This window comes from Corallococcus macrosporus, assembly GCF_017302985.1.
GTDB lineage: Bacteria > Myxococcota > Myxococcia > Myxococcales > Myxococcaceae > Corallococcus > Corallococcus macrosporus_A.
Window position 1 is genome coordinate 2,779,684 of sequence record NZ_JAFIMU010000007.1, and the last position, 57,671, is coordinate 2,837,354.

General features: G+C 71.1%; 44 protein-coding genes (2 of these 44 only partly in view). 26 read left to right on the forward strand and 18 right to left on the reverse strand.

Annotated features, from left to right (window positions below; translation table 11 throughout):
- From JYK02_RS23915 to JYK02_RS23925, 3 genes are all read left to right on the forward strand, one after another.
- Positions 1–503, forward strand: partial view of an amidase gene (locus JYK02_RS23915; protein WP_207054296.1) — the 3' end only. Its footprint begins 1,294 nt before the window's first position; only the last 503 of its 1,797 coding nucleotides appear in the window; its start codon lies beyond the left edge, outside the window; the stop codon is at positions 501–503.
- Positions 504–642: 139 nt separating this feature from the next.
- Positions 643–2,409 carry a glycoside hydrolase family 88 protein gene (locus JYK02_RS23920; protein WP_207054297.1) on the forward strand — a complete coding sequence of 589 codons (1,767 nt, stop codon included), beginning with the start codon at positions 643–645 and terminating at the stop codon, positions 2,407–2,409.
- Between the two features lie 86 nt (positions 2,410–2,495).
- Entirely contained in the window at positions 2,496–3,626 is a 1,131-nt protein-coding gene (locus JYK02_RS23925) for a spore photoproduct lyase family protein (protein WP_207054299.1), read from the forward strand.
- A gap of 35 nt (positions 3,627–3,661) precedes the next feature.
- Here the strand turns inward: JYK02_RS23925 and JYK02_RS23930 are convergent, their stop codons facing one another.
- A complete protein-coding gene (locus tag JYK02_RS23930) occupies positions 3,662–4,723 on the reverse strand; it encodes a FadR/GntR family transcriptional regulator (RefSeq protein ID WP_207054301.1) in 1,062 nt (353 codons plus the stop codon).
- A gap of 780 nt (positions 4,724–5,503) precedes the next feature.
- Between JYK02_RS23930 and JYK02_RS23935 the strand changes: the two genes are divergently transcribed.
- On the forward strand, positions 5,504–6,544 hold the full coding sequence (locus tag JYK02_RS23935; RefSeq protein WP_207054304.1) for an alpha/beta fold hydrolase: 1,041 nt from the start codon (positions 5,504–5,506) through the stop codon (positions 6,542–6,544).
- On the opposite strand, the gene JYK02_RS23940 is transcribed toward JYK02_RS23935, so the two are convergent.
- The 3 genes from JYK02_RS23940 to JYK02_RS23950 form a co-directional block, all read right to left on the reverse strand.
- Positions 6,487–7,746, reverse strand: coding sequence for a hypothetical protein (locus JYK02_RS23940; RefSeq protein ID WP_242588866.1), 1,260 nt, complete (start codon positions 7,744–7,746; stop codon positions 6,487–6,489). The two genes, JYK02_RS23935 and JYK02_RS23940, sit on opposite strands and share 58 nt — an antisense overlap.
- Before the next feature lie 76 nt (positions 7,747–7,822).
- On the reverse strand, positions 7,823–8,167 hold the full coding sequence (locus JYK02_RS23945) for a hypothetical protein (protein ID WP_207054306.1): 345 nt from the start codon (positions 8,165–8,167) through the stop codon (positions 7,823–7,825).
- Complete coding sequence (locus JYK02_RS23950; RefSeq protein WP_242588867.1) at positions 8,164–9,726, reverse strand: alpha/beta hydrolase-fold protein; 1,563 nt, start codon at positions 9,724–9,726, stop codon at positions 8,164–8,166. The genes JYK02_RS23945 and JYK02_RS23950 overlap by 4 nt, the downstream gene beginning before the upstream one ends.
- 227 nt (positions 9,727–9,953) lie before the next feature.
- On the opposite strand from JYK02_RS23950, the gene JYK02_RS23955 reads away from it, so the two are divergent.
- Positions 9,954–10,157, forward strand: coding sequence for a YtxH domain-containing protein (locus tag JYK02_RS23955; RefSeq protein ID WP_207054308.1), 204 nt, complete (start codon positions 9,954–9,956; stop codon positions 10,155–10,157).
- A gap of 126 nt (positions 10,158–10,283) precedes the next feature.
- On the opposite strand, the gene JYK02_RS23960 is transcribed toward JYK02_RS23955, so the two are convergent.
- Positions 10,284–11,594 carry a hypothetical protein gene (locus JYK02_RS23960; protein ID WP_207054310.1) on the reverse strand — a complete coding sequence of 437 codons (1,311 nt, stop codon included), beginning with the start codon at positions 11,592–11,594 and terminating at the stop codon, positions 10,284–10,286.
- A gap of 280 nt (positions 11,595–11,874) precedes the next feature.
- Positions 11,875–13,227, reverse strand: a complete 1,353-nt coding sequence (locus JYK02_RS23965; protein ID WP_207054312.1) for a hypothetical protein — start codon at positions 13,225–13,227, stop codon at positions 11,875–11,877.
- Positions 13,228–13,415: 188 nt separating this feature from the next.
- Here JYK02_RS23965 and JYK02_RS23970 point away from each other — a divergent pair, with 188 nt between their 5' ends.
- The gene (locus tag JYK02_RS23970; protein ID WP_207054313.1) at positions 13,416–14,246 is read left to right on the forward strand and encodes an urease accessory protein UreD; all 831 of its coding nucleotides are present in this window, start codon (positions 13,416–13,418) and stop codon (positions 14,244–14,246) included.
- A gap of 1 nt (position 14,247) precedes the next feature.
- Here JYK02_RS23970 and JYK02_RS23975 read toward each other — a convergent pair whose 3' ends face one another.
- Entirely contained in the window at positions 14,248–15,459 is a 1,212-nt protein-coding gene (locus tag JYK02_RS23975; RefSeq protein ID WP_207054314.1) for a hypothetical protein, read from the reverse strand.
- Positions 15,460–15,586: 127 nt separating this feature from the next.
- Between JYK02_RS23975 and ureA the strand changes: the two genes are divergently transcribed.
- The 9 genes from ureA to JYK02_RS24020 all read left to right on the forward strand — a co-directional run bounded on the left by ureA (position 15,587) and on the right by JYK02_RS24020 (position 27,478).
- A complete protein-coding gene (gene ureA, locus JYK02_RS23980; RefSeq protein ID WP_207054315.1) occupies positions 15,587–16,390 on the forward strand; it encodes an urease subunit gamma in 804 nt (267 codons plus the stop codon).
- Complete coding sequence (ureC, locus tag JYK02_RS23985) at positions 16,387–18,102, forward strand: urease subunit alpha (RefSeq protein ID WP_207054316.1); 1,716 nt, start codon at positions 16,387–16,389, stop codon at positions 18,100–18,102. Before ureA ends, ureC begins: the two co-directional genes overlap by 4 nt.
- Before the next feature lie 14 nt (positions 18,103–18,116).
- Entirely contained in the window at positions 18,117–18,779 is a 663-nt protein-coding gene (locus tag JYK02_RS23990; protein WP_207054317.1) for an urease accessory protein UreF, read from the forward strand.
- A 25-nt stretch (positions 18,780–18,804) separates the two neighbouring features.
- Positions 18,805–19,521, forward strand: coding sequence for an urease accessory protein UreG (ureG, locus tag JYK02_RS23995; protein WP_207054318.1), 717 nt, complete (start codon positions 18,805–18,807; stop codon positions 19,519–19,521).
- A 605-nt stretch (positions 19,522–20,126) separates the two neighbouring features.
- A complete protein-coding gene (locus JYK02_RS24000) occupies positions 20,127–21,980 on the forward strand; it encodes a sensor histidine kinase (RefSeq protein WP_242588868.1) in 1,854 nt (617 codons plus the stop codon).
- Positions 21,981–22,051: 71 nt separating this feature from the next.
- Positions 22,052–24,532 carry a sensor histidine kinase gene (locus tag JYK02_RS24005; protein WP_347402563.1) on the forward strand — a complete coding sequence of 827 codons (2,481 nt, stop codon included), beginning with the start codon at positions 22,052–22,054 and terminating at the stop codon, positions 24,530–24,532.
- A complete protein-coding gene (locus JYK02_RS40505) occupies positions 24,532–25,305 on the forward strand; it encodes an AraC family transcriptional regulator (RefSeq protein WP_207054320.1) in 774 nt (257 codons plus the stop codon). The genes JYK02_RS24005 and JYK02_RS40505 overlap by 1 nt, the downstream gene beginning before the upstream one ends.
- Before the next feature lie 32 nt (positions 25,306–25,337).
- Complete coding sequence (locus tag JYK02_RS24015; protein WP_207054322.1) at positions 25,338–25,706, forward strand: VOC family protein; 369 nt, start codon at positions 25,338–25,340, stop codon at positions 25,704–25,706.
- 185 nt (positions 25,707–25,891) lie between these two features.
- On the forward strand, positions 25,892–27,478 hold the full coding sequence (locus JYK02_RS24020) for a response regulator (RefSeq protein WP_242588869.1): 1,587 nt from the start codon (positions 25,892–25,894) through the stop codon (positions 27,476–27,478).
- A gap of 4 nt (positions 27,479–27,482) precedes the next feature.
- On the opposite strand, the gene sitI6 is transcribed toward JYK02_RS24020, so the two are convergent.
- Together sitI6 and sitA6 are read right to left on the reverse strand one after the other, a co-directional pair.
- The gene (sitI6, locus tag JYK02_RS24025; RefSeq protein WP_207054326.1) at positions 27,483–28,202 is read right to left on the reverse strand and encodes a SitI6 family double-CXXCG motif immunity protein; all 720 of its coding nucleotides are present in this window, start codon (positions 28,200–28,202) and stop codon (positions 27,483–27,485) included.
- Positions 28,203–28,207: 5 nt separating this feature from the next.
- The gene (gene sitA6, locus JYK02_RS24030; protein ID WP_207054328.1) at positions 28,208–28,906 is read right to left on the reverse strand and encodes a SitA6 family polymorphic toxin lipoprotein; all 699 of its coding nucleotides are present in this window, start codon (positions 28,904–28,906) and stop codon (positions 28,208–28,210) included.
- Positions 28,907–29,020: 114 nt separating this feature from the next.
- Between sitA6 and JYK02_RS24035 the strand changes: the two genes are divergently transcribed.
- The 3 genes from JYK02_RS24035 (at position 29,021) to JYK02_RS24045 (ending at position 34,362) form a co-directional block, all read left to right on the forward strand.
- Positions 29,021–29,944, forward strand: coding sequence for an ABC transporter ATP-binding protein (locus JYK02_RS24035; RefSeq protein WP_207054329.1), 924 nt, complete (start codon positions 29,021–29,023; stop codon positions 29,942–29,944).
- Positions 29,941–33,522 carry a M1 family aminopeptidase gene (locus JYK02_RS40800; RefSeq protein WP_207054330.1) on the forward strand — a complete coding sequence of 1,194 codons (3,582 nt, stop codon included), beginning with the start codon at positions 29,941–29,943 and terminating at the stop codon, positions 33,520–33,522. The genes JYK02_RS24035 and JYK02_RS40800 overlap by 4 nt, the downstream gene beginning before the upstream one ends.
- A gap of 177 nt (positions 33,523–33,699) precedes the next feature.
- Positions 33,700–34,362 carry a hypothetical protein gene (locus tag JYK02_RS24045; RefSeq protein ID WP_207054331.1) on the forward strand — a complete coding sequence of 221 codons (663 nt, stop codon included), beginning with the start codon at positions 33,700–33,702 and terminating at the stop codon, positions 34,360–34,362.
- Between the two features lie 2 nt (positions 34,363–34,364).
- Here JYK02_RS24045 and JYK02_RS24050 read toward each other — a convergent pair whose 3' ends face one another.
- Positions 34,365–35,852 carry a DUF4397 domain-containing protein gene (locus tag JYK02_RS24050; RefSeq protein WP_207054332.1) on the reverse strand — a complete coding sequence of 496 codons (1,488 nt, stop codon included), beginning with the start codon at positions 35,850–35,852 and terminating at the stop codon, positions 34,365–34,367.
- A 333-nt stretch (positions 35,853–36,185) separates the two neighbouring features.
- Here JYK02_RS24050 and JYK02_RS24055 point away from each other — a divergent pair, with 333 nt between their 5' ends.
- From JYK02_RS24055 to JYK02_RS24065, 3 genes are all read left to right on the forward strand, one after another.
- Positions 36,186–38,219, forward strand: coding sequence for a S9 family peptidase (locus tag JYK02_RS24055; protein WP_207054333.1), 2,034 nt, complete (start codon positions 36,186–36,188; stop codon positions 38,217–38,219).
- A 108-nt stretch (positions 38,220–38,327) separates the two neighbouring features.
- Positions 38,328–38,873: a hypothetical protein gene (locus tag JYK02_RS24060; protein WP_207054334.1), complete on the forward strand. Its 546-nt coding sequence runs from the start codon at positions 38,328–38,330 to the stop codon at positions 38,871–38,873.
- Positions 38,874–38,918: 45 nt separating this feature from the next.
- The gene (locus JYK02_RS24065) at positions 38,919–39,914 is read left to right on the forward strand and encodes a hypothetical protein (protein ID WP_207054335.1); all 996 of its coding nucleotides are present in this window, start codon (positions 38,919–38,921) and stop codon (positions 39,912–39,914) included.
- On the opposite strand, the gene JYK02_RS24070 is transcribed toward JYK02_RS24065, so the two are convergent.
- Positions 39,911–42,484, reverse strand: coding sequence for a GAF domain-containing protein (locus tag JYK02_RS24070; RefSeq protein ID WP_207054337.1), 2,574 nt, complete (start codon positions 42,482–42,484; stop codon positions 39,911–39,913). The genes JYK02_RS24065 and JYK02_RS24070 overlap by 4 nt on opposite strands.
- Before the next feature lie 182 nt (positions 42,485–42,666).
- Here JYK02_RS24070 and JYK02_RS24075 point away from each other — a divergent pair, with 182 nt between their 5' ends.
- Together JYK02_RS24075 and JYK02_RS24080 are read left to right on the forward strand one after the other, a co-directional pair.
- Entirely contained in the window at positions 42,667–44,664 is a 1,998-nt protein-coding gene (locus JYK02_RS24075) for a potassium transporter Kup (protein WP_431603493.1), read from the forward strand.
- A 396-nt stretch (positions 44,665–45,060) separates the two neighbouring features.
- A complete protein-coding gene (locus JYK02_RS24080) occupies positions 45,061–46,077 on the forward strand; it encodes a hypothetical protein (protein ID WP_207054339.1) in 1,017 nt (338 codons plus the stop codon).
- Positions 46,078–46,135: 58 nt separating this feature from the next.
- Here JYK02_RS24080 and JYK02_RS24085 read toward each other — a convergent pair whose 3' ends face one another.
- Together JYK02_RS24085 and JYK02_RS24090 are read right to left on the reverse strand one after the other, a co-directional pair.
- Positions 46,136–46,717 (reverse strand): DUF2378 family protein, encoded by a 582-nt coding sequence (locus JYK02_RS24085; RefSeq protein WP_207054341.1) that lies wholly within the window; start codon positions 46,715–46,717, stop codon positions 46,136–46,138.
- A gap of 74 nt (positions 46,718–46,791) precedes the next feature.
- The gene (locus JYK02_RS24090; RefSeq protein WP_207054343.1) at positions 46,792–47,529 is read right to left on the reverse strand and encodes a metallophosphoesterase; all 738 of its coding nucleotides are present in this window, start codon (positions 47,527–47,529) and stop codon (positions 46,792–46,794) included.
- 436 nt (positions 47,530–47,965) lie between these two features.
- Between JYK02_RS24090 and JYK02_RS24095 the strand changes: the two genes are divergently transcribed.
- Together JYK02_RS24095 and JYK02_RS24100 are read left to right on the forward strand one after the other, a co-directional pair.
- On the forward strand, positions 47,966–49,579 hold the full coding sequence (locus tag JYK02_RS24095; protein WP_207054344.1) for an N-acetylmuramoyl-L-alanine amidase: 1,614 nt from the start codon (positions 47,966–47,968) through the stop codon (positions 49,577–49,579).
- Positions 49,580–49,655: 76 nt separating this feature from the next.
- Complete coding sequence (locus JYK02_RS24100) at positions 49,656–50,711, forward strand: tolB protein precursor protein (RefSeq protein WP_242589200.1); 1,056 nt, start codon at positions 49,656–49,658, stop codon at positions 50,709–50,711.
- Here JYK02_RS24100 and JYK02_RS24105 read toward each other — a convergent pair.
- The 3 genes from JYK02_RS24105 to JYK02_RS24115 all read right to left on the reverse strand — a co-directional run bounded on the left by JYK02_RS24105 (position 50,708) and on the right by JYK02_RS24115 (position 54,846).
- Positions 50,708–52,681, reverse strand: a complete 1,974-nt coding sequence (locus JYK02_RS24105; protein ID WP_207054348.1) for a sensor histidine kinase — start codon at positions 52,679–52,681, stop codon at positions 50,708–50,710. The two genes, JYK02_RS24100 and JYK02_RS24105, sit on opposite strands and share 4 nt — an antisense overlap.
- A 150-nt stretch (positions 52,682–52,831) precedes the next feature.
- The gene (locus tag JYK02_RS24110) at positions 52,832–53,680 is read right to left on the reverse strand and encodes a carboxypeptidase regulatory-like domain-containing protein (protein WP_207054350.1); all 849 of its coding nucleotides are present in this window, start codon (positions 53,678–53,680) and stop codon (positions 52,832–52,834) included.
- Between the two features lie 218 nt (positions 53,681–53,898).
- On the reverse strand, positions 53,899–54,846 hold the full coding sequence (locus JYK02_RS24115) for a hypothetical protein (protein ID WP_207054352.1): 948 nt from the start codon (positions 54,844–54,846) through the stop codon (positions 53,899–53,901).
- A 175-nt stretch (positions 54,847–55,021) separates the two neighbouring features.
- Between JYK02_RS24115 and JYK02_RS24120 the strand changes: the two genes are divergently transcribed.
- The gene (locus JYK02_RS24120; RefSeq protein WP_207054353.1) at positions 55,022–56,020 is read left to right on the forward strand and encodes a hypothetical protein; all 999 of its coding nucleotides are present in this window, start codon (positions 55,022–55,024) and stop codon (positions 56,018–56,020) included.
- 63 nt (positions 56,021–56,083) lie between these two features.
- Here the strand turns inward: JYK02_RS24120 and JYK02_RS24125 are convergent, their stop codons facing one another.
- Entirely contained in the window at positions 56,084–56,755 is a 672-nt protein-coding gene (locus JYK02_RS24125) for a DsbA family oxidoreductase (RefSeq protein WP_207054354.1), read from the reverse strand.
- 189 nt (positions 56,756–56,944) lie between these two features.
- Positions 56,945–57,671: the 3' portion of an ATP-grasp domain-containing protein gene (locus JYK02_RS24130; RefSeq protein ID WP_207054355.1), read on the reverse strand. It continues 293 nt past the right edge of the window; only the last 727 of its 1,020 coding nucleotides appear in the window; its start codon lies off the right edge, out of view; the stop codon is at positions 56,945–56,947.

Consider the following 57,671-nt stretch of genomic DNA (forward strand, 5'->3'; position numbering starts at 1 on the left):
CGTACTCCACCCTCAACGTCCTCCTCTTCGCGGAGGCCGCCGCCGCCTTCGAGGAGCTCACGCTCAGCCACGGCGTGGACGCGTTGAAGATGCAGACGCCCGACGCGTGGCCCAACCTCTTCCGCCAGGCCCGCTTCCTCTCCGCGGTGGACTACGTCCAGGCGGACCGGCTGCGCCGCAAGGTGGCCCAGGAGATGGCGCGCATCATGTCCCAGGTGGACGTGCTGCTCGTGCCGTCGCTGCGGGACGAGGCCCTCACCATCACCAACCACACGGGCCATCCTTCCCTCACGCTGCGCACCGGTTTCGTGGAGGTGTCCAGGGCCCGCAGCGACTGGGCCCCGGACCCCAAGCGCCCCCTGCCCACCTTCGCCACCCCGCGCCGCGTCCCCCACGGCGTGACGCTCATCGGCCAGCTCTTCGACGAGGGCACCCTGGGCCGCGTGGGCATCGCGCTGGAAAGGGCCTCCGGCGTCGCCGGGGAGCGTCCGCCCGGCTTCTAGGGACGGCGGCCCGGGTCGGGTAGGGCACACCCCGTCCCTCCGCCAGGGTGGGGGGAACGGCCCGCTTGCGACCCCGGGGCCGGTGGTCCCCGGGGTGGCACACCGACACCTTCCGCGCCTGTCAGACAAGGGAGGGTGTATGCGATTGTCCAGGCCCGGAGTGACGCTGTGGTGGATGTTGGCGCTGCTGGTGGCGCCGGTGGCGAATGCCTTCACGGATGCGGACGCGGTGCGTGTGTTCACGTACGCCCGCGCGCAGCTCGCGGACACCATCCTCGAGCTGCCCGGCGTGACCCGCTCGCCCAAGGCCTCGCTGTCCAACGGGACGTGGACCACGGTGGCCAACACGGACCGCATCGCGTGGACGCAGGGCTTCTTCCCCGGGAGCATGTGGTTCATGTTCCAGGTCGCCAACGAGCCCTACTGGCGCGACCGCGCGGACCTGTGGACGCGCCCCCTGGAGGTCCAGAAGACCAACACGGAGACGCACGACCTGGGCTTCAAGATGTACACGAGCTACGGCAATGCCTGGCGGCTCACCGGCGACCCCTACTACCGCGACGTGCTGCTCACCTCCGCGGCGTCGCTGGCCACGCGCTACAACAGCACCGTCGGCATCATCGATTGTTGTGATTGGAACCCGAACTGGAACATCCCGCTCGTCACCGACACGATGATGGACATCGAGCTGCTGCTCTGGGGCGCCCAGAACGGCGGCCCCGCCGTGTGGCGCACCATGGCGGTGAACCACGCGCTGCGCACGCTCCAGGACGCAGTGCGCGCCAATGGCAGCTCGTTCCACTACGTGGACTACAACAACGACGGCACCATCCGTTCGCGAGGCACCTTCCAGGGCTACTCCGCCAGCTCCACCTGGGCGCGCGGGCAGGCGTGGCTCATCTACGGCTACACGATGGTCTACCGCTACACGCAGGACGCGCGCTTCCTCACCGCGGCCCGCCGCGTGACGGACTGGTACCTGGCGAACCTGCCCGCGGACCGGGTGCCCAACTGGGACTTCAACGCGCCCAGCCAGTCCAAGGACTCGTCCGCCGCGGCCGTCGTCGCGTCCGCGCTGCTGGAGCTGAGCACCCTGGAGACGGACGCCACCCGGCGCACCACGTACCGCAACGCCGCGCTGGCCATGCTCGACTCGCTGGCGTCGCCCGCGTACTTCGCGCAGGGCACCAACAGCCCGGGCCTGCTGTTGCACGGCGTGGGCAACTACCCGGCGGGCCAGGAGATCAACGTCAGCCTCATCTACGGCGACTACTACTTCCTGGAGGCGCTGCTGCGCTTCAACCCGCGTCCCAACTACCCCTGGTACTCGAAGCTGACGCTCTCACGCGGCCAGCACCTGCTGGGCACGAACAACACGGGCGTGCGCATCGTGGAGTTCGACCTCACTCCGCTCCGGGACAACCTGGGAGGCGGCGTGGTGGGCTGGACGGACAGCTCCACGGAGGTCACGGCCTTCAACCGGCTGAACATGGCGGTGCGCATGAGCGAGGATGGCATCTTCCAGGTGCGCAACGGCGCGGGCTACTCGTGGATCCGCCGGGTGCCGTACGTGCGAGGCCAGACGTACCACTTCCGGATGAACGTGGACCTGCTCGCGCAGCGCTACACCGTCTGGGTGACGCCGCCCGGCGCGGCGGAGTTGCTGCTCGTGGACCGCGCCGCGTTCCGCTCGGACGGACCGCCCATCAACGACCTGGGCCGCGCCGCGGTCATCTCCACCGTGGAGGACAGCGACTTCCGGGTGAACAACCACCGCGTCTACGCACCCACCGCCAGCGTGGCGGCCGCGCTGGACATCCCGGCGCCCATGCCGGAAGCCCTATGGAGGGAGTTGGACGCCCCTGAGCGCATCTCCCGGGGCCCCGTCGTTCCGTCCGAGCGCTGACAGCAGGCCCCTGTCGGGTGGCCCGCCCGGCGTCAGGGAGGGCCACCGCGGGTGCATGTGGGACGCAACGCGGTTACATCCGCCGGGTGACGAACCTGGACCTCTTCCTCCCGGACCCCGCCCCGCGCCCCGCCGCCGTCCCCGCGGGCCCTGGCCCGCTCGACCGGCTGCTGAAGGTGTCGCGCATCTACCTGGAGCCCGCCGTGAAGGAGCACGCGCGCGGGCGGGAGATATTGGCGCGCTACCCGGACGCGGAGCGGGTGGAGGTGGCCTCGCACCAGCACATCCCCGGCCTCTTCGGCAACGAAGGCAACGTGGAGGCGTGGAACCGCATCAAGGGCAGCACCCTGGTGTTGGGTGTGAAGAAGACCCTGTCCTTCATCGCCAACGACCGCAGCTCGGACTTCATCGCGCCGTCCACCGCGAACGGCTGTGTGATGGCGTGCGCGTACTGCTACGTGCCGCGCAACAAGGGCTACGCGAACCCGGTGACGGTGTTCGTGAACATCGACCGCATCCAGGACGCCATCCGCAAGCACGCGCACAAGCGAGGGCCCAAGCTGGAGCCCAACACCGTGGATCCCCACGCATGGGTCTACGACATCGGGTGTAACAGCGACTGCTCGGCGGACGCGGCCATCAGTGACAACGTGAGGGACCTGGTGCGGCTGTTCACCACGCTGCCCAACGCCAAGGCCAGCTTCGCCACCAAGCTGGTCAACCGCGAACTGCTCACCTACGAGCCCCAGGGCCGGACGCGCATCCGCTTCAGCCTGATGCCGCACGCGCCAGCGAAGCTGCTGGACGTACGCACCAGCCCCATCGCGGAGCGCATCGCGGCCATCGACGACTTCGTGGCCGCCGGCTACGAGGTGCACCTCAACTTCTCCCCCGTCATCCTCCACGAAGGCTGGCAGGACGGCTACGTGGAGCTGTTCCAGCAGGTGGACGCCAGCATCAGCGAACGAGCGAAGAAGCAACTCGCCTGCGAGATCATCTTCCTCACGCACAACGCGGGCCTGCACGAGGTGAACCTGGGCTGGCACCCGAAGGCGGAGGAGTTGCTGTGGCGGCCTGAAATCCAGGAGACGAAGGTTTCCCAGGGCGGAGGAGTCAACGTGCGCTACCGCACCGGCTTCAAGGGCCGCCACGTCGCGGAGTTCAAGGCCCTGCTGGCCAGGCACCTGCCGTACTGCCGGGTGCGCTACGCCTTCTGACCCGGTCGCACCAGTTCACGCAAAGGCCGAGTCCATCAAGGTGGGCCCTGCTCTTCGGGAGCAAAGGGCGGAGCGGGCCATGGAGAAGCCAAAGGCGCGCAGCCCGCCGGTCCGGTGGTGGATGGAGGCTCAGGTTGGAGAACCCCTTCCGGAGAGGAAGCGCTCGAACCCAGCCGACCTGAGGCCACACCCGTCACGTCCCCATCGTTGTGAGCCCCGCTGTCAGACGTCAAAGGAAGGGCCTCCTTGAACGCTGCCGTGTCATCGGTGTCCAAGGTGTCTGGCACAAGGCAGTCAAGGCCACGCTCCTCTCCACAGGTGCGTACCTCCAAAGTTCCATCTTGAGAGGAGGCTGGCATGGTGGCTTCGGGCTCCTCAGGAAGTACAGCCTCCCGAGGTGCAGGAGCAAAAGCGTCCAGCACGCCCTCATCGCAAGCCTTCATCAGCGCCGGCAACTGGTGCTGGAGCGTTCGCACATCGCGCTCGCCGAGGGCGTGCATCGCGCACGTGGCCCACTGGCGCAGGGCGTCTCCGCCCATGAAGGACAGCAGCCGGGCCGTGTTGCCTCGCAGGGCCCGTTGCAGTGACTGGATGAGGAGCAGATGCCCGGGACGAGCAGCCGCATGGGCCGCCAGCCGCAGCAATTCGAATTCCAGCTCCGCGCAGCGCTCTCCGGGGTGCCAGCGCGCCGCGTCCGAGAGCGCGTAACAGACGGACTCCAACTGGTCCACCTGCGACGCGGAGGCCTTCGTGCAGCAGTCGGCCAGCAGCTCCGCCAGCACCTGCCGCTTGAGGCTGAAGAAGCCCTCAAAAAGCCGCCGGCCCTCCTCGGTGTGCCGGTGATGCAGCGCCAGGCCCAGGTTCTCCAGCGTCAGCGACTCATCCAGCGCCACCGCGCGCGTCTTGCGACCGGGGTGCTTCACCACCAGGCCTCGCGCCGCCAGTCGCCGGAACGCCTCGCGCACGGTGCCCCGGCAGCAGTTGAACTCACGCGCCAGCTTCTCTTCCGAGGCGAACTGCCCCCTCGGCAGCATCCCCAGCGAAATGTAACGCTCGAGTTGCTCCTCCACGTACGCCACGCGTCCCACCCGCTCCATCACCGTCCTCCTCCTCACCCACGCCACGCGCATCCAACCACAGGGGTCTGACATGGACATGCGCACCCACCGCCCTCGTCGCCGCCCAGGACGGCCCGGTCCCGGGTGCCATGCGGCACAAACCTGTCCGACAGTCGGACAGGTTTGATGGACGTGGGCCGCCGTCCCCTCTGCCTCCTGAGTCGACGTGGCCTGTGGCCCATGGAATGCACCTGCCGACAGTCGGATCCGATTGATGGACTCAGGCACGTAGGTCCGGAGTCCTCGTGCCTCCTGCACTCGCGCAGCCTGAGAACCCATGCGGGACGAACGGGTCCGATTGTTGGATTGGTTTGGTTGACGCGGGATCGCTGTCCTTGGCACCCCTTGGATCGACGCGACGCCTGGTCCGGTTTTGTGGACGCGGGTTCTCTTCCTTTGGCGCGGAGTGCGGGCCCATTCGGCGAGTGGAACCATCGGTTGGGACCGGTTTGGGAGCTCTTGGCGGGCTTGGGGCGTGCGCCGTGGAGCACTTCGGCGCTCTGGGTTTGTTAACGCGCCTCTGGCGGACTACGGAGACGATTGGCTCACGCGGTGCTCCCGCGACGATTCAGGAGGCTTGCCATCACTCCGATGCGTTTCCTGCTGTCTGCTGCGTCTCATGTGGGATTGCCCTCTTCGCGTCGCGGCCTTGCGGTGCTCGCGCGGTGCCTTGTGGCCTGCGGCCTCATGTTGGGCGTGGCTTGTGCTTCCGCTCCGGCCGTGGACGCGCGGGCCATCATCGCCGACGCTCGGAAGATCGTGACCCGGAATGGAGTGGAGGAACTGCTCAGGATTCCGGTGGGCGGGACGGAACAGTGGATCTCCGTCCGGGGACGTGACCGGGACAACCCTCTGCTGCTGATGATCCATGGGGGACCTGCCTCACCGGAGCTTCCGACGAGCTGGGCCTTCCAGGATGGCTGGGAGGACTTCTTCACCGTGGTGCAGTGGGATCAGCGCGGCAGCGGCAAGACGTACAACGCGAATGACCCTGCCCGCATTGCTCCCACTTTGTCGCTCGACCGCATCACCGAGGACGCCGCCGAGGTCGTCCAGTTCCTTCGCAGCCGCTATGGCAAGGAGAAGGTCTTCGTCCTGGGACACTCCTGGGGGAGCCTCGTCGGGCTGTCGCTGGCCCACCGCCATCCGGAGCTGCTGTTCGCCTATGTGGGGATGGGCCAGGTCATCAGCGGCCAGGAGAACGAGCGCGTCAGCTATGCCCTCACGCTCGCCGCGGCGGAGGCGGCCCACCACTCGGAGGCCCTCCAGGAGTTGAGGGCGCTTGCTCCCTATCCGGAAGCGGATGGGTCACTGCCCCTCCAGAAGATTGGCGTCGAGCGCAAGTGGTCCAACGCGTTCGGCGGTCTGGTGCATGGCCGCGACGGCATCTCCCACTACCTCAACCTGGCTGAACTCTCTCCTGACTACACCGCTCGGGACGTGGCGGCGATGGACCTGGGCTCCCAGTTGTCTTTGCCGCTCCTGCTGCCGGACATGGCCCGGTTCGACTTCCTGCAGGTCACGGACTTCGGCTGCCCGATCATCCTCTTCGCGGGGCGGCATGACACGACGACGCCCTCGCAGATCGCCGCTGAGTGGCTCCAGCGGGTGCGCGCGCCGGCCAGACAGCTTGTCTGGTTCGAGCACTCCTCCCACATGATGATGGTGGAGGAGCCCGGACGCGTGCTCCTCCACCTGGTGCAGGACGTGCTGCCGCTGGCGGCGCGCGGCCCGGCCCAGGCTCAGTACTCGTGCTGGATGAGCCAGAACACCGCCGTGCGGTGCGACACGGGGAAGTAGACGATGTAGAGGTTGTGGAAGTCGTGCGCTCCCGCGGCCACCAGCGGGTCATCGTAGAAGTGCGCCACCTGCGGCACTTCCGTGCCGTTGCCCAGCTCCTGGGGCAGCACCTGCGCCAGGTCCGGGAAGGCCCACCCGATGCGGCCCGCGAAGTCCGCGTACGTCAGGTTCGGATAGCGCGTGAACTGCACGCGCTGGTTGGACGACAGCTCCGGCAGCGCGGCGAATGCGCCCTCCACCACCCAGTCCAGCTGCGTGGCCTGCGTATTCGCGATGGAGGGCACGTTGAACGTCCAGAGGAACTCGTCGCAATAGTTCTCGCCCGTCTTGCACCACGTGTGGCCCGTGGCTCGGGCCTCGTTGATGGCGTCGTTGTCCTCCAGCGCCGTGAGGGGCAGCGGGCCCGCGCCGTAGTACTTCTGGTAGAAGTCCTTGCACACCGGCCACATGCGCGACGTGAAGGCCGACTCGCCGTTGGCGCACCAGGGCTTCGCGCCTGAGGGCACCGCGCACTGCGACAGCCAGGCGTTGTGCGCGTCCTGTGCGTCCGTGCACTGGGGCAGCGCCTGCGCCGGCGTCACCTGCTGCGTCTCCACCACGCTCTCGTCACAGACCTCGATGCGCGTGGCCACGTCCAGGTCGCACGCGGTGAACAGGTCCTCCGGCGCGCAGGCTCCGTTGAGACAGCCCAGCGCCAGACGGAACTGCTTGCCCGCGCCCGTGCCGGTGCTCACCACCGCCAGATACTCGCCGCCCTGCGCCAGCGTCAGGCCCGTCACCTTGGACAGCTGGCCGTAGCCCGCGTCGTCGTCCTGCGCGAGCACCGTGGTGCCGTAGCTTCCATTGGCGTTTTTCGGGCCATAGATGAACAGGCCCGTGTCCAGGGACATGCTGCTGCCCAGGTGCGTCACCTCCAGGGCCACCTGCGCCCCCGCCGCCACGGTGAATCTGAAGGACAGATACTGCGGGTTCGTCGTGAACCGCGTCTGCACCGCGTCGTTCAGCCCCACCGGGCCCAGGTACGCCGTGCTGTCCACGATGTTTCCGCTCGCGGGCGCGGGCGGCGGGTAGAGCACCGGCTGCGTGCTCGCACCGACCTCCGCCGGTGCCTCCGGAGAAGCCTCCGGCTCCTGCGACGGACCACACGCCGCCACGAGCAACGACGGCACCAGCCACCACAGCCGATTCCAGGCGTGACGCATGAAACACTTCCTTGTCTTGGGGGAAATGCAGGGTTGAGACAGGAGGCGTGTTTCACACCGGAGGTGGGCGTTCAAGTCACACCCGGTCCACGGGGCCTCCAGGCAGGCCCTGGAACCAGTCAGCGTAGGGGGTGTTGCGCACGAGGCGCCGGTTGAGGTCCGGCGTCCCGTCCGTCCACCACGGCGGGCCCCGTTCGCCCAGGCCCACCTTGGCGCGGTGCACTCGCTGACGGGCCCGGCGTTCCGCGGTCACGTCCCGTGCTCGCTTCGCCCTTCCCACGTCCGCGCGGGCCCGCATCAGCGCGGCCACCAGCAGCTCCCGCTGCCGGGGCCCGAGCGCCGGGTTGGAGCGGCGCCACAGCCGCCCATCCACCACCAGGTAGCGCCCGTCCGGGGTGGTGGGGGGCGGCGGCTTCGTCACGGCGCGGGGACGGGTGGATACAGGAAGCGCAGGATGTCGCCGAAGCGCGCGCTCCACGCGGCCTCGTTGTGCTGGCCTCCCTCCACCACCGTGTACTTGAGGTCGGTGTCCAGCACCCAGCCCTTGGCCACCAGCGCGTCGCGCAGCGCCTTGGCATCCGCCACCGTCTCCGCCTGACTGCCGGAGCCCTCGTTGGTGCCAATGTCCTCCCAGATGCGCAGCGCGGGCTTCGCGGTCAGCGCGTTCACCTCCGAGAGGATCTCCCGGTCCGCCCACCACACCGACGGCGACACCACGCCCAGCCGGCTGAAGACGTCCGGGTGCTTGAGCCCCAGCGACATGGACACCAGCCCGCCCAGCGACGAGCCCGCGAGCCCCGTGAACTGCGCCTCCGGCTTCGTGCGGAACTCCTTGTCGATGCGCGGCTTCAGCTCCTGGATGAGGAACTGGCCGTACACGTCCGCGCGGCCCGCGTCCGGGTACTCCGGCGGGAAGGGCACCGGCGTGTACTCCGCGATGCGGTCGCTGGTGTTGTAGACGCCCACGATGATGAGCGGCTCCACCTGGCCGGACTCCACCAGGGCCTGCGCCGTCTCATCCACCTTCCACTCCCCGGCGAACGCGGTGCTCACGTCCATCAGGTTCTGGCCGTCGTGCATGTAGAGCACCGGGTAGCGGCGCTCGGGGTTCGCCTCGTAGCCGGGCGGCAGCCAGATGATGACGTCGCGCGGCTTGAGGCTGGAGTCCTTGGGCACGACGTTGCGCAGGTAGCGCACGTCGCCGGTGAGCGGCGGGGGCGGCGGGGGCGTGGTGAGGTCCGCCCAGCCCTTCACCACCACGGGCACGCGCTCGAAGCCGCCGCCGGTGGTGAAGGTGTGATTGGCCACCTCCGCGCCCGTGTCGCTCTTCTCCACCGTGTCCCATGAGCCGCGCGTCACCTTGAACTCCAGGCCCGTGCCCGCGGCGAAGGTGACGGCGCCGGCGTAGGCGCTGTCCACGGCCTTGTAGAGCTCCACCTCCGCGCCATTCCAGGTCCCCAGTTCCGGCTGGTTCCCGGACAGCCACACCGCCGCGTTGGGCGGGGTGATGTCCGGCACCTGGACGATGAACACGGTCCTCGCGCCTGTCTCCCCCCCCTCCGCGCCGAAGCGCTCCACCGTGAGGGCGACACTCTCCTCGTTCTCATGGACGGTGACGGTGCGCTCGGCCTCCGGCGCTCCCTGCGCGTCCAGCGCCACCTGGGCCGTGGGCGCGGTCATCCTCACCGCGTAGGTGAAGGCGGTGTCCTTGGGCAGCCGGGCCTTCAGGCTGAACACGCGGCCGCCCTGGTAGACGAGCTCCAGGCCCCGCCCGTCCGTGCCGCCGAACGTGGCGCTGGGACCGGTGAGGAAGAGCTCCGCGTTGGCCGGCGTCTCCGGCGGCACGGTGAGGTCGAACTGCACGTCGGAGAAGTGCTGCTCGGCGGGCTTCGGGCCGTCGGACTTGCAGCCCCAGAGGGCCGTCAGCGCAAGGACGAGCAGCAGGGTGGGCCTCGAGGGCCTCAAGGACATCAACGCCATGGATGGATGGACCTCCAAGGGGCGCGAGGACAGGCCCCCTCGTGAAGGCGCACCCTACCAGCGCGCTCCGACCTCTTTCAGAGGGCCCGGAAAGACCCGGACGTCCGGTGTGGGCAATCCCGGGGGCAGGCACTTGGCAGCTGGTGCACAGTGCCTACCTTGCGCCGCGCACCGGGGAGGGCGGGCCGCATACTGCCACCCCCCCTCAAGCGAAGGAGTCGTACCGCATGAAGAAGCTGACGCTGCTGGCCTTGACGCTGGGCGCCCTGTCCGTGGGCACGGGCTGCCACCGCAACACCCGCGAGGCCGCCAAGGACGACGTGGAGGAGACGGGCGAGAAGGCGAAGGACAAGGCCGAGGACGCCGCCGACGCCACGGGCGACGCCGTGGAGAAGGCCGGCGACAAGGTCGAGGACGCGACCGACAAGTAGTCCGCCGCCCTTCCGCTCGCGCGGAAAGGACACGCCGCAAAGCACCCCGGACGCCGGACGCCCAAACGGGGCCGGCCTCCGGGGTGTTGTCATACCGGGCGTGCCATCACCCGCTCCGCGAGGGACTCAGTACAGGAAGTCCAGGACGCTGAAGAGGAGGCTGAGCCGCTGGGGGTTGCCCTGCGTGGTGCCGTAATCCGAGACGCGTCCGATGCCCACCGGCGGGATGCTGGGGCAGGACAGCTCGCCGCGGATGGCGTGCGCGTAGCCGTTGGTGGTGATGGCGCTCGCGAAGCTGGACGTGGAGGGGACCGTCACGGTGCCGCTCGTGTTGACCGTGTTGTAGCTGCTGGTGGTGGAGAACGTCGTGGACGTCGCGGTCACGTCGAAGGCGTTGTTCGCCGAGATGGACTGGTTGATGAGCGGCAGGCCGCCGTTCACACGCCAGGCGCCGCGCTCCTGCGCGGTGGCCACGCCGCTGATGGTCGTGCGGCCGCTGACGCGCCCCAGGTGGTCGAAGCGGGCCTGGCACGGCGAGGTGCACGGCACCTTGACGGGGAAGGGGAAGCGCACCGGGAACACCCCGCCCGGACGGTGGACGAGGATGCTCCACCAGTAGAAGTACACCCAGCGCGAGCAGTTGAGCCGCAGCGTCAGCTGGCTGCTGCCGGCGACGGTCCGGTTGAGCGTCACCGGGTACGTCGTGAGGGCGTTGGCGCTCAGCGTGTGCTTGGGGCCCGGCCCGTTCCAGCCGTAGAGGCTGCGGCCCGGGTACGAGACGAGGATGGACTGGGTGGTGGTGGGGGTGCGCGCCGTCGTGGACTCCCAGTTGCACGAGCAGGGGCCGGAGATGGGGTACCAGGGGTAGAGCTGGTGCGCGTAGACCATGGCCTCGCCGCGCAGGGCCGGGAAGTTCTTGGAGACCTCCTGCACCAGGTCGTACTCGCCCTCGCCGTACATCCCGTTGAGCTTGATGACGGCGGCGTCCAGTTCGCTGCTCACGTGCACCACGTTCGCATCCGAGGAGACGCCCGCGGACACCCGCAGGCCGCACTCCTTGTCGTCCGCGCAGTCCAGGTTCACGTCATAGGGCTGCGTGGCCAGCTCCTCGCCCTTGTCGTTCTGCAGCACCAGCTTCTGCGCCCAGCCCGTCTCCCAGGGCTTGTCCAGCGCGCCGAAGACCTTCACCTGCGACACCTCGCCCGCCTTCGGCGTCAGCGCCACGCCGGCGTTGGCGCTGTTCTTCCCGTCATAGGAGACGAGCTTCGAGCCCGCGGGCAGGTCCTCCTGCCGGTCCGTCCACAGGATGCGCGCGGTCAGCTCCCCGTCCTCCATCGCCACGTCGAGGATGGTGGCGATGGGCGGGTGCTCCTCCTGCTCCGCGGCCTGGGCCGGCACGGCCAGCAGGCCCCCGAACACGAGGGACGAGACGGTCAACGAACGAAGCCACGACGGAACGAGGCCGGTCAGGCCTCGCGCGGAGTGATGGGGCATGGGGCAATCCCTTACGCGGAATGGGGGTCCGCCCTCCGGCGTGGAGCACCGGAGGGCGGTCTGCCTTCAGAGCAGGTCCCGTGCCAGGGATTGCGCCATGTCTGTCTTTGCTGCGGACTTCAGTGGGAAAGCGTGGTTTTCCGCTATATTCACGAAGTCTTTGCTTGGGCCGGGGATGTATCCCTTCGCGTTACGCGAACCCGGCCGGGTGTAGCGCGGAGGGCTACAGACCGAAGAAGGCGTTGATGCTGTTGGTCAGGCTGGACTGGTTGCCCATGGTGGTGGCGGTGTCCCAGGCGCGGCCGATGGGGTTCAGGCCTCCGCCCGGGCACACCGCGATGCCCTGGACGGCGATGGCGTAGCCACCCTGGGCGCGGCCGCGCGGCTGCCAGGTGAGGGGGTCGCCGTTGTAGGCGTAGAAGGCCTGGCCGGACGTCTGGACGTAGCCGGAGCCGCTGATCGAGTTGCTCACGGTGTTGGACACGTCGAAGCTGTTGTCCGTGGGCGCGAAGACGGTCTGGTTCAGCAGCGGGCTCAGGCTGTTGCCCAGGTGGTACTTGCTCTGCTCCTTGGCCGTGCCGTTGAGGATGGTGGGCTGGGAGGAGGCCGGGGTGCTCTGCGCGGTCGCGCGGCCGGTGATGCGGCCGAAGTGGCTGAAGCGGCCGCTGCACGTCCCCGCGCAGGTGCTGTAGACAGGCTGGGGCATGAGCACGGGCTTCACGACACCGCCCGGCTGCCGGATGCCGATGTGCTCGTGGAGGATGGAGCCCAGCGACTGGCAGCGCAGGTTCAGGGTGACCCGGCTGCTGCCCTGCGTGGACAGGCGCGCGTTCGAGGGGCGGGTCACGCTCAGGGGGCGCGCGTTCAGGTCATGCGCCGCGCCCAGCCCCGTCCCCTGGGTGTTGCTGCGCGCATGGGACGTCTCCCAGGAGCACCGGCAACCCGTGGCGGGGCCGTACCGGACCAGGCCCTGGGCGTAGCTCAGGACCTCGCCATACAGCGCGGGCTCGCGCCGGGCCACCTCGCGCACCAGGTCGAACTCCTTCTCCCCCAGCTCCTTCTCCAGGGTGGCGAGGGTCTGCTGCAGGGCGTCGCTCACGTGCAGGACCTCGCGGCTGGCGGAGATGCCCGGGGCGGCCGTCAGCTGACAGGTCTTCTCGTCCTCGCAGGCCAGGCTGACGTCATAGGGCTGGCTGGCCAGCTCCTGGCCCTTGTTGGCCTCGCGCACCACCAGCCGCTGGGCCCAGCCCGTCTCCCACGGCTCCTGCACCGCGCCGGTCAGCTTCACTTCCGTCTCCTCGCCGGCCTTCGGCGAGAGGCGCTCGCCCGCGGTGGGCTTGTCCGTGCCGTCATAGGACAGGACCTCCACCTCCTCGGGCAGGGCCTTGGCCTCCGCGGACCAGCGGATGCGCGCGGTCAGCTCGCCGTCCTGCATGGACACGTCGACGATGGTGGCGGGGGCCTCATCCGATTCGGCGGCGTGGGCGGGCGCGGCCACCAGCAGGCCGCCCATGGCGAACGAGGAGAGGGTCAGGGCGCGAAGCCAGGAGGGGGCGAGGGGGGAACGACGGGGCATGGTGCAGTCCCTTGGGAAGAAGGTTCCGCCATTGCTGACACGGGCTGTCAGGATTGGCGGGCCGCCCAAGAGCAGGTTGCGTGCCAGCGAGCCTCTCCGTCTGTCGCGAGGAAGGAGGCTGTAGCGCGAAACGCTACGCAGGCGCCGTGCACGGCCTTCCGGAGCGGCTCGCGTGCTAGAAGGGAAGGGTGACTTTCGCTCTCCACGGCCCGGAGCGCGCGGGCGTCGCGCGGCTCGCGTTCGAGCGCTCCGGTCCCCGCACCGTGGTGCGCACCGCGCTGGCGCACAGCCCCTTGCGGCTGCTCACGCCGCGCAACCACGGCCACGCGGCGTGGGCCTATACCTCCTCCTTCGGCGGCGGGCTGGTGGACGGGGACCACCTGCGGCTGGAGGTGGACGTGGCGGACGGCGCCTCCGCGCTGCTGGCCACGCAGGGGGCCAACCGCGTCTACCGCTCCCCCAGCGGCTGCCGCAGCGACCTCCAGGCACGCGTGGGACGGGACGCGCTGCTGGCGTGGGTGCCGGACCCCACCGTCTGCTTCGCCGGCGCGCGCTATTCACAGACCTTGGACGTGACGCTGTCGCCGGGCGCGTCGCTGGTGCTCGCGGACGTGGTGACGGCGGGGCGCAGCGCGCGGGGCGAGCGCTGGGCGTTCCTGCACTACGCCTCGCGCCTGCGCGTCTCGCGGGAGGCCCGCGCGCTGGTGGACGAGCGCTGGGTGCTGGACCCCGCGCACGGCGCGCTGCCGGAGCGGTTGGGCCGCTTCGACGCGCTGGCCTCCGTGCTGCTGGTGGGCCCCGCGCTGGCCCCCGCGCGCCAGCTTCTCGCCGAGCGCGTGGCGGGCCTGCCGGTGAAGCCGCGCGCCCGGGAGGTGGTCTCCGCCAGCCCCCTGGGCGAGGACGGGCTGCTCCTGCGCGTGGCGGCCGTGTCGCTGGAGACGCTGCTTTCCACCACGCGCGACTGGCTGTCGTTCCTGCCGGGCCTCCTGGGGGACGACCCGTGGGCCCGGCGGGTGTGACTCAGTAGCGGGTGATGTCGAACGCGCTGTAGTTCGAGTACAGCCGGTCGATGTGCTCGGCCGTCAGGTTGACCGCGTCCTTGTGGTTGTCCGTCTTCCACTCGGCGGTGTTCGCGTCCAGCAGGCGGTTCGGGCCGTCCGTCTTGTGCAGGCCCAGCACGTGGCCCTCCGCGGCCTCGCCGCCCTTGCGCAGGCCGATGCGGTAGTGGCCGTTCTCCTTCGTGCCGTCGAACAGCTTCTGCGCGAAGGTGCTCCCGTCGATGGGCTCGAAGTCCTGCACCTTCACGCCCGGGTGGCCACCGCCACGGCCCGTGCGGAAGTCGTCCACCAGGTGGCCGATGGCCTCCTGCTTCTGGGCGATGACGTCCTTGTCCTGGTGGAGCTTCGCCATCCCCACCTTGAGCTCCTGGGTGAGCTGACCGCGCTGCGCCGTCAATTCCTGGCGCTGCGCCTCCGTCAGGTGGGGGTTGGTGAGCAGCTCGTTGATCTGCTTGCGCTGCGCGCTCTTGCCCTGGAGCTGCTTCACGTCGTCCTCGAGTTTGGCGGCGTCGGCCAGGACCGTGCCGTTCATCTTCGAGAGGGCGTCGCCCTGCAGGTGCTCGGCGTGCTGCTTGTCGATGAGCTTGCCGAAGTGGTTGTCCGTCAGCTTCCCGAACGCCTGCGAGCCCTTCAGCGGGTCACCCCCGGCCTCCTTGCCGGTGCGGATCCACTCGGAGGTCATCGCGCTGCACACGCCCGCGTCCGTGCCCGCGGGCAGGCCCGGCTTCTTCAGCATCGGGTGGCCGCCCTGGTCCGTGTAGCGCAGCACCTCCGAGCCCGGGACCTCCTGCTTCATCTCCTGGACCACCTGGGCAATCTCCGGGCGCACCGCGGGGCCCTTGCCCTTGCCGGACGTGCGGCCCATGGCCAGGTCGGCGATTTCCGTCTCGGAGAGGTGGGGCGACTGGAGCTGCGGCCCCTGGAGCGAGTGCGCGTCGATGTTCGGGCGCGACGAGGACGAGGAGGACTGGGGATTCTTGGACGGCTTGAACCCGTCCCCCTGCGGCGTCTTGTCCGGCGCGCCCGGCCGCGACACGGCGGACGTGTTCGCGGGCGTCGACACCTTCGCCGGAGGCTTCGAGAAGGTCGGGTTCTGCGCCACCGTGTTCGTCGTCTTCGGCGGGGCGGGAGGGGCCTTGGGCGTCTTGGGGAAGCCGGCCTTGAAGCTCTTCATGGGGGGACTCCAGGAGGGGGAGGACGACACTGGAAGTCCCCCCATCCTGGCCCACGCTGACGCGTCGCGCTAGGGTCTGGCCCGCCGTCGCATCCCGCACCCCGAAGCACCGAGGGAGTCGGACTCCATGCATCTGTCCCCCCGTGACGTGGACAAGCTGCTGCTGCACCAGGCGGGCGTCGTCGCCCAGAAGCGGCTGGCGCGAGGCCTGCGCCTCAACTACCCGGAGGCGGTGGCACTCATCGCCACCCAGTTGCTGGAGTACATCCGTGACGGCCGCAGCGTGGCGGAGCTGATGGACCTGGGGCGCCGCTTCCTGGGGCGCGCGCAGGTGATGGACGGCGTGCCGGAGATGCTGGCGGAGGTGCAGGTGGAGGGCGCCTTCCCGGACGGCACCAAGCTGGTGACGGTGCACCACCCGGTGGTGGCGGAGCACGGGGACCTGTCGCTGGCCCTCTATGGCAGCTTCCTGCCGGTGCCGCCGCTGGAGCGCTTCAGCGTGCCCGCCGCGTCGCCGGAAGGCGCACCCGGACAGGTGCGCGCGCAGGAGGGCGCGGTGGAGCTCAACGCGGGCCGCAAGGCCATCACCCTGCGCGTCACGCACCGGGGCGACCGGCCCGTGCAGGTGGGCAGCCACTACGCGTTCGCGGAAACCAACCGCGCGCTGGTGTTCGACCGGGGCCGCGCCTACGGCCACCGGCTGGACATCCCCGCGGGCACGGCGGTGCGCTTCGAGCCCGGCGAGGTGAAGACCGTGTCGCTGGTCCCCATCGCGGGCGAGCAGGTGGTGCGCGGCGGCAACGCGCTGGGCAGCGGCAAGGTGTCCGACGCGGGCCGTGCGCAATTGCTCGCGGCCGTGCGCGCGCAGGGCTTCGGTCACCAGGCCGAGGCCGATGAGCCCGACTCGCAGGAAGGGGAGGGCCGCTCATGAGCCGCACCATGGACAGACGCCACTACGCGGACATGTTCGGCCCCACCACCGGGGACCGGGTGCGGCTGGGCGACACCGGCCTGTGGCTCCAGGTGGAGCGCGACGCCACCGTGTACGGCGACGAGTGCAAGTTCGGCGGCGGCAAGGTGCTGCGCGAAGGCATGGGCCAGCGCGCGGGCGCGGGTGACGCGGACGCGCTCGACTGCGTCATCACCAACGCGCTCGTGGTGGACTGGACGGGCATCTTCAAGGCGGACGTGGGCATCAAGGCGGGGCGCATCTCCGCCATCGGCAAGGCGGGCAACCCGGACGTCATGGCGGGCGTCACGCCGGGCATGGTGGTGGGCGTCACCACGGAGGTCATCGCCGGGGAGGGGCTCATCCTCACCGCGGGCGGCCTGGACACGCACATCCACTTCATCAGCCCGCAGCAGGCGGATGAAGCCATCGCCAGCGGCATCACCACCTGGGTGGGCGGCGGCACCGGCCCCGCCACCGGCACCAACGCCACCACCTGCACGCCGGGCGCGTGGAACCTGGCGCGCATGCTGGAGGCCACGGACACGCTTCCCCTGAACATCGGCCTCACGGGCAAGGGCAACACGTCCCTGCCGGACGGCCTGTTGGATCAGGTCCGCGCGGGCGCCATCGGCCTGAAGCTGCACGAGGACTGGGGCACCACGCCCGCCGCCATCGACACGTGCCTCACGCTGGCGGACGCGGAGGACGTGCAGGTCACCATCCACACGGACACGCTGAACGAGTCCGGCTACGTGGATGACTCGCTGGCCGCGTTCAAGGGCCGCACCATCCACACGTACCACTCGGAGGGCGCGGGCGGTGGCCACGCGCCGGACATCATCCGCGTGTGCGGCGCGCCCAACGTGCTGCCCAGCTCCACCAACCCCACGCGGCCGTACACGGTGAACACGCTGGACGAGCACCTGGACATGCTCATGGTGTGTCACCACCTGGACCGCGAGATTCCCGAGGACGTGGCCTTCGCGGAGAGCCGCATCCGCGGAGAGACCATCGCCGCGGAGGACATCCTCCACGACCTGGGCGCCATCAGCATGATGGCCTCCGACAGTCAGGCCATGGGCCGCGTGGGCGAGGTCATCACCCGCACGTGGCAGACGGCGCACAAGATGCGCGAGCAGCGCGGGCGGCTCCCCGGCGAGCAGGGCGACAACGACAACCTGCGCATCCGCCGCTACGTGGCGAAGTACACCATCAACCCGGCCATCGCCCACGGGCTGTCCCACGAGGTGGGCTCCGTGGAGCCGGGCAAGCTCGCGGACCTGGTGCTGTGGCGGCCCGCCTTCTTCGGCGCCCGGCCGGAGCTGGTGCTCAAGGGCGGCCTCATCGCGTGGGGGCAGATGGGCGACGCGAACGCGTCCATCCCCACGCCGCAGCCCTACATGATGCGCCCCATGTTCGGCGCGCGAGGCCGGGCGCGGGGCTCCACCAGCATCGCCTTCGTGTCCGGACGCGCGCTCAAGGAAGGCACCGTGCAGGGGCTGGGGCTCACCAAGCGGCTGTCCGCGGTGGTGGGCTGCCGCCGGCTGGGCAAGAAGGACATGCGCCTCAACGACGCGCTGCCCGTCATCACCGTGGACCCGGAGACGTACGCGGTCCGCGCGGACGGGGAGCTCTTGCGCTGCGAGCCCGCCACCTGGCTGCCGCTGGCCCAGCGCTACTCGCTGTTCTGAAAGGGGCGCGCGCCATGGCTTCCGGCTGGAGGGTGTTGCAGCTGGCGGACTCGGGCTTTCCCACCGGGGGCTTCGCGCACTCGGGCGGGCTGGAGGCCGCGGTGCAGGCGGGGGAGGTGCGCGGCGCGGCGGACGTGCGGCGCTTCGTGGAGGCGCTGGTGTGGCAGGCGGGCCTGGGCGGCCTGCCGCTGGTGGGCGCGGCGTGGCGCGAGCCCGGCTCCCTGCCGGCGCTGGATGCGAGGGCGGACGCGTTCCTCACCAACCACGTCGCGAACCGGGCCAGCCGCACGCAGGGACGCGCCTTCCTGGACACGTGCGCGCGCATCTTCCTGGACGCGGTGGGGCCGGTGCGCGAGGCGGCCCGCGCGGCGGGGGTGAAGTTCCACCACGCGCCCGTGTTCGGCGCGGTGCTGCGCGCGCTGGACGTGGAGCAGGAGGACGCGCAGCGCCTCTTCCTGTCCCTCACCCTGCGGGGCGCGCTGTCCGCGGGCGTGCGCATGGGCGTCATCGGCACGCATGAGTCCCACCAGGTGCAGCACGCGGCCACGCCGCTGCTGGATGCCGTCCTGGCGCAATGCAAGACATCGGGCGTGGAGGACCTGGCACAGCCCGCGCCCTTCTGGGACCTGGTGGGCGCCACGCACGACCGGCTGTACTCCCGGCTGTTCCTGTCCTGAAGGCAGACACGAAAGGAAGCGCGACATGCACGACGACGACCACCGCGGCCATGGGCAGGACGGACACGAGCACACGCACGAGGACTGGGACCACCCGGGCCACTTCGACGCGCGCGACAAGCCGCACCGGCGCGACTATTCCCAGCGCGCCTTCACGATTGGCATTGGCGGCCCCGTGGGCAGCGGCAAGACGGCGCTGGTGCTGGCCCTGTGCAAGAAGCTGCGCGAGCAGTACCGCCTGGGCGTGGTGACCAACGACATCTTCACCAAGGAGGACGCGGAGTTCCTGGTGCGCAACCAGGCCCTGTCCCCGGAGCGCATCAAGGCGGTGGAGACGGGAGGCTGCCCCCACGCCGCCATCCGCGAGGACATCAGCCACAACCTGCTCGCCCTGGAACAACTGATGGAGGAGCTGCACCCGGAGCTGCTCATCGTGGAGAGCGGCGGCGACAACCTGGCGGCCCAGTACAGCCGCGAACTCGCCGACTACACCGTCTACGTCATCGACGTGGCCGGCGGGGACAAGGTGCCGCGAAAGGGCGGGCCCGGTATTACGCAGTCGGACCTTTTGATCATCAACAAGACGGACCTCGCACCCCATGTGGGGGCGGACCTGGGCGTGATGGAGCGCGACGCCCGGAAGATGCGCGGCGAGGGGCCCTTCGTCTTCACGCAGGTCACACGGGAGGTGGGCGTGGACGCGGTGGTGGAGCACCTGCTCGGCGCCTGGCGCCGGCGATAGACAGCCACTGGACGAACGGTCTGTTCACACAAAACACCCGCCCGGGCACCCGGGGGCGGGTTGTGTCAGGGTGCCCGCCGTGGAACTCCTGGAGCGGGCACGTGTGGAGTGGGTCGCGGCGGCGGTGGGCCTCGTCGTGGGCATCTCGATGGTGTTCGTGCCCTACGAGTTCGGCTCCGTTCTCTTTCAATACATCTATCCGCACATCCGGCTGCTGGGGAGCCTGTTCCTCGTCGGCGCGGGGTTGATGCTCGTCGCGCTGATGTACCCGGCCTGGCCCGCCGTCGTGGGCTGGGTGGGGCGCGTGTCCGTGCTGGCCGCGTTCGCGGTCTACTGGTGGGCGGTCTGCGTCCTGCCCGTCAGCCTCACGGGCACCGTCGTCTACCTGCTGCTGATGGTCCTGCTCCTCATGGAGCAGCGCACCCTGCGCCGGGGACAGGGCCTGCTGCTGATGTTCCTGGCCTGCGTGGCGCTGTGCTTCGGGCCGCTGATGCTCTGGGCGCCCCAGGAGTTCGTGCGCTTCGCCATGGCGTCGCTGGGGCCCTACGTCCGGTGGATGGGGGTGCTCTTCGGCGGCGGTGGTGTCGCGGCGCTCGTGGTCGGGGATGAGCGTGTATGCCGTGCTGACGCTGTCGTGCGCGCTGCTGGCGGGGGTTCGCGGGTGGCCGGTGCTGGCGGGGGTTCGCTGGCGGCTGTTCCGGGGCATGGCGCTGGCGTCGGTGCTGCCCATCGTGGGCGTGGGCGCGGTGGCGTCGTACCTGGCGCAGAAGGCGCTGGCGGCGGAGCTGCACGGCAAGGCGCAGCAGGCGGTGGCCGCGGAGACGGCGTGGCTGGCCCAGACGGCCGCCATGGCGAGCTCGATGTTGAGGGTGTACAGCCAGGGGCCCGCCTTCGTCGCCCATGTGCGCGAGGGGAACCGCGAGGGCATGCAGGAGCGCCTGGCGATGCTGGAGGGCCAGTCCGGGCTGTTCGACGCGGTCTGGCTGCTGGATGAGACCGGCGACACGCTGATGACCTCCGTGCGGCTCAACTGGGTGAGCGGCAACTTCGCCTACCGGGCCTACTTCCAGGACGCGGTGAAGGGCGGCGCCCAGGTGCTGCTGTCGCGGCCCTTCTTCTCCCGCGCGAACCTGCCCTACGTCGTGTTCACGGTGCCCATGGAGCTGGGGGCGGGCCGGCGTGCCTTCCTCGTGGGCGCGCTGTCGTTGAAGCGGCTGGGGTTGCAGCCCGCGCTGGCCTCGCCCGGCTATCACGTGGAGATCTTCGACCGCCGCGACGGCATCCTCCTGCGCGAGACGGAGCGCGGGAACGTGCTCTCCCGGGCGCCGGTGCTGGACCTGGTCGGGCCGGACGCGCTGACGCGGCCGGCGGGGCTCCTGGAGGTGTTCGACGACAAGGGGCGCCGGATGGTGGTGGCGCACGCGCAGGTGGAGGGCACGCCCTGGACGGTGGTGGTGACGGCGGGGCTGCGCGAGGCGTTCGCCCCGGTGACGCGCATGGGCGCGTGGGTGGTGGCCATCGCGGTGCTCGCGGGCGCCATCGCGCTGCTGCTGTCGCAGTGGGTGGGGCGGGACGTGGCGCAGCGGCTGGAGAGCCTGCGGGACGGCTTCGCCGTGCTGGGCACGCCGTCCGCGGAGCAGCGCGTGCAGGCCCGGGGCGATGACGAGATTGCCCAGCTCACCGTGGGCTTCAACGAGATGGCGGCGCGCATCGACCGGACGCAGAAGGAGCTGCGGGAGGCCATCGCCATCCGGGACCAGTTCCTGTCCATGGCGAGCCACGAGCTGCGCACGCCGCTGACGCCGCTGAAGGCCACGCTGGGGCTGCTCATCCGTCAGCTCGGCTCCGGCCCGGCGGTGAACCCGGAGCGGCAGCGGGACACCATCGCCCGGCTGAACCGGCAGGTGGACCGGCTGACGCGGCTGATTGGCGACATGCTGGACGTGTCGCGGCTGCAGTCCGGGCGCTTCACGTTGACGGTGGCCCCCATGGACGTGGTGTCCGTGGCGCGCGAGGTGGTGGAGCGCATCCAGGTCACGCGGCCGGAGCGCGCGGAGCAGCTGACGCTGGAGCTCCCCACGGAGCCGCTGGTGGGCCGGTGGGACGAGCAGCGGTTGGATCAGCTCTTCACGAACCTGGTGGAGAACGCCCTGCGCTACTCGCCGCCGGGGACGCCCGTGGTGGTGCGGGTGCACGAGGAGGCGGACGCGGTGCGGGTGGAGGTGGAGGACCGGGGCATCGGCATTCCGCAAGAGAGCCAGTCGCAGCTCTTCACGCCCTTCTTCCGCGCGCGCAACGCGACCGAGCACTACGCCGGAGGGCTGGGCCTGGGCCTGGCCATCTGCCGCGAAATCGTGGAGCGCCACGGGGGCCGCATCCAGGCGCGCAGCGAGGGGCCGGGGCAGGGGACGTGCTTCACGGTGTGGCTGCCCCGCGCGGCCATCGCGGAAGCGGCCTGATACGCGACAGGGCGAGCGTGGCGGCCACACCCGGACCGTACGCTCCCGCCCGGGTTGTGTACTCTGCCCCCGTGGGCATCCTCGAGCGCGCACGGATGGAGTGGTTCGCGGCGGCCTTCGGGCTGGTCGTGGGCACCACCATGGTCTTCGTGCCCTACGAGTTCGGGGCCGCCATCTTCCAGCTCATCTATCCGTACGTGCGTCCGCTCGGCAGCCTGTTCCTGGCGGGCTCGGTGACGATGATCGCCTCGCTGCTGTACCCCACCTGGCCCGGCATCGTGGGGTGGCTGGGGCGCGCGCTCTTCCTGGGCGCGGTGGCCTTCTACTGGTGGGCCGCCACCGTGCTGCCCCGGGGCGCCACGGGCCTCGTCCTGTACCCGCTGCTGGCGGGCTTCCTGCTGCTGGAGCGGGCCCCCCGCTTCCAGGGCCGGGGCCTGCTGTCGGCCTTCATCGCCTGCGTGGCGTTGAGCTTCGGCGGGCTGATGATCCTGGCCCCCAGCAGCTTCATCCGCTACTCGCTGACGGCGTTCGGGCCCTTCATCCGGCTGCTGGGCGGGGCCTTCCTGGTGACCGGGGCGCTGCTGGCCCTGGGGCTGTGGCTCCAGCGGCCCAGGGCCTGCCGCATCGGCATGGGCGGCGTGGGCGTCCTGTTCCTGAACATGGCGCTCGCGCTGGGGGCGCGGGGGTCCTGGGCGGGGATGGGGGTGTACGCGGTGCTGACCCTGTCGTGCGCGGTGCTGCTGGTGACGCGCGAGCCGCCCACGCTGTCCGGGGTGCGCTGGCGGCTGTTCCGCGGCATGGCGCTGGCGTCGGTGCTGCCCATCCTGGGCGTGGGCGCGGTGACGTCGTACCTGGCGCAGCGGGCGCTTGAACAGGAGCTGCGCGACAAGGCCCGGCAGGCGGTGACCGCGGAGACGGCGTGGCTGGAGCAGACGGTCACGCTGGCGCGCTCGCTCCTGCGCGCGCAGAGCCGGAACGCGGGCTTCATCGCCTCGGTGCGCACGGGGAACCGCGAGGGCATGCGGGAGACGGTGGAGCTCCTGGAGAGCGAGGTCGGGCTGTTCGACGCGGCGTGGCTGCTGGACTCCGCCGGGGAGACGCTGGTGCCCTCCGTGCGGCTCAACCGCATCGTGGGCAACTTCGCGAAGCGGGACTACTTCCAGGACGCGCTGAAGGCGGGCGACGAGGTGCTCCTGTCGCGCCCCTTCCTCACCCGCGCGGGCCTGCCCTTCGTCGTGTTCACGGTGCCGGTGGACGCGGGGAACGGCACGCGGGTCGTCCTCGTGGGCGGGCTGTCGTTGCGGCGGCTGGGGTTGCAGCCCACGCTCGCCTCGCGCAGCTACCACGTGGAGCTGTTCGACCGGCGCGACGGGACGCTGCTGCGCGAGACGGACCGCGGCGACGTGCTCACCCGCGCGCCCTCGCTGGAGCTCCTGGGAGAGGAGGCGCTCGCGGGAGCGGAGGGGATGAGCGAGGCGCTCGATGCGTCCGGGCGCCGCCTGCTGGTGGCGCACACGCAGGTGGACGGCACGCCGTGGACGGTGGTGGTGACGGCGCGGCTGCGCGAGGCGTTCGCCCCGGTGACGCGCATGGGCGCGTGGGTGGTGGCCATCGCGGTGCTGGCGGGCGCCATCGCGCTGCTGTTGTCGCGGTGGGCGGGGCGGGACGTGGCGCAGCGGCTGGAGAGCCTGCGGGACGGCTTCGCCACGCTGGGCACGCCCGCCCAGGAGCAGCGGGTGCTCGCCGAGGGCGACGACGAGGTCGCGCAGCTGGCGTCCGGCTTCAACGAGATGGCGGCGCGCATCGACCGGACGCAGAAGGAGCTGCGGGAGGCCATCGCCATCCGGGACCAGTTCCTGTCCATGGCGAGCCACGAGCTGCGCACGCCGCTGACGCCGCTGAAGGCGACGCTGGAGCTGCTCATCCGCCAGCTTGGAGGTGGACAGGCGGTGGGTCCGGAGCGGCAGCGGGAGGCGTTTGCCCGGATGAACCGGCAGGTGGACCGGCTGACGCGGCTGATTGGCGACATGCTGGACGTGTCGCGGCTGCAGTCCGGACGCTTCGCGCTGACGGTGGCGCCCATGGACCTGGTGGCGCTGGCGCGCGAGGTGGTGGAGCGCATCCAGTCCACGCGGCCGGAGCGGCAGGGCCTGCTGTCCCTGGACGTTCCGGCCGGATCGCTGGTGGGCCGGTGGGACGAGCAGCGGTTGGACCAGCTCTTCACGAACCTGGTGGAGAACGCCCTGCGCTACTCACCGCCGGGGACGCCGGTGGCCGTGCGGGTGCGCGAGGAGGACGGGCAGGTGCGGCTGGACGTGGAGGACCGGGGCATCGGCATTCCGCGAGAGAGCCTGTCGCAGCTCTTCACGCCCTTCTTCCGCGCGCGCAACGCGACCGAGCACTACGCCGGGGGCCTGGGATTGGGCCTGGCCATCTGCCGCGAAATCGTGGAGCGCCATGGGGGCCGCATCGACGTGAGGAGTGACGGGCCCGGCCAGGGGACGTGCTTCACGGCGTGGCTGCCCCGCGCGGCCGTCGCGGACGCGGCCTGATGCGCTACGTGGAGGTCAAGCCGTGCGCCGCCCTGGCGCCGTACGTCCAGTGCTACTGGGCGCTGGAGCTGTCGGGGGAAGCGCCGGTGGGCGTGCACCGCGTGTTGCCGGACGGGTGTCTGGACATCCTGGTGGACCTGACGGACGGCGTGGGGCTGCGCGTGGTGGGGGCGATGCGGACGGCGGAGGTGGTGCCGCTGTCCGCGCGCGCGGCCTTCGTCGCGGTGCGCTTCCGGCCCGGAGGCGCGCAGCCCTTCCTGCGGCTGCCGCTGCTGGAGCTGACGGACGCGACGGTGGGGCTGGGAGACCTCTGGCCTCGCGAGGCGCGCGAGTGGCGCGAGCGGATGGGGGCGGCCGTGGGGACGCCCGCGCGCTTCGCCCTGCTGGAGCGGCTGTTGCTGGAGCGGCTTCCCGGGCGGGAGGGAGACGCGGGGGTGCGGCACGCGGTGGACCTCATCCTGGGGGCGAGGGGGCAGGTGCCGGTGCGTTCGCTGGAGGAGGTGATGGGGGTGGGGGCTCGGCAGGTAGAGCGGCGGTTCCACGCGGCGGTGGGGTTGTCACCGAAGGTGCTGTGCCGCATCGCGAGGTTGCAGCACGCGGTGGAGCTGTCGCGGGGGCTGCAGGGGGCGGAGTGGGCGTTGGCGGCGGGGTACTACGACCAGGCGCACCAGGTGCGGGAATTCCGGGCGCTGACGGGGCTGACGCCGGGGGCGTACGTGCGCGAGCAGGCGGAGGTCGGATTCGTCCAATCGTTGGAGGGGGCGGGTGCGTAAGGTGGGGGTGTTCCCACTTGAGGAGGCACGCCATGTCCACCGCACCCCAGCAGGCCGAGCAGCACCACCGCATCGACTACATCGAGCTTCCCGTGAAGGACATCGCGGAGGCGAAGCGCTTCTACGGCACCGTGTTCGGCTGGAGGTTCGAGGACTACGGCCCGGACTACACGGCCTTCATGGACGGGCGGTTGAACGGAGGGTTCGACAAGGAGCGCGAGGTGTCGAAGGGGGGCGCGTTGCTGGTGCTCTACTCGAAGGACCTGGACGCGACGCTGGCGAAGGTGCGCGAGGCCGGAGGCCGCATCGTGAAGGACACGTTCTCCTTCCCCGGGGGCAAGCGCTTCCACTTCACCGACCCCACCGGCAACGAGCTGGCCGTCTGGACCGAGCCGTCCTGAGCCGCTGATGGACGGAGAGGCGCGTGGGCTGCCTGCCTGGACGGAGGCTGAACAGGCTGTCGCGGTTCCAACACTCTCCGTCCCGCTGTGACTCACGGTGCGCAGGGTGTCGCCCTGGGGGGCTGATCCGGGTTCGCCTCTGTTCCCGCCGCGCGGTAGAAATAGGGTCTGGCTCCTGCCTGGGAATGTCGCCCGTGATCGTCACCGCCACCGCCACCGTCCTTCACGTCAACGACACGCCCGCGAGCCTCTACCTGGGCTCCTTCTCGCTGCGACAGGCGGGCTACCGCGTCCTGGAGGCGGTCACCGGGGGAGAAGCGCTGCGCATCGCCTTCGATGCGCGCCCGGACGTCGTCGTGCTCGACGTGAAGCTCCCGGACATGAGCGGCTATGACGTGTGCCGGATCCTGAAGGAGGATCCGCGCACCCGCGAGGTCGCCATCATCCACACCTCCGCCACCTTCATCACCGCGGAGAAGAAGGTCGCGGGCCTGCGCGCCGGCGCGGACGTGTACCTCACCCAGCCGTTCGACCCGGAAGAGCTCATCGCCACCGTCAACAGCGTCCTGCGCCTGCGACGCGTGGAGCGCGAGGCCCTGGCGAACGCCGCCCGCCTGGAAGAGGCCGACCGCAAGAAGAACGAGTTCCTCGCCATGCTCGCCCACGAGCTGCGCAACCCCCTGGCCGCCATCTCCGTCGCGGTGCAGATGCTCGGACAGAAGGACTCCCACGGCCTGTCCGAAGCCGACGCGCGCCGCCGCGACATCATCGAGCGGCAGGTGAGCCACCTGCGCCACCTGGTGGACGACCTGCTCGACGTCAGCCGCATCACCCGGGGCAAGTACGCCCTGCGCCGTGGCCCGCTGGACCTGAACACCGTGCTGCAGCACTCGCTCGCCGCCGCGCGGCCGGTGATGGAGGAGCGCGGGCTGGTGCTGCGCGAAGCCCTCTCCTCCGAGCCCTGCTGGGTGGACGGCGACCGGACGCGCCTGGAGCAGGTCTTCACCAACCTGCTCGACAACGCGGCCAAGTACTCCCCCGAGGGCGGCATCGTCACCGTGGGCGCGCACCTGGACGAGGACGCCCGCGTGCGCGTGTCCGTGCAGGACACGGGCATCGGCCTCAGGCGGGAGGACCAGGAGCGCATCTTCGAGCTCTTCGCGCAGCTGGACGCGGGGCTCGCGCGCAGCCGGGGCGGGCTGGGCATTGGCCTGACGCTGGTGCGCAACCTGGTGGAGGAGCACGGCGGCCAGGTGGAGGTCTTCAGTGAGGGCCCGGGCCAGGGCAGCACGTTCAGCGTCACGCTGCCGCTGCTCACGGACGCCGCGCGGCCGGAGGCCACCGTGGAGCGCATCGAGTCCCGCCGGGGCGAGTGGCGCATCCTCCTGGTGGACGACAACCCCGACGCGCGCGAGGGCCTGCGCGAGATGCTCCAGATGTGGGGCCACACCGTCGCGGTCGCCGAGGACGGCCCGCAGGCGCTGGCCATGGCGACGCCCGGCACCTACGACGTCATCATCCTGGACATCGGCCTGCCGGGCCTGGACGGCTACCAGGTGGCGAAGGAGCTGCGAGGCCGCGTGGCCTCGGACGCGCACCTCATCGCGCTGACAGGCTACGGGACGCCTGAGGACCGGGCCCGCAGCGAGAACGCGGGCTTCGACCTGCACCTGGTCAAGCCCGTGGAGCTGGTGGAGATCGGCCGCGTGCTCGCGCAGCTGGGCCCCGTGAAGCGCGGCCAGCACCGCCGGCTCCAGGCCAGGAGCGCGTAGGCTTTCAGCGCCGGGCCAGCGGCACTTCACGGAACACGAGGTCGCTGGGGCCAAGCCGCTGGGCCGCCTGGACGAAGCGCTCCGTGACCATGAGGTACGTGGTCGCGTTCGCGGGAAGGAAGACATCAAGGCCCTTCGGGAGCGAGTCCGCTTCCAGCGCGTGTTCGGGAGAGATCCGCACCTCCCTCCATCCGCAGCTCGGACATGGCGACCCTTCCAGTACATCGCTGGGGTCCAGGCGTCCCGCGATGTGGAACTCCAGCTCATACAGGGCAGGCGCTTCAGGCCCGAGCCCTTCCACCTCCACGCGGGCCGGAATCAGTCCGTTCAAGCCCTCCTGCTGGAGCTGTGAGAGAGCATCCTTTCGCACCAGCAGGTCCCATCCATCCCGCGTCGTGAGAGGACCAAAGATTCCCTCGGCCGAGCCCCGGAGGGGGCCCAACTGCATGCCGGGTTCCGGAGCGATTCCTCGTGGCAATCGCGAAGCAAGTCCGGCGGTCAACGCCATGAACTCCACGTAGGGAACGACTCGGGGCTCACGCAGCAGGCCTTGTTGCGGCAGGTCGGTCACGTCGACCGTGGGAAGCGTCTGTTGCCCGCTCCAGGTCTCTCCACAGGTCGGGCACTCCACCCCGGGCAGGGTCCAGGTGCGCTCCGTCTGGAGGTGTCCCGTCCATCGCCGTGGCAGGTCGGGGCGAACGATGTCGACCTCGTAGAAGCGCATGCGGCTCAGTTCTCAGGCACGGGAAAGGGGCCGAGCTCGACGTCCTGCCAATAGGTCATCGTGAGCCCAAACAGACCGTACTTCTGGATCAACAGCGAGGCATGTTCGAAGTGGGCGGGCTTGCTGGCGGTCCCACGGGTCGTGCGCCGGAACTGACGCCACTCCTCGTTCCAGGGAGCGCCATTCGCATCACGGTGGATGCGCTTGTGCAGCTCGGCGTCGATGGCGATGACGTAGTCATGGACGTTGATGCCCTTGGACTGGAAGTAGGGCTTCAAGGCCTGGGGAAAGATGTGGTGCCGCTCCTTGGGGCGGGACGCCCACTCTTCCATGGCGCGTTGGCGCCGCAATTCGCTGGGAAGCTGCTCGCGCCGGTACCAGCGGAACACCGGGATGGGCAGGGAGTCTCCCGGCAGGCCCTGGGCACTGCCCCAGTGCCGTTGCGCGGTGCCACCTGGAGCGATGAAGACAGGCGCGCCGCTGTAGGTGCGGACGATACGGCCCGGCGGAAGGTCCTCACATCGGTAGAGCCCACAAGTCCCGCCTTCGCAAAGCGGCGCGAAACAAGGCCCTTCGCGTGCGTCCTCACAGTCCTGTGCATCCTCGGGCCACGACTCCTCCACCAGAGATGAATCCGCAGGGAGTGCCGGAGTGGATGCACACCCTGCGAACATCACAGCCAGCAACAGCCACCCGTGGCGCATGGGTTCCCTGCTCCTTGTGTGGGCAGGAGCTTATGTCCAGGGCTGGAGGCCGTCGCGGCGCTTCGCGCGCGAACCCGGAAATGGAGCCCCCCGGTTCGGCGTAGAACGGGCCACATGCTCAGCCTGCGCAACCTGGTGAAGGTGTATCCGGGCCCGGTCACGGCCCTTCGTGGCGTGGACCTGGACGTCCCCAAGGGGATGTTTGGGCTGCTCGGGCCCAACGGCGCGGGCAAGTCCACCCTGATGAAGATCCTCTCCGGCCTGCTGGAGCCCACCTCCGGTGAGGTGACGCTCGACGGCCTGGACCTCGTGCGCCATCCGGAGGCGCTGCGCCCGCACCTGGGCTACCTGCCGCAGGAGTTCGGCTTCTACCCGTACCTCTCCGGCCAGGACATGCTGCGCTACCTGCTGGAGCTCAAGGGCGTCACCGCGCCCCAGGGCCTCAAGGCGCTGTGCGCGCAACTGCTGGAGCGCGTGAACCTCACCTTCGCGGCGAAGCGCAAGGTGAAGGAGTACTCCGGCGGAATGCGGCAGCGGCTGGGCATCGCGCAGGCGCTGGCCGGCGACCCGAAGCTCCTCATCGTGGACGAGCCCACCGCGGGCCTGGACCCCGAGGAGCGCCAGCGCTTCTACCGGCTGCTCGCGGAGATGGCCCACGAGCGCACCGTGCTCCTGTCCACGCACATCGTGGAGGACGTGGCCATGCTCTGCCCGCGCTTCGCCGTCATCCGCCACGGCCGCGTGGTGGCCATCACCAGCCCCACCGAAGCCAAGGCCGCCCTCCACGACACCCTCTTCGAGGGCACCGTCCCCCCGGCCGACATGGCCGCCTTCCAGCAGGCCTGGCGCGTCACCCAGGCCGTGCTCTTCGAGGGCCGTAACCGCGTGCGCATCCACGCCGCCCCCGGCACGCCCGTGCCCCCCGGCTTCGAGCGCACGCCGCCCACGCTGGAGGACGCCTACCTCCTCCTGATGAAGGACGCGCCGGAGCCCACGGCCGCCGCGGCTCCGGTACCGGCCCCGGCGGTGAGCGCGTGAACGCGTCCCGGCTCTGGCGCGTGGCGCGCACCGAGTGGCGTCACCAGACGCGGCGCCCGCTGTTCTGGGTGCTGCTCGTGCTGCTGGTGGCCGTGGTGTGGGGCGTGTCCTCCGGCAACGTCACCATCGACGCGGGCAGCACGGAGGTGGGCGGCAAGAAGGCGTGGGTGACCAGCGCCTTCGCCGTCGCGCAGACGGTGCTGCTGCTCACCTTCATGCTGTTCACCTTCTTCGTGTCGGTGGGCGCGGGCATGTCCGTCATCTCCGACGACGAGGCCCGCGTGCAGCCCATCCTGCACACCACGCCGCTGACGCCCGCCGAGTACGTGTGGGGCAAGTTCGCGGGCGCGCTGGGCGCGTACGTGCTGGCGCTCGCGTGGATGATGGGGCTGCTCGTCTTCTTCCACCACGTCGTACCCGCGGGCGAGGACGCGGAGTTCCGGGGGCCCTTCGCGTGGGGCAACTACGTGAGCGCCGCGCTGTGGTTCGGCCTGCCGCTCATCGTCTTCATGGCGGGCGCGGCCTTCGCCACGGGCGAGCGCACGCGCCGCGCGGTGCCGGTGTACTTCCTGCCGGTGGGCCTGTTCTTCCTCTGCGCCTTCTTCCTCTGGGACTGGTCCCCCGGCTGGTTGGACCCCCGCGTGAACCGGTTCCTCATGGTCCTGGACCCCGGCGGCTTCCGGTGGCTCACGGAGACGTGGATCAAGGTGGACCGGGGCGTGGACTTCTACAACACTCAGCCCGTGGGGCTGGACGCCCTCTTCGTCACCAGCCGCTTCGCGCTCATGGCCCTGGGCCTGGGCGCGGTGGCCTGGAGCGAGCGCCACTTCCGCCGGGCCCTCCGGGGCGAGGTGAAGACGAAGGCCCCGCGCAAGGGTGCGGCGCTGGACGCACCGCCGAAGCAGGTCGCGCTGTCGCACGCGGAGGCGCCGCTGTCCGCGCTGCGCATGGGCGTGCGGCCGCCGGGCTTCTGGTCGGGGCTGTGGACGGTGACGCGCGCGGAAGCGCGGGGCCTGCTGTCGCAGCCGGGGCTCTACCTGTTCCTGCCGCTGCTCATGTTGCAGATGGTGTCCCAGGGCGCCACGGCGGTGGGCCCCTTCGACACGAGCCTGCTGCTGGTGCCCGGGCGCTTCGCGGTGCGCACGATGGGGCAGGCGTCGGTGCTCGTGTGTCTGTTGTTGATGTTCTACGTGGTGGAGTCGCTGGAGCGCGAGCAGGCCTCCAACTTCGCGCCCATCCACGACGCGACGCCGGTGCGCACGCTGTCGGTGCTGCTGGGCAAGGCGCTGGCGAACAGCGGGGTCGCGGTGGCGCTGCTCACGGCCATGGCGCTCGCGGGCACGCTGGTGCAGGTGTCGCAGGGCAGGGTGCCGCTGTCGCTGACGCCGTACGTGCTGGTGTGGGGAGGGCTGCTGTTCCCCACGTTCCTCTTGTGGACGGGCTTCATCCTGGCCGCGCGAGCGGTGGCGGGAGGCCGCTTTGGCACCTACGCGCTGGCCCTGGCCGCGCTGGGCTTCACCGGCTACCTCGCCGTGCGGGGCGACCTCACCTGGGTGACGAACTGGCCGCTGTGGGACGCGGTGCGGTGGACCGACCTGGGCGCCTTCCAGGTGGACCGCGCCGCGCTGGTGCTCAACCGCGTGGCCGCGCTGGGCGGGGCAGTGTTCCTCACCGCGCTGGCGGTGCGCCTGGACCGCCGCCGCGTCCGCGACTCGGTGACGACGCTGGAGGGGCTGAAGCCCGCGGGCCTCGCGCGCGGGCTGTGGCGGCTTTCTCCGTACCTCGCCGTGCCGGCGGTGGCGCTGGTGTGGCTGGGCATCCTCGTGGGGCAGGGGCACCAGGGCGCCGCGGCGAAGAAGCGCGCGAAGGACTACTGGCAGAAGAACCTGGCGACGTGGAAGGACGCGCCGCAGCCCATGCTGGCGGACGTGGACCTGGACGTGGACCTGGAGCCGGAGGCGAGCGCCTTCCGCATGAAGGGCACGTACACGCTGCTGAACCGGCACGCCGTGGCGCTGTCACGCTTCGCCCTGAGCGGCGGTGACGGCTGGACGGACGTGCGCTGGACGCTCGACGGCAAGGACGTGACGCCGGAGGACCGCGCGGGGCTGTATGTCTTCACGCCGTCCCCGCCGCTCGCGCCCGGCGCGAAGGTGACGGTGGGCTTCACCTACTCGGGCCACGTGCCCGCGGGCGTGTCCCGCGCGGGCGGCGCGTTCAAGGAATTCATCCTCCCGTCGGGCGTGGTGCTCACCAGCGAGACGCCCACGTTCGCGCCGGTGGTGGGCTACGAGGAGGAGCGCGGCATCGACCCGAAGGAGAACAAGTACGAGCCGCGCGTGTACGCGGACGACTTCTACGAAGGGCCCACCGAGTCCGCCTGGGGCAGCAACATGCCGTTCCCCTTCCGCATCCGCGTGAGCGGCCCGGAGGCCTACACGCTCAACTCCGTGGGCGTGCGTGAGCGCGACACGGTGAAGGACGGCCGGCGCACCACGGTGTGGCGCAGCGACTACCCGGTGAGCTTCTTCAACGTCATCGCGGGCCGGTGGACGCGCGTGGAGGGCGCGGGCTCGGTGGTGTTCCACGACCCGGCGCACGGCTACAACGTGCCGGAGATGATGCGCGGGCTGGAGGCCGCGCGCCGGTACTACTCGGAATGGTTCCACCCGTTCCCGTGGGCGGAACTGAAGCTGTCGGAGTTCGCCGGCCTGGACAACTACGCGCAGGGCTTCCCCACGGACATCACGTTCTCGGAGTCCATCGGGTTCCTCACGCGCACCACGCCCGAGTCCAACGCCGTGCTGCTCGTCACCGCGCACGAGGCCGCGCACCAGTGGTGGGGCAACCTGCTCATCCCCGGCAAGGGGCCCGGCGGCAACGTGCTGTCGGAGGGGCTGTCGCACTACTCGGCGCTGAAGCTCATCGAGCAGCTTGACGGGCAGGAGGCGCGCAGGCAGACCGCGAAGCGCATGGAGGAGCGCTACGGCAAGGACCGGCGCGTGGACGCGGAGCAGCCGCTGGTGAAGCTGGACGGCTCGCGCGACGGCGACACGGTGGTCCTCTACGAGAAGGGCGGCTGGACGTTCTGGATGCTGGAGGACCTGATGGGCCGCGACGCGATGCACGCGGGGCTCCAGGCCTTCCTGAAGCAATCCATGAACAACGCCGACCATCCGGTGCTGCAGGACTTCCTCGCGGCGCTGCGCCCCTTCGCGCCCTCCCCCGAGGCCTTCGACCGGTTCACCCGGCAGGCCTTCTTCGAGGTCGTGGTGCCCGAGTACCGCGTCACCGGCGCGCGCGTGACGAAGGAGGGCGGCCAGTGGGTGACCACGGCGACGGTGACGAACGTGGGCACGGGCCGCATGCCGGTGGAGGTGGCGGTGACGAAGGCCTCGGAGTCCACCGCGCCCGGCGAGGCCGTCAGCACCCTGACGCGCGTGGAGCCCGAGGCGGGCGGATCCGTGCGGGTGACGCTGCGCTCGGAGTTCGCGCCGGAGCGGCTGGTGGTGGACCCGGACGTGCGCGTGCTCCAGTTGCGCCGCGAGCAGGCCCAGGCCGCGCTCTCGCCGCCGTGACGCGATGACATGACACGCTGACACGCCCGTCCGCGAAGGCCGGAGACACGTTGTCACGGTGTCACGCGCTCCGGGGGGGATGCTCCCTCTGGGGACGGGCTGGCACATCGATTGCGATGGGGTGTCCCCCAGCATGGCGGACCTTGGGGGTCCGGCTTCATGACGGGGGTTCATCACATGGTCTCGACGCAGTGGAAGCTGGGTGTGTCGCTGGTGTTCGTGTCGGCGGTGGCGTTCGCGCAGGAGGGCATCACCACGGGGGCGTTCCCGACGGAGCGGCGCAACGTGGTGACGGTGTCCGTGCCCCTCCAGAACCTGAATCAGCTGTCGTTGGAAGGAGAGCGCGTGCTGGGCGAGCGCTTCTCCGTGGGGCTGGGCGTGTTCGCGGCCTTCAACCAGATGCGCTCGCGGTTCGCGGACCGCCAGCCAGGGGGCGTGGAGGGCTTCGACAGCAGCTACAACCAGTTCGGCCTCACGCCGTCGGTGCGCTTCTACCTGACGGGACGGGCGCCCCAGGGACTGTGGGTGTCACCGCGCCTGGAGGCGGGCCTGGGGCACAGCAACAACGGCACGGTGTACAGCGCCGAGGTGGGCGCGCCGCCGGATGACAACCCCATGGACAGTTGGTTCGTGGGCGGGTCGGCGCTCGTCGGGTACAGCGTGGTGCTGGAGCCCGGCTTCACGCTGCAGGGCGGCGTGGGCTTCGGGGCCCGCCGTGAAGCGCTGGCCTACGACGCCTTGCGCCCGGGCGGGGACGGCATGCTCGAGCTGGCGCAGGTCGAGCAGTCCGTGTGGCAGCTCACCCAGCGCATCGTGCTCAACGTGGGCTGGGCCTTCTGACGTCAGTGCGAGTCGGCCTGCGTGCTCACGGTCCACGGCGTGCGGGTGGTGTCCACCATCAGGAGCTGGAGGTCCCAGCTTCCAGGCGCGGCGCCCGGCGTGTCGGTGGCGACGGCGAAGACGCGCGTGTCCGGCCGGGGCGTCACGGAGAAGCTCGTGCGCGGCGCGCGGTTGGCGTCGTTGGACGGCACCACGCCCAGCGTGACGGTGCCACCGGAAGGCAGCGGCAGGCCGTCCTGCGCGGTGGCGGTGGCGAAGGGCACGTCGAGGAAGGGCGCGTCCGGCAGCACGCGGCGCTCCGAGCCCAGCGGGCCCACGTCCACCGCGGGCGTGTTCGCGGCGGCGTGCACCCAGCGCAGGCGCAGGTTGGCGGGGTCCGGCGCGAAGCGGTCCGCGAGGGGCAGCAGCGTGAACTGCGACGCCGCCGGCCGGGGCGGCGCGAGGTAGCCCGCGGCGACCATCAGGTAGCGCTCGCCAGGAACGAGCGTTGGCGTCGTGGCCGTCACCACGGGGGTGCCCGTGGGGCGCTCCGAGCCAGGCGCGGCGGCGAAGAAGTCCAGCGTGTACGTGCCCGGAGGCACCTGGAGCGGCGAGGACAGCGCGCCGAAGGAGAGACCGCCGGACAGCTCGCGGTCGCTGGCGAAGAGGTCCAGCGCGGGCGCGTCCGGTGACGCGTGCAGCACGTACACCGTCGGATTCTGCCGCAGGATGGCCAGCGTGCCGTCGCGGCCCGCGGTGAGCAGCGAGAAGCCGTCGCCCGCGCGCGCGGGGGCGGACATGAGGCCGGTGGCGACGATGAGCGTGTCCGTGCCGGAGCCGGCCGCGGGCACGGTGAAGGACGTCAGCGCCTTGCCGCCCGTGCGAAGGCCCACCTGGAACGCGGCGCCCGAAGGCAGCACCCACGCCTCCTCACCGGAGTCCTTGAAGCGCGCGAGGGACTCCACCTCCACGGAGCCGTCGTTGCCCAGGTCCACGTCCACCGTGGGCGCGTCCGTGCCGGCGTTGACGACGCGCACGCGCGTCTGGCCGCCGTCCGCGGGCACGGTGTTGTCGCGCAAGAGCAGCGTGCGCAGCGCCGCGTCGGAGTCGGAAGAGGAGAAGGCGCCCGCGGCCACCACCGTCCAGCGCGACCCGGCCTCCATGCCCACCGGCTGGGACACGACGGGCCGCGAGTCCGCCGCCGCGCCCGCGGGCCGAAGCTCCACGGTGACGGCGCCCGCTTCGCGCGTGAGGTAGGGCGTGGTGGCGCCATAGGCCACGGCCCGGGCCACGGGCGTGGGGGTGCCAGCGAGGTAGACGTCCATCGCGGGCGCGCCCGGCGCGGCCTGCACGATGCGCAGCTGCGCCTGGGTGGGCGGCACGAGCACCGGGCCGTCCTGCGTGGGAGGCGTGTTGGAGTCCTCCGCCGAGCCGCCTCCGCACGCGGGCGCGAGCACCCCCAGCGACGTGAGCGCGACGACCAGCAGTGTCTTCCCCCGCATCCAGGCCATGTCGAAGTCCCCTCCTCGGCGGGCCGCGGACGCGGCTCGGCACCGATGTCGACAGGGGTAAGGGTGGGCATCACCTCCACGCGGGCGAACCCCCACGCAAGGGCCACTGTCCACCTCCGACGGTGTGCACCGGTGCACGTCACAACCCCCGGTCATCACGGGCGCGTGGGGCTCCCCGCGGACGGCGGGTGCGATCACCGCCCGAGCCGTCCCGCCTGCCCGGCCGCCGCACCGCATCACCTCCGCTGTTCAACAGACGTCATCGCGCGGGTGGGCGGAACGGCGTGCGTGGATGCCGGGAAGGGCGACGGCGCTGGTAGGGTCCGCGGCACCATGACCCTCGCGTCCCTTCCGCTCATCGTGTCCCTGCTCGCGGCGCAGACGCCCGCGCCCGCGCCGTCGAAGCCGCCCCCCGCGCCCGCCGCCGCGAAGGCGCCGTCCGCCGTCCCCGGCATCGCCCCGCTGCCGGGCCTGCCCAACCTGTGGGCCAGCGGCGTGCCGCCCGTGCCTCCCGCGCTCTCCCAGCGCGTGCAGCAGTACCTGGAGTCCCGCTCCGCGCAGTTGTTGGACGTGACGGGGGACGGCCAGCAGGTGCTCGTCTCCACGCGCTTCGCGGACGTGAACCAGTTGCACGTGGTGGAGATGCCGCTGGGCGCGCGCACGCAGCTCACCTTCACGAAGGAGCCCATCAACCGGGCGCGCTTCCTGCCGGGCAACCCGCGGATCATCTTCTACCTCCAGGACACGGGCGGCGGAGAGTTCTTCCAGGTGCTCAAGCTGGACCGGCGCACGGGCCGCTCGGAGCTGCTGACGGACGGCAAGAGCCGGCATGAAGAGCTGGTGGTGTCACGTGACGGGAAGTGGCTCGCGTACGCGGGCACGGGCCGCAACGGCAAGGACACCGACGTGTACGTGGCGCCCACGGCGGACCCCAAGCAGGCGAAGCGGGTGACGGAAGCGGAAGGCAGCTGGGCGCCGGCGGAGTTCTCCAGCGACGGCACGAAGCTGCTCGTGCGCCAGTTCCGCGCGGCGGACGACTCGGACCTGAGCGTGGTGGACCTGAAGACGAACACGCGCACGCAGCTGACGCCCAAGGAGGGCAAGGGCAGCGTGGACGCCGCCGTCTTCACGCACGACGGGCAGGGCGTGTACGTGTCCACGGACCGCTACAGCGACTTCGCGGAGGTGTACCGGCTGCCGCTCACGGGCGCGCCCCCGGCGGCGCCTCAGTCGCTGACGAAGTCGGTGCGCTGGAACATCGATCGCCTGGAGCTGTCCCCGGACGGGCGCAAGCTGGCGGTGACCGCCAACGAGGAGGGCTATGGCCGGCTGTACCTCCTGGACACGCGCACGCAGGCGCTGACGCCGGTGGAGACACCGCGCGGGGTGATTTCGCAGCTCCGCTTCCCGGCGAAGCGGTCGGACCGGGTGGCGTTCTCCCTGTCGTCCGCGCGCGTGCCGCTGGACGTCTTCACGGTGGACCTGGGCACGAAGAAGACCACGCGCTGGACGCGCTCGGAGGTCGGCGGGTTGGATCCGGAGACGTTCGTGGAGCCGGAGCTGGTGCGCTACCCGTCCACGGACGGTGTGAAGGTGCCCGCGTTCCTCTACCTGCCCAGCAACGCGAAGGGGAAGGTGCCGGTGGTGGTGGTGTTCCACGGCGGGCCGGAAGGCCAGAGCCAGCCGAGCTTCAGCTCGCAGATCCAGATCATGACGAAGGAGCTGGGGCTGGCGGTGCTGTTGCCCAACGTGCGCGGCTCGGAGGGCTACGGCAAGGCGTACCGCGCGATGGATGACGGCGTGAAGCGCGAGGCGAGCCTGGCGGACATCGGGGCCACGCTGGACTTCGTCGCCTCGCGGCCGGAGCTGGACGCGGCGCGCGTGGGCGTCTACGGCGGCTCGTACGGCGGCTACATGACGCTGGCGACGGTGGCGTTCTTCCCGGAGCGCATCAAGGCGGCGGTGGACGTGGTGGGCATCTCGTCCCTGCCGTCGTTCCTGCAGAACACGCAGGCGTACCGGCGCGACCTGCGGCGCGCGGAGTACGGTGACGAGCGCGACCCGGCGGTGCGCAAGGTGCAGGAGCGCATCTCGCCGCTGGGGTCGGTGGACAGGATTCGCGCGGCGCTCTTCGTGCAGCAGGGAGCGAACGACCCGCGCGTGCCGCAGTCGGAGGCGGAGCAGATCGTCCAGGCGGTGCGCAAGAAGGGCTCGGACGTCTGGTACCTGCTGGCCACGGACGAGGGGCACGGGTTCCAGAAGAAGACCAACCGGGACCTGGCCCAGACGACGGCGCTGATGTTCTTCGAGAAGCACCTGCTGGGCCCGGCCGCAGGGCAGGGGAGCGGGGCGGCGGGCGGAAAGTAGCCCCCGCTGCACGGGGGCCGTGCCACGGCCGATATGGCGGTCCTCCGGGGAAGTTACACATTGTGGATGTCAGTGAATGTGAAGGCTGTCTCCGGAGGACCCAAGGTCATGAAGCGCAACAGTCAGTCATTGCGTCGGGGAGTGGGAGTCCTGGCGGTGCTCGCCGGGGTGGGCGGCGCGTTCGCGGGCTCCGCGCAGGACCAGATCGCCCTCAGCGTCGCGCGGACGCAGTTCAACCTGCGGATGACGCCGGACAACGTGACGGGCCCCGAGTTCCAGGTGTCCCGTCTCCCCGGCGAGCTGCGCGGCCGCGTGGCGGACGTCCCGGTGGCGTTGAAGCTGGAGGACGAGACGGTGAAGGGCAACATCGGGTCCTCGGTGGTGAACCTGGACGTGAAGAAGGAAGGCGACACGGTGAAGGCGAAGGGCGGCTTCCAGGGGCGCCCGGTGACGCTGTCGCTGTCGCCGCAGGAGCTGACCATCTACGTGCGCGACTGCACGTACCGGCTGAAGGCGAAGGAGCCGGGCCGCGTCTACGAAGGCCAGCGCAGCTGCGACCGCGCGTTCACGCCGCCCACGGTCATCACACTGCCGGACGCCTTCCTCGCGGCCTCGCCCGCGGAGCAGGCCTCGGTCCTGCTCCTGGCGCTGTAAGCTCGTCGCCTCCCAGGAGGCGGTGATGAACGGCAGGCCCATCCGGTGAACCCGCGCAGGCTCTGCCTCCTCATCGCCTTCACCGCGTTCATCACCGCCGTGGGCACGGCGGTGTGGCTCGCGTGGCCCGGGCCGGACCTCACCTCGCAGGCGGACCTGTCGGATGACCCGGTCCACCTCCCGGACAGCGCCGGGAGCGAACCTCCCGACGTCGTCGTCCTGAGCAACGGCATCCGGCTGACGAACGTCCCCTCCAACTGCCACGCGGACACCCGGGGCTCGCTCGTCTGCGAGGACCGCTGCGACGCGGACGCGGCGTGTCCCGCGGACTCCGTGTGCGCGCACCACCGGGAGTTCGGCTTCCTCGACTGCCAGCCCCTGCACCGCTTCTGCGACGACGCGTCGGACTGCACCGCTTCCGACACCTGCCACCCCGTGGACACCTCCGCGTCCGGCCAGGTCCTCCGCCGCTGCGTGCCGCGCGGGACGCTGCGCGCGGGAGACCGCTGCACGGGCTACGCGCGGGAACTGGAAGGCAACTGCGCGCCAGGGCTCCTCTGCGTCCACGAGTTCTGCGGCCCGCCGTGCAACGTCCACGACGCGAACGCCTGTGCCACCGGCACCGAGTGCGCCCCCAATCCCTACCGCGTCCTCGGCGCCTGCGTCCCCAGTTGCCGCGACCGCGCCTGTCCCCCGGGCGAGCGCTGCGAGACGGACTACCCAGGCGAAGTCCCCATCTGCCGCCCCTTCGTGGGCCCCGCCTGCCTGGACGCCGCGCCCTGCGCCGCCAATCAAGACTGCCTGCGAGGCTTCGCCGAGCCCACCCTCGAAACCGAGGCCTTCGAGTGCCGCACCCGCTGTGACGACAAGGCCCCGTGCGCGAAGGGCCTCACCTGCGACGAGACCAGCGGCTACTGCTTCCAGCCCTGCACCCGCGACACCGACTGCGCCGCCCCCGAGCGCTGCCACGTCCTCCACCGCCGCGAGTCCCAGCGCGGCTGCGGCTTCATCGCCGAAGGACTCCCCGCCTTCCACCGCTAGCCGCGCGGCAGCTCCACGATGAACGTGGAGCCCTCGCCCAGCACGCTCTCCACCTCGATGTGGCCGCCCATCGCCTCGACGATCTGGCGGGCGATCCACAACCCCAGCCCGAAGCCGCCGTAGTTGCGCTCGGATACGGCGCGCTCGAAGCGGTGGAACAGGCGCGGCAGGTGCTCCTTCGCGATGCCGATGCCGCCGTCCTTCACCCGCAGCCGTGCCCGGTCTCCTTCCGCCTCCAGCGACACGTGCACCGGGTTGCCCCGCCCGTACTTCAGCGCGTTGGAGAACAGGTTGGTGAAGACCTGATCCAACCGCAGCCGGTCCCACTGGCCGCGCACCTCCTGCGTCAGCGACAGCTCAAGCGGCGTCCCCGAGCGCGTGTACTCCGGCTCGAAGCGCTCGGCCACCTCGCGCACCAGCGCCCCCAGCTCTATGGGCTGCAGCACCAGCTCCAGCTTCCCCGCGCTCAGGCGCGACACGTCCAAGAGGTCGTTCACCAGCAGCGTCTGCCGCTTCACCTGCCGGTCCACCCGCTCCAGGCCGCGCTTGAGCCGCTCCGGATCCAGCCCCGCCCCGGACCGCGCCAGCCCCGCCAGCAGGCTCTGCACCTGGAGCTGCAGCGCGCTGATGGGCGTCTTCAGCTCATGGCTCGCGATGGACAGGAACTCCTCGCGCAGGCGGATGGCCTGACGCGCGTCCCGGTAGAGGCTCGCGTTGTCCAGCGCCAGCGCCGCCCGCCGCGCCAGCTCCTGCGCCAGCGCCAGGTCCTGCGCGTCATACGCCCGCTTCGACGTGACGAACGTCAGCGCCCCCAGCGTGTGCCCGCGCACCCGCAGCGGCACGCACAGGTACGCGCACGTCCCGCCCGCGCGCGCGCTCGCCGGGTCCGCCTCCGACAGCCCCGAGCGCGTCTCCGGCCTCCCGGACTGGATGACCCGCGCCACCACCGCGAGCCCCGGAGGCGGCACCTCGCCGTCCTCGCCGCCGCCCGCCGTGGCCACGCAGCGCACGCCGCCGGACTCGTCCTCCAGGAACACGCCGCACGCCTCCGCGTACTGCGGCACCGCCAGGTGCGCCACGCGCTCCAGCGTCTCCTCCTCCTCCAGGCTCCCCGCCAGCACGCCGCCGGCCTCCGCCAGGAAGCGCTGCGCCGCCTCGCCGCGCTGGCGCTCGGTGATGTCCACCATCACGATGAGGCACTGCGGCGGACCGCTCGCCGGGTGCACGCGCCCCGTCCACATGGCCACCTGCACCGCGCCGCCGTCGCGCCGCCGCGCCGCCAGGGGCGCGCCGTCCAGCACCGTGCCCCGCGTGGCGCGCTCCAGCCCGTGGCGGAACGCCTCCCAGTGCTCGGGAGGCACCGCCGGCAGCACCTTCCCCATCACCTCCTCCACCGTCCACCCCAGCATCCGCTCCGCGGCCGGATTCCACAGCCGCACCGTGCCGTCCGGATCCAGCAGCATGATGGCCGTGGGGCTCGCCTGGATGATGGCCTCCAGCGTCCCGTGCGCCTCGCGCAGCGCCGCCCGCGCCCGCTGCTCCCGCTCCAGGAGCCGCGCCCGCGCCAGCGCCTGCGCCGCGTGGTGCGCCACCAGTTGGAGGAAGGCCCGCTCGTCGTCGTCGAACCCGTGCGGCAGGCCGAAGGTGAACACCAGCGCCCCCAGCGCCCGGCCGTCCGCCACCAGCGGCAGGCACGCCGACGAGGGCGCCGGCCGCTCCGAGCCGGACAGCGCGTCCTCCGCCATCAGCCACACCGGCCGGGACTCGCGCAGCACCCGCGCCACCGGCGATTCCCCCTCCAGGGGCAGCCGCTTCAGCCGCTCCGCCGCGTCCGGCGAGCAGCCCGCGCAGCGCAGGAGCGTGGCGCTCGTGGACTCCGGCTCCACGCCCCACAGCGCCCCGGCCCTCGCGTCCGCCACCGCCAGCCCCTGCTCCAGCACCACCTCCGCCACGCGCGCCGCCGTGAGCGCCTCCGACAGCTCCGCGGTGACGTGCTGCAGCCGCGCGAGCCGCCCCGCGGCCACCTCCGCCGCCTGACGGGCCTTGCGCTCGGACGCGTACGCCCGGGCCACGTCCAGCGCCAGCGCGGCCCGGTCCGCCAGCTCCTGGAGCAGCAACTGCTCCCCGGACTCGAACGACTCGGACTCCGGCGCCTCCCGCCACACCGTCAGCGTGCCCAGCGCGCGCCCCCGCGCTCGCAGCGGCAGCACCAGCACCGCCTCCACGCTCTGGGCCTCGCCCGTGGCCAGCACCTCCGCCGCCACGCCCTCGTCCGCGCGGATGCGATGGGTGAACAGCGCCTGCAGCCGCACCCGCGCCTCCGGCACCGCCGCCGCGGACGCCACCGTGCGCAGCCACTGCCCATCCTCCGACAACAGCCGCAGCGCGCACGCGGTGCCCAGGAGCGGCACCACCAGCCCGCACAGCCGCTCCATCACCGCGGGGGGCTCCAGCGACGCGTCCGCCAGCAGCCGTGAAGCCTCCGCCAGCAGCGCCAGCCGCTCTTCGATTTCCGGAAGCCGCGCTCCGTACTGCCGCGCCTCCCCCAGCCTGGTTGCGACCATCGTCATGCCACGTCCCCCCGTTGCACCCGCCATGGGAACACGCCCCCGCCCGCCGCGCTCTGCGTCCCAGGTCCCGTCATCCCTGATTTCTGCGGATGCTCGACACCGACCCCCCTGAAGCGTTGGTGACGGGCACCCGCCTCGTTCCGCGGCCGGGCACCCCTGGGGGCAGGGGGCCAGGCGCGCACATGGGAACACCCCAAGCGGTTGGAAACCAAAGGAGCGTCACGGCAGTCGTTGCGGCGGGCCCGGGTTCGGCTAAAGCGGGGGCCGTGAACGCACCCTCGGAATCACCGGCCGCCCCGACGGACGGACCGGACTCTCCCAAACGCGTCGCGATGCTGGCCCTGAGCGCGCTGGGCATCGTCTACGGAGACATCGGCACCAGCCCGCTCTACGCACTGCGCGAATGCTTCACCGGGGTGCACGGCGTCTCCCCGACGCCGGCCAACGTCCTGGGCGTGCTGTCGCTCATCGTGTGGTCGCTCATCATCGTCGTGTCGGTGAAGTACCTCATCTTCGTGATGCGCGCGGACAACCGGGGCGAGGGCGGCATCCTCGCGCTGATGGCGCTGGCGATGCACCGGCCCCGGGGCCAGTCGCACCGCGCCCGGCCGGTGCTCATCACCCTGGGCCTCTTCGGCGCGGCGCTCATCTACGGTGACGGCGTCATCACCCCGGCCATCTCCGTGCTGAGCGCGGTGGAGGGCCTGAGCGTGGCCACCCCCGTCTTCGAGCCGTACGTGATTCCCATCTCGCTCGTCATCCTGCTGCTGCTCTTCATGGTGCAGCGCAAGGGCACGGCGGGCATCGGGTCGGTGTTCGGTCCGCTGATGACCCTGTGGTTCCTGACGCTGGCGGTGCTGGGCGTGAAGGAGCTCCTGCACAACCCCTCCGTGCTCTGGTCGCTGTCGCCCGTGCACGGCGTGCACTTCTTCATCGAGAACGGCTGGCACGGCTTCCTGGTGCTGGGCGCCGTCATCCTGGTGGTGACGGGCGGCGAGGCGCTCTACGCGGACATGGGCCACTTTGGCGCGGGGCCCATCCGGCGCGCCTGGTTCATGCTGGTGCTGCCGTCGCTGGTGCTCAACTACCTGGGCCAGGGCGCGCTGCTGCTGCGCCACGCGGAGGCCGCCCGCAACCCCTTCTTCCTCCTGGCCCCGGACTGGGCGCTGTACCCGCTGGTCGCCCTGTCCACCGCGGCCGCGGTCATCGCGTCCCAGGCCCTCATCTCCGGCTCCTTCTCCACCACCCGCCAGGCGATGCAGCTGGGCTACAGCCCGCGCATGGAGGTGGTGCACACGTCCGCGGAGGAGATGGGGCAGATCTACCTGCCCGGCCTCAACGCGGCGCTGCTGGTGGGCGTCATCGCGCTGGTGCTGGGCTTCGGCTCCTCCAGCCGGCTGGCGGCCGCGTACGGCATCGCGGTGACGACGACCATGGGCATCACCACCATGCTGGCCTACGTCGTGGCCCGGGAGCGCTGGGGCGTCCGCCGCGCCGTGGCCCTGCCCATCGCCAGCGTGTTCATGCTGGTGGACATCGCCTTCTTTGGCGCCAACTCGGCGAAGATCCCCGACGGCGGCTGGTTCCCGCTCCTGCTCGCCGTCTGCATCTTCACGCTGATGACCACCTGGAAGCGCGGCCGGGACATCCTCGCCGGCAAGCTGCGCGCGGCCAGCCTGGGCCTCAAGGACCTCCTGGGCAGCTTCGGGGACCACCCCCCCGTGCGCGTGCCCGGCACCGCCATCTTCATGACGGGCAACCCGGAGGGCACCCCGCCCGCGCTGCTGCACAACCTCAAGCACAACAAGGTCCTGCACGAGCAGGTGGTGCTGCTCACCATCATCCCGGAGGAGATCCCCCACGTCGTGGCCGGCGAGCGCGTGGAGGTGGAGCCCCTGGAGCAGGGCTTCGTGCGCGTCGTCGCCCGCTACGGCTTCATGGAGAACCCCAGCATCCCGGACATCCTCAAGCGCTGCCGGGAGAAGGGCCTCCAGTTCCAGCTCATGGGCACCAGCTTCTTCCTGGGCCGCGAAACCATCATCCCCACCAAGAAGCCCGGCATGGCCCTCTGGCGCGAGGCCCTCTTCACCTGGATGAGCCGCAACGCCCGCAGCGCCACCGCCTACTTCCGGATTCCGCCCAACCGCGTGGTGGAGCTGGGCAGTCAGGTGGAGCTGTAATCCAGACGGTGCCGCACCGGGACTTCACCCCAGGAGTAGAAAAGCTACTCGGGCGGTGCTGCACGCGTTTTACGGGGCTTGAGGTTTATTCCTCCTCGTAAGTGCCTGAAAATACATGGGCAACGTTCCCGGGTGAGGGGTGTTTCGGACCCAGGGGTGTTGGGCAGAGGTTGCTGGTCGGCCCTTTACGCAGGGGCTTGCCTGCTTCAAATTGCACCGCCCCCGCCCATTTTTTCCGGCTGAGACAGAAAAATACGGCAGGGCAGCAACACTTTCGCCGATGAATCGAGAATCTTTTCGCGGGGCAGAGAAAAGTACTGTCCCAGCGCAATAGAACTCGGTTACCCTGCGGCCAGGTGTCCCCCGGCACCCGGCGTCCGAAACGAGGTCACTCCCATGCTCCAGGCCATCGCCCCCGCCCCCGTGTCGTCGTCCCCGGTCTCGCCGGTGAAGTCCGTCATGCCGTGGATGGCCGAGCCCCGGATGCCGCTGTCGGAGGCGGCGCCGTACACGGTGCTGAGCGCGCAGGAGCTGTACCCGCGCATCTGCGTTCGCGATCCGTACTTCGCGCTGAAGGACGTGACGGTGCTGCCGGGTGAGGTGGTGGCGCGCGTGCCGGTGCAGATGGCGCCGGACGCGGAGGCGATGCCGCTGGGCCTGGGCGAGGCGGGCCGGCACCTGGCCATCCTGGGCTCGTGCGGCGCGGCGCTGGTGGCGCCCAAGGACGGGCAGCACTTCTACCTGGCCAGCGCGGCGCGCGGTCAGTGGCTTTCGCCCTCCGCGCAGGAGCGCGCCACGGACATGCTCTGGGCGCTGGCGCAGGCGGAGTACACCGGCAAGCGCACCTGCACGGCGCGCACGCTGCTGTCCTCGTCGGACGGCACGCCGCTGTTCCGGCTGGAGGTGGACTACAACGTGCTGTCCGCCGCCGCCTTCACCCGCCTGTTCGGCGAGGCGCGCCAGGAGATGCGCCGCGAGCCGCGCCCCGCGGACACCGTGCAGCGCACCCCGGAGGAGTGGGCGAAGCTGCGGCAGAACCCGTACAGCAAGCCGCTGGACCTGAAGGACTTCCAGACGGACGGCGACATGCTGCGCTCGTCGCTGGTCGTCACCCCGGAGCTGTGCAAGGGCCACTTCGCCATGCACCCGGTGATGCCGGTGGCCGTCGTGGCGGGCGGGATGACCCGCATGGCCACCACGCTGGGCCGCGACCTGGAGCGCAACGCCGGGGCCCGCTTCGTGGCCAAGGACGTGAAGCTGTCCGCGGACAGCCTGGCCTACGCGGGCCAGACGGTGGTGTTCGGCGCGCGCCGCACCCGCGTGCGCGGCGCGGACCACACCTTCGCCTGCACGGCGTCCGTGGGCGAGCGCGTGGTGGCGCAGCTGGACGTGACCTACACCCGCGTCGACTGAAGCACGGTGGCCTGACGCTCACCTGGAGTCCTGGAGACGCGCGGCCCCGCGTCCCGCTTCAGGTCCACTCGATGTCGTAGTCCACGCGGTCGATGCCCTGCGGCTTCGCGGTGGCCTTGCCCGTCAGCCCCAGCACCTTGAGCGAGCCGGTGAGGATGCCCACGTGGTACGCGGGCGGCATCATGTCCCGGCGCATGCGCAGGGTGCCGGACTTGGGGCCCGTCGTGAGGTACTCGCGGTTGCCGTAGGACACCGCCGCGCTGTACGCCATCTGCGCGCCCGCGAAGAGCTTCTGCGGATCCCCCCGGGAGATGATGCCGAACACGAGCATCCCGGGGCCCGTGGAGTAGCGGGTGATGCTCACCTCGCCGCACGCGTGGAACACCGCGTCCGCGGGGCCGAGCGCGCCCTCCAGCAGGTCCGCCGCGTTGAACAGCAGCGTGAGGAACTCGCGCGCGGGATACGAGCGCAGCTCCGCGTAGTCGTGGTCCAGCTCCCCCTTGCGCAGCGTCTCCATGCCGTTGGCGCCCGCGTGCTGCTGCACCAGGCCGAAGACGGACTTGAAGATGAGTCCGCGGATGGAGTCCCCCGGCTGGAGGCTGGCGATCCGGGCGGCGAGTTCGGCCTTGTCCGACGGCATGACTTCCAACTCCTTGGTTCAGGGACGAACCCGGAGCCAGCTTAACGGCCCCCTTCCCCCTGTCGACAAAGCGCTTAGCGCTCGTCCAGCAGCACCGGCGCGAAGCCGGCCGCGTCGCACGACGCGAGCACGTAGCGCACGCCGGCCCGTTCGCCGGTGAAGCCCGCGGGGATGCCGCTCGAGTGCAGGTGGCCGTACACGCAGACCCTGGGCGCGAACGCTTCGATGGGGTCGCTGAAGGCGGTGGCCCGCTCGTTCGCGTACACGGGCGGGAAGTGCACCGCCACGATGCGGGTCAGCGGCGTGGGGTGCGCCGCCTCCTTCTTGCGCGCGTCCTCCAGGGACGTGGCCAGCCGCCGCGTCTCCCGCTCCACGTAGCCGGAGTCCCCCTGCTCGTCGCCCATCTCCCCGCCGGGCATGGGCGGCGCTTCCGGCGCGGTCCACAGCCGCGTGCCGGCGATGACCCACGGCCCCAGCACCACCGCGTTGTTGTGCAGGAAGCCCTCCAGCGTGCGGAAGGGCTCCAGCAGCTTGCGCAGCTTGGACGCGGAGTCGCCCCACCAGTAGTCGTGGTTGCCGCGCACCAGCACCTTGCGCCCCGGCCGCGCGTCCAGCCACGCCAGGTCCTCCATCACTTCATGGGGACGCGTGGCCCAGGAGATGTCGCCCGCGACGATGACCGCGTCCTCCGGCCGCACCCGCTCATCCCACGCGCGCTGCAGGGGCAGCGGGTGGTCCGTCCAGCCGAAGCGGTGCATGTCCTTCTGCCGGGTGGAGGGCAGGTGCGTGTCGCCAATACCGAAGAGCCGCATGGTGCTGGCGTCATAGCGGATGGCCCGCCCCGTGTCGGCCCTTCCCGCGCGCCCGCTGCCCGGACGGCCTGCCTCCGGGGTCCGCCAAGGGTACAAATAGTGATTAATACAAGAAATGGTGTAACAATCCGTTACGTCACGGATGTCCTGAAACACGGCAGTGCGGCATCCATGCTCCACGTCGGACTCCGCGTGTAAACAGCGGGTCCAGCGATGTAGGCAATTCCGTGATTTCAGGTGTTTGACGCCGCAAGGAGCGCCGCGCGCTTCGTGCGGGTGGAGCATGCATGCACCGGTCGCGGAAGAAAACTGGACGAACGTGATGGGCTGGAGGGGGCTGGCACGCATGGTGCTGAGAAGGCGGCTCCAGCCGTCTCCGTGGGCAGCAAGCGAAGACGGGCCGTGGCGTTCCTCCCCCGACTTTTGGAGTCCCCTCATGTCCATCTTCCGCAATCCCCTCGCGGCGGCCGCCGCCGCCCTGGTGCTGTCCGCGTGCGGCCCCCAGGCGCAGCAGAACCCGGAAGCTCCTCCCGCCGAGACGCCGTCGCAGCCGTCCCCGGACACGGCGGGCAGCGCGCTGCCGCGTGAGCTGGATCCGCTGTTCGCGCAGGCCGCGCAGGAGTTCAACGTCCCGGCGGAGTTGCTCAAGGCGGTCTCCTACGCGGAGACGCGCTGGCAGATGATTCGCGGCGAGGCGGAGTTCCCCGGCCAGAAGCCCGCGTTCGGCCTGATGGCGCTGCGCGGTGAGGACCTGGAGCAGGGCGCGGCGCTGGCGGGCGTGACGGTGGAGGCGGCGAGCACGGACGCGCTGTCCAACCTGCGCGCGGGCGCGGCGCGGCTGTCCCAACTGGCCACGGACGTGAACGTGGAGCGCGGGGACCTGGCCGCGTGGGCGCCGGTGGTGGCGCGGTTGAGCGGCATCACCAACCCGGAGGCGCAGGCGGAGCACGTGCACCGCGGCGTGTACGCGGTCATCAACCAGGGCGCGGTGGCGCTCAACCAGGACGGCTCGGTGTTCGCGTCGCTGGAGCCCGTGAAGGTGGAGGCGAAGTTCGAGCGTCCCCAGGTGCGCGCCATGGCGGCGGGCCCGGACTACGCCGCGGCCGTGTGGCGCCCGTCGCCCAACTACAACGCGCGCCCCTCCGGCAGCACGGGCGACCCGTCGATGATCATCATCCACACCTGTGAGGGCAGCTACTCGTCCTGCTGGAGCTGGCTCACCAACAGCGCCTCGGGCGTGAGCGCGCACTACGTGGTGAACGAGAGCGGCAGCGAGGTCTCCCAGCTGGTGCGCGAGGCCAGCCGCGGGTGGCACATCGGCGCCACCTATGACTGCTCGCTCAACGCCAGCAAGGAGTGCTGGCTCAACGGCGTGTCGGCCAACCACTTCACCATCGGCATCGAGCACGGCGGCTACGCCAGCCAGACGTCCTTCCCGACGGGGCAGATTGACGCGTCCGCGAAGCTGTCGTGCGACATCGCGCGCGACAACGCCATCGTCAAGGACAGCTACCACATCGTGGCGCACGGCCGGTTGCAGCCGGCGACGCGCACGGACCCGGGTCCCAACTGGCCGTGGTCCACGTACATCAGCAAGATCAACAGCTACTGCGGCACCACGACGCCGTCCGGTGAGATCATCGTCGACAGCAACAGCGCCAACAACGACGCGTCCAAGGCGCGCTTCGAGCTGACGGGCACGTGGACGGACGGCTACAGCGCCGGCTACTACGGCAGCGGCTACTACTACGCGGCCACGGAGGCCGTCTCCGCGCCGGCCACGTTCTGGTTCTACCTGCCCACCGCGCAGACGCGCACGGTGGACGCGTGGTGGGTGGCGGGCACGAACCGCTCCACCACGGCGCCGTTCATCGCCTACAACGCGGCGGGCTCCGAGGTGGGCCGCGTGTCCATGAACCAGCAGATCAACGGCGGCAAGTGGGTGCAGCTGGGCACGTACAGCTTCTCCGCGGGCTGGAACAAGGTGCAGCTGAGCCGCTGGACGACCCCGGGCTCCGTGGTCATGGCCGACGCGGTCCGGGTGCGCTGACGTGAGGCACCGGGGCCTTGAACGGCGGATGCGTTCCGGGCCCTCGCGGGCACGGTGGGGGTGGGCCGTGCTCGCCCTGCTGGGCGCCATGGGCTGTCAGGGCCGCTGCGGCGGCGCTGCCGCGGTCCCTGCCGCGCCCGGCGCCCTGTCGGAGGCGGAGCGGCGGGCCCTGCCGGGCACCATCGTCTTCCTCTCCGAACGGGCGGGACAGAAGGACGTCTGGCGGGTGACGCCCGCTGGCGAAGAGACGCAGGTCACCTCCGCGCCGGAGGACGAGTACCCCGGCCCGCCGTCGCCCGACGGCCGCACGCTGCTGGTGATTGCGTCGGGCGAGGCGGACGGGCGCGTCTTCCAGCAGCTGCGCCTCCAGCCGCTCGCGGGAGGGCCCCAGTCCCAGGTCGCGCTGCATCCGCCCCGGCCCCGCGCGCGCAACGCGAGCTGGGCGCCGGACGGCACGTGGCTGGCCGCGGAGTCCGACGCGCAGGGCTTCAGCGACGTGGTGCGCGTGCGGCCCCAGGCGAACGCGGTGGACGCGCAGCTGACGAACGTGAAGGCCGGCTGCTTCGAGCCCGCGGTGTCGCCGGACGGCACGGAGGTCGCGTGCGTGTGCAGCGGGGAGGGGGACCCGGAGGTCTACGTCTTCCGCGCGGACGGCACGGGCGAGCCCCGCCGCATCACCACGTTCTACCTGGAGGACCGGACGCCGCAGTGGAGTCCGGACGGGAAGTGGCTCGCGTTCGTGAGCAACCGCGAGCGCAAGGAGCGCGTGTACCTGGTGCGGCCGGACGGCTCGGACCTGCGGGCGCTGTCCGGCGGGGGCTTCGCGGGCGACGAGCGTGAGGCGGCCTTCAGCCCGGACGGCCGGCGCGTGGCGTACGTGGCCCGGCTTGAGGACGGCAAGAGCCGCATCTGGGTGGCGGACGTGGCGGGCGGCGCGCCGGTGGCGCTGACGGACGGCCAGCACCGCGACGACATGCCGGCGTGGAGCCCGGACGGCAAGGCGCTGGTGTTCGTGTCCGAGCGCGACGGCGACACCGACCTGTACCTCATGCGCCCGGATGGCACGGGCCAGACGCGGCTCACCACGGCGAAGGGCGCGGACTGGCTGCCGCGCTGGTTCACGCCGCGCTAGCTGGCGCGCTGCCGCATCGGCTCGGACTCCTGCGGGGCGGAGGGGGCTTCCAGGGGCACGCTGAAGAAGAAGGTGACGCCGCGGCCCGGCTCGCTCTCCACCCAGATGTGGCCGGAGTGGGCCTCCACGATGAGCCGGCTGATGTAGAGCCCCAGCCCCAGCCCCTTGCCGTCCTGCGAGCGGCCGTCCTCCGTGCGGTAGTACTTGTCGAACAGGCGCGCCGCGTCCCGGGGGGACAGGCCCGTGCCCTGGTTGGTCACCGACACCACGGCGTGGTCGTGCACGGCGGCCAGCCGCACGTCCACCGGCGTCCCCTTGGGGCTGTACTTGAGCGCGTTGGTCAGCAGGTTCGTCACCACGCGCTCCATGCGCGCCGCGTCCATGGACACCGGCGGCAGCGGCGCGGCCAGGTGCAGCCGGAAGCGCTCGCGCGCGTCGGGGGGCACGTCGCGCTCCAGCACCTCCGCCAGGAAGCGGCCCAGGTCGTGCGACTCGCGGCGCAGCGTCACCCGGCCGGACTCCAGCCGCGAGCCCTCCAGCAGCTCTTCAATCATGGTGCTCATCCACTCCACGTTGTGGATGATGGCCTGGGCCATGTGGCCCTCGCGCTCCAGCTTGCGCTCGTGCAGCGCGCGCTGGAGCAGGTGGGCGCGCAGGTTGATGGTGTTCAGCGGGTTGCGCAGGTCGTGGGAGATGAGCCCCACGTACTCCTCGCGCAGCTTCTCCAGGTCGCGGCGCTCGGTGACGTCGCGCAGGATGGCGATGCGCGTGGCGTCGTCCTCGCCCTCCAGCGGGCTCAGCCGCACCTCCAGCGGCACGTGGGTGCCGTCCTGCCGCTGGCCGGACACCAGCCGCCCGGCGGTGGCGCGCTCCAGGCCCTCGCCGGTGGCGGGCGGGCCATGCAGCCCCTCTGGCACCAGCAGCTCCACCTCATGGCCCAGCAGGGCTTCCCGGCGGTAGCCGAAGACGCGCTCGGCCTCCGCGTTGGCGAAGCGCACGCGACCGGTGGCGTCCACCACCACCATGGGGTCCGGCGCGGTGTCCAGGAAGGTGCGGAAGCGCTCCTCGCTGGCCTCCAGCGCGGCGGTGGCCCGCATGCGCTCCCGGTCCAGCACGTCCAGCGCCCGCGCCGCCAGCAGCACCAGCGTGACGCCGCCCGCGGCCACCACCGTGGCGAAGAGGGGCAGCTTCGCGTCGTGGCTGAGCCCGCCCGTCAGGTGCATCAGCACCAGCGTCAGCCCCAGCACCGGCGGCCCCAGCAGCGTCACCGGCACCAGCCGCCGCGCCACGAAGCCGCCCAGCGTGTCCCGGGTGAGCCGCGCCATCAGCCCCAGCTCCGGCCGGGCGCACAGCGTGCCCACGCCCAGGAGCATCAGCACGCAGGTGGTGTGCAGCCCCATGCTGCGCTCCTGGAAGAACGGCGCGGCGGCGGGCGTCACCAGCGGGCCCAGCAGGAAGCCGTTGAGCCCCGTCAGCGCCGCCATCAGCGCCAGCGCCACCAGCCCGTCCGTCCACGACAGCCGCTCCGGGTGGCCCCGGTCCACCAGCGCCAGCGCCGGGCCCAGCAGCATCAGGCACAGCGCCGTCAGGGGCGACGGCGCGACGCCGGACGACGCGACGCCCTCCTCACCCAGCGCGCGCAGGAACAGGGCGTCCAGGCCGCCGTTGCCCCCCGTGATGACGCCGTCCACGAGGCTCGCCGCGCCCAGGAGGGCCGTGGCCAGCGCCAGCGCGGTGCCCAGCCGGCGGCGGGTGGGGCGCAAGGTGGCCGGCAGCCGCAGGGCCAGCGCGGCCCCGCCCAGCAGCAATCCCAACGCGGCGCTGGGACGCATGGCGGGAAGCGCGGCGCCCATGGACTTGAGGACCATGACGTCCAGCGCCCAGCCCACCAGCACCAGCAGCCCCACCATGCAGGCGGCCGCCGCGGAGCTGCGCGCAAGGGCACGGACCAACGCCGTGCTTCGTGGCATGGATCGGCCGCTCATCATCCGCGTCCCCCCGGAACGCCAGCCCTGCATCCTGCCACAACATCTCGTCTCGAGGGGCCCCCCGGCAATGAGACGCCGGGGTTGGACGCCTGTCCGTTCTAGGCAGGGAAGTCCGACCTGTCGAGGGTTTGGTCAGGGCGCGTAACGGCCCGGGTAGACGGTCAGGACGACGCCCAGGTCGGGGCCCACGTCGACGTTGCGCGGCACGTAGGTGGGAGCGCCTTCCACGGACAGCTGGAAGGACGACACTCCGGCGCCGGAGTGCACGAAGAGGAACAGCCCGTGGCCCGCGGTGCCCGTGGTGTTCACGGACGTGAGGTCCTCGGACGGGTAGTAGACGCGGTCCGCCAGCTCCGCGCGGTCCAGCGCCACGCGCACGCCGCTCACGGGTTGTCCGTTGAGGTCCACCACGCGTCCCAGCACGAAGCCCGCGGAGGCCAGGGTGGCCGCCGGGTCACCGGTGTGGCCCTGGAGGCGCGGCGCTCCCACGGCCGCGCCCAGCCCATCCACGAACGCGGTGGGCAGGGCCCAGGCGTGCGCGTCGATGATGTCCGTGCGCGGACGGGTGCCGGTGAAGGCGGTGTCGTAGACGAGCGTGGTGCTGCGCACGAGTCCGTCGTGCGCCAAGCCCACGGCGAGCCCCTGGTGCACGTCGCGCACGGGCACGTCGGTGATGCGGAAGGAGCCGTCCTCGGACACCTCGCCGGAGGCGAAGGTGGCGGCCGAGTCGTTGACGGCCACGCGCAGGGGCTCCTCCACGGTGAGCGCCATGCCGGTGAGTGACGCGGGAGCGGCGGCCACACCCGCGGCCTCCGGGAACACGCGTGCCTCACCGCTCACGAGGATGCGAAGGTTTTCCAGATCCACCGCCTCGGCGTCCTCGGTCCGCACGCCGGGGTCCGGTGTGAAGCCGCCGTCGCCACAGGCCATCGCCAACAGCCCGAGCACGGCACCACCCGCCGCCCGAATGTAGTGTTTCATCGCGCCGCAACATCTTCACGGCCCGGGGCGATCGCAATCCGTCCCCCGGCACCGTCCGTCCCCTTCACGACGCCCCGGTGCGCCGCAAGGCCGGACGCACCGGACACCGGGCGCTCCGGATGTTGAAAACACGTCGGCACCGGGAGCCTGCCTTCCGTGGAGGACGGAAGGCCGCGCCCGGTGCCGCGGGTCACGCCAGGGCGGAGGAAGCGGAGCGCCTACCAGCGCGTCCCGCCCTTGCCGGAGGAGGAGGAACCGGAGCTCTTGCCCGTGTTCCAGCCGCCGCCGCTGCTGCCAGAGCTGCTTCCACTGCTGCCGCCGCTGCTCCGGCCGCTGCTGCCGCCACCACTGCTGCCGCCACCGCTGCTGCCGCCGTTGCTCCAGCCACCGCCGCTGCTGCCGGAGCTGCCGCCGCTGCTGCTGTTGCTCCGGCCGCTGTTGCTGCTGCCGCTGCTGCCGGAGTTGCCCCAGCCGCCGCTGTTGCCACGGCTGCCGCTGTTGTCGTCGTCGCGGCTCTTGCTGGCCGGGGTGTTCCAGCCGCCACCCTTGTTGTCGTCGCGGTCGTTGTCACGGTCACGCGAGCTGTTCGCGGCGGGGGCGGCGTTGCTGCGGCCCCAGCCGCCGGAGCCGCTGGGAGGCCGGGCGCCGGTGCCGTTGCCGCCCGGGGGCGCGTTGCGGCCCTGGTTCACGGGGGCCGGAGCGGGGCGCGAGGGGGAGACGTTGTTGCGGCCGTACCCGGCGGAGGCGCCGTGGGTGTCGCTCCAGCGGTAGCCCCGGCTGCCGCGGTCGTAGGAGTAGCCCGCGCCCCAGGAGCCGCGCGGGTAGTAGTCGTGCTGGTGGCGCCCGTGGAGGTTGCAGTAACCGCCGCTGGCGATGGGGTGGTAGTCCCAGTACCAGACCACCGTCGGGCCCCGGTAGTAGTAGACGTCGTCCGTGTAGACGTAGGACGTCTGGGGCGGCTGGTAGTCGTGGACGTGGGTGTAGTCCTCCGGGCACCAGCCACCGCCGTAGTCGTCGGGGACGGGGTGCGCGCCGGCGAACCGGTACTCCGCCACGGGGGCCACGTAGGTCACGCGACGGACGGGACGATGCGAGTGGGCCTCGACGACACAGCCGGTCCCCATCAGCAGGGCCAGGGGAACGACCAGGGCGAGCAAGCGGTTCATGACGGATCTCCTGGCGCGGAAGTGGACCCTCAAAGCATCCCGCTCCGCAACCTCTGCCCCCACTGACGGCCGGGTCCCGCGTTAATTCATCCGGGATGCCTGCCCGCCGGGAAGGGGAGGGGCCCACCTGATATGACACCCGGGTCGCGGCCTCTGGGGGGCCGCGCCGGGAGGCATGCGGATGTCGGATGTGGACTTCGGACGCGCGATGGGAGCGTCCTGCGCGCTGCACCCGGGGCGGGAGGCCACGGGCACCTGCGCGCGCTGCGGCAACTTCACCTGCGATGCGTGCAGCCTGAACGGCACGTCGCCGCGCTGCCCCACGTGCCGGGAGCGCTCCGGCGCCACCTTCCCGCTGGACCGGGAGACGTGGACCTTCAGCAAGCTGTGGGACGTGTGCTGGGCGGCGTTCCAGCGCGAGTGGGGCATGCTGTCGCTCGCGGTGTTGATCTACCTGGGCGCGGCGTTCGGCGCGCAGTTCCTGATCAACGTGGCCGCGGGCATCGGCGCGGCGATGGACAGCGTCGTCGTGACCGTGGTGCTGGGCCTGGTGGGGTTTGTCGCGCAGCAACTGGTGCAGGGCCTGGTGCAGCTGGGCCTCCTGCGCGTGTGCTTCGACGTGCTGCAGGGCGGCCGCGTGGACCTGGCGCGCCTCTTCAGCCAGATGCACAAGGCGGTGCCCTACACGCTGACGATGCTCCTCGTCTTCGCCATCGTGCTGGTGCCGCTGTTCATCCTGGGCGCCCTGGGCGTCCTCGCGGCTACGGCCACGGGCCTGCTGTCGGGCCTCGACCTGGGCGCGGACCCGAACCCCACCCAGGTCTTCGACGCGCTGGTGCCCCTCATGGGCGTGATGGTGCTGGCGTTCGTGGTGCTGGTGGTGCCGCTCACGTACCTGTTCCTGCCGCTGTACCTGGTCCAGCCGGAGCTCACCTACGACGACGTGCCGCCCTCTCCCGTCGAGGTGCTGCGCCGCAGCTGGGTGGCCGCGCGAGGCGAGCGGCTGTCCATCATGGGCGTGGGGCTCGTGGCGGGAGCCGTCATCGTGGCGGGGTTCTTCGTGTGCTGCGTGGGCATGCTCCCCGGCATGGCGCTGGGCCAGCTGCTCATCGCGGGGCTGTACCTGTCCCTGCGCGCGCCACGCGACGAAGCCGCGGAGTCCTTCCCGGGCTGAGGCCTCACGGGAGGGGAGGCGCGCCTTCGCGAAGCATGCGAAGGCGCGCGGGGGGAAACGGCTTCAGTGCACCAGCCGCTCGGAGGAACCCGAGCGGGGCGCGACGACCTTGCCCAGGCACGCGAGGATGTGCTCGCGGTACTCGGACAGCTCACGCAGGCCGCACAGCATCCACCGGCCGCCAATCACCAGCGTGGGCACGCCGCGCACGCCGCGGCTGCCGGCCAGCCGGTGCTCGTCGTAGATGAGCCGGCGCGTCTCTTCCGAACGGAAGGCCGCGGAGAACTGGTTCATGGACAGGCCCACGCGCGACGCCAGCTCGAACACCACGTCCGAGCGCGACACGTTGACGCCCTGCTCCAGCGCGGCGCGCTGCATGGACCGGGCGAGGAAGGCCCGCGCCTGCGGCCCCTGCAACCGCGCCGCCTCCAGCGCCGCCAGGGCCGGCACGCTGGAGCGCGGTGGATCTCCGCCCAGCCACAGGTCCGTGGAGAGCAGCGAGGCCGTGGGGTCGGTTTCGCGCTGGGCGCGCTTCACCTCTTCCACCAGCCCACGCACTTCGCGCTCCGTGGGCAGCACGTCGTGCAGACGCAGGGGGTAGGGACGCACGCTCCAGCGGACGGCGTCGCCAAACTCCTGGCGAAGCACCTCCAACCGTTGGTCGGCGAGGTAGCACCAGGCGCAAAGCACATCCTGGTAGACGGTGATCTGCAGCGGCTTGTGCAGCGTTTTCATCGGGGGTCGCCAGATTAGAGGCGCATCCCCGTCGCTGCCAACACCCCCGGACAATCCGCGCCCGGATGCATTCCCGTATTCCTGAGGAGCATCCAAGGCACCGTGCGCACCGTGAAGCCCCGCACGCACGCCGTGAAGCAGGCGGGCAGGCACACGGACACTGCTCGCGTGCCTGCTGTCACACCATCCTCAGGACGCGCGGCCCGCCCTCGCCATCAACACGCTGCCCCGGGTCCCCGCGTACACCAACGCGTGCTCCACGATGTGGCCCGCGATGTCCTGACCGGTGGCGCCCTCCAGGCCCTCGAAGCCGGGGCTGGAGTTGATCTCCATGAGACGCGGGCCCTCGCGGCCCTCCAGCATGTCCACGCCCGCGACCTCCAGCCCGATGATGCGCGCCGCCTTCACCGCGGCCTCCACGTAGTCCGGGGGCAGGGTGATGGCGCGGCCCTCGCCGCCGCGGTGGATGTTGGAGCGGAACTCGCCCTTCTTCGCCTTGCGGCGCATGGCGCCCACCACCGTGTCGCCCACCACCAGCGCGCGCACGTCGCGGCCCTCGCTCTCCGCGACGAACTCCTGGAGGACGATCTCCTGGCCCAGGTCCCAGAAGGTGTCGAGGATGGTCTGCACCTCCGGCAGCGTGTGGGCGATCATCACGCCCACGCCCTGGGTGCCCTTGATCAGCTTGATGATGACGGGCAGGCCTCCCACCTCCTGCACCAGCTTGCGCACGTTGCCGCGGTCATGCGCCATCACGGTCCTGGGCATGTCCAGGCCCGCGCGGGCCAGGAACTGGAGCGCGCGCAGCTTGTCGCGGCTGCGCGCGATGGCCGTGGGCGGGTTGAGGACGGGCACGTCCATCATCTCGAAGTGGTTCACCACCGCCAGGCCGTACGCGGTGATGGACGCGCCAATG

Bases quoted from the DNA above. Each gene is read 5' to 3' on its own strand.
- JYK02_RS23920 (WP_207054297.1), top strand. From the start codon at position 643: ATGCGATTGTCCAGGCCCGGAGTGACGCTGTGGTGGATGTTGGCGCTG.
- JYK02_RS23975 (WP_207054314.1), bottom strand. From the start codon at position 15,459: ATGAAGAGCTTCAAGGCCGGCTTCCCCAAGACGCCCAAGGCCCCTCCC.
- JYK02_RS24070 (WP_207054337.1), bottom strand. From the start codon at position 42,484: ATGACGATGGTCGCAACCAGGCTGGGGGAGGCGCGGCAGTACGGAGCG.
- JYK02_RS24060 (WP_207054334.1), top strand. From the start codon at position 38,328: ATGAAGCGCAACAGTCAGTCATTGCGTCGGGGAGTGGGAGTCCTGGCG.
- ureC (WP_207054316.1), top strand. From the start codon at position 16,387: ATGAGCCGCACCATGGACAGACGCCACTACGCGGACATGTTCGGCCCC.
- JYK02_RS24115 (WP_207054352.1), bottom strand. From the start codon at position 54,846: ATGAACCGCTTGCTCGCCCTGGTCGTTCCCCTGGCCCTGCTGATGGGG.
- JYK02_RS24015 (WP_207054322.1), top strand. From the start codon at position 25,338: ATGTCCACCGCACCCCAGCAGGCCGAGCAGCACCACCGCATCGACTAC.
- JYK02_RS23965 (WP_207054312.1), bottom strand. From the start codon at position 13,227: ATGCCCCGTCGTTCCCCCCTCGCCCCCTCCTGGCTTCGCGCCCTGACC.
- JYK02_RS24125 (WP_207054354.1), bottom strand. From the start codon at position 56,755: ATGAAAACGCTGCACAAGCCGCTGCAGATCACCGTCTACCAGGATGTG.
- JYK02_RS23930 (WP_207054301.1), bottom strand. From the start codon at position 4,723: ATGGAGCGGGTGGGACGCGTGGCGTACGTGGAGGAGCAACTCGAGCGT.
- JYK02_RS24055 (WP_207054333.1), top strand. From the start codon at position 36,186: ATGACCCTCGCGTCCCTTCCGCTCATCGTGTCCCTGCTCGCGGCGCAG.
- JYK02_RS23940 (WP_242588866.1), bottom strand. From the start codon at position 7,746: ATGCGTCACGCCTGGAATCGGCTGTGGTGGCTGGTGCCGTCGTTGCTC.
- JYK02_RS23950 (WP_242588867.1), bottom strand. From the start codon at position 9,726: ATGGCGTTGATGTCCTTGAGGCCCTCGAGGCCCACCCTGCTGCTCGTC.
- JYK02_RS24110 (WP_207054350.1), bottom strand. From the start codon at position 53,680: ATGAAACACTACATTCGGGCGGCGGGTGGTGCCGTGCTCGGGCTGTTG.
- ureG (WP_207054318.1), top strand. From the start codon at position 18,805: ATGCACGACGACGACCACCGCGGCCATGGGCAGGACGGACACGAGCAC.
- sitA6 (WP_207054328.1), bottom strand. From the start codon at position 28,906: ATGCGCCACGGGTGGCTGTTGCTGGCTGTGATGTTCGCAGGGTGTGCA.
- JYK02_RS23990 (WP_207054317.1), top strand. From the start codon at position 18,117: ATGGCTTCCGGCTGGAGGGTGTTGCAGCTGGCGGACTCGGGCTTTCCC.
- JYK02_RS24095 (WP_207054344.1), top strand. From the start codon at position 47,966: ATGTCCATCTTCCGCAATCCCCTCGCGGCGGCCGCCGCCGCCCTGGTG.
- JYK02_RS24035 (WP_207054329.1), top strand. From the start codon at position 29,021: ATGCTCAGCCTGCGCAACCTGGTGAAGGTGTATCCGGGCCCGGTCACG.
- JYK02_RS24045 (WP_207054331.1), top strand. From the start codon at position 33,700: ATGGTCTCGACGCAGTGGAAGCTGGGTGTGTCGCTGGTGTTCGTGTCG.
- JYK02_RS24000 (WP_242588868.1), top strand. From the start codon at position 20,127: ATGAGCGTGTATGCCGTGCTGACGCTGTCGTGCGCGCTGCTGGCGGGG.
- JYK02_RS40505 (WP_207054320.1), top strand. From the start codon at position 24,532: ATGCGCTACGTGGAGGTCAAGCCGTGCGCCGCCCTGGCGCCGTACGTC.
- JYK02_RS24075 (WP_431603493.1), top strand. From the start codon at position 42,667: ATGGGAACACCCCAAGCGGTTGGAAACCAAAGGAGCGTCACGGCAGTC.
- JYK02_RS23955 (WP_207054308.1), top strand. From the start codon at position 9,954: ATGAAGAAGCTGACGCTGCTGGCCTTGACGCTGGGCGCCCTGTCCGTG.
- JYK02_RS24105 (WP_207054348.1), bottom strand. From the start codon at position 52,681: ATGCCACGAAGCACGGCGTTGGTCCGTGCCCTTGCGCGCAGCTCCGCG.
- sitI6 (WP_207054326.1), bottom strand. From the start codon at position 28,202: ATGCGCTTCTACGAGGTCGACATCGTTCGCCCCGACCTGCCACGGCGA.
- JYK02_RS24085 (WP_207054341.1), bottom strand. From the start codon at position 46,717: ATGCCGTCGGACAAGGCCGAACTCGCCGCCCGGATCGCCAGCCTCCAG.
- JYK02_RS24020 (WP_242588869.1), top strand. From the start codon at position 25,892: ATGTCGCCCGTGATCGTCACCGCCACCGCCACCGTCCTTCACGTCAAC.
- JYK02_RS24120 (WP_207054353.1), top strand. From the start codon at position 55,022: ATGCGGATGTCGGATGTGGACTTCGGACGCGCGATGGGAGCGTCCTGC.
- JYK02_RS24080 (WP_207054339.1), top strand. From the start codon at position 45,061: ATGCTCCAGGCCATCGCCCCCGCCCCCGTGTCGTCGTCCCCGGTCTCG.
- ureA (WP_207054315.1), top strand. From the start codon at position 15,587: ATGCATCTGTCCCCCCGTGACGTGGACAAGCTGCTGCTGCACCAGGCG.
- JYK02_RS24090 (WP_207054343.1), bottom strand. From the start codon at position 47,529: ATGCGGCTCTTCGGTATTGGCGACACGCACCTGCCCTCCACCCGGCAG.
- JYK02_RS24050 (WP_207054332.1), bottom strand. From the start codon at position 35,852: ATGGCCTGGATGCGGGGGAAGACACTGCTGGTCGTCGCGCTCACGTCG.